Raw genomic sequence first — 57041 nt, 5'->3', positions numbered from 1 at the left:
CAAACACTGGAACGTGGGCAAAGGCTCGAAAGTGGGCGTGGTCGGCCTCGGCGGCCTCGGCCACATGGCGGTCAAACTGGCCAAAGCGATGGGCGCGGAAGTGACCCTCTTCACCCGATCCGCCGGCAAATCCGACGACGCTTTCCGCTTGGGCGCAAGCCGCGTGGTGCTTTCCACCGACGAAGCGCAAATGAAAGAAGTCGCCAACACCTTTGACGTGATTATCGACACCGTGCCATACACCCACGACTTGAAACCTTACATCCCGACCCTGGCCTTGGACGGCACCTTGGTGCTGGTCGGCTTGGTAGGCGAACTGGAGCAGACCATCAACACCGTACCGATGATTATGGGCCGCCGCTCCGTCGCCGCCTCTGTCATCGGCGGCATTCCGGAAACGCAGGAAATGCTGGACTTCTGCGCCGAACACGACATCGTGCCGGATGTGGAAATGATCGACATGCAAACCATCAACGAAGCCTACGAACGCATGCTCAAATCCGACGTGAAATACCGCTTCGTGATTGATATGGCGAGTTTGAAACAATAAGGTTTTGTGTTAACGACAGGCCGTCTGAAAGATTGATTTCAGACGGCCTTTCTGTTTTTGAAAACCGGTTTGCAAGCGGTCGGATTTTTCCGGAATTTTGCAAAAACGTTTTGAAAAACCGTTTTCGGGTATTTTTCTAATCCCTAATCTCTCTGTCCGTTGTTCATCTCTTTTTCAAAGCGGAACATTTCATCGGGCATGGTGTCGTGCCGCCGGTTGTCGGAGTGCGCTCGGTCGCGGTAAAACGCCACGATGTGAAAGCCGCATTTCAGGTAAAAATGGATATTGCGTTTTTCAAAATAGGGGGTGTGGGTTTCCCAGGTTTCGGTTTGCGGGTAGCGTTGTTCGATCAGCTTCCACGCCTGTTGCCCGATGCCTTTGCCGTGTTTTTCAGTGCGGATGAAAAACAGTTCCAATTCATTGCGCTGCGTTTGCGGGTCGATTTTGACCACCGCGCCGCCGACCGGGTCGCCGTTTTGTTCAATCAGCAGGCTTTCCGCTTTTTTGCCCTGCATGGCGGATTCGATTTCTCCGCGGCTGATGATCTCTTCGCCGTCTTGCAACGAATCCTGCACCGCCTGACGGAAAGCCTGCTGCAAAGCGGTAATAAACCATTCGTGCTTTTCGGCGGGCAAGGGTTTGATATTAAGCATATTTTTTCCTTTACTGTAGGTTGAGGCCGTCTGAAAGACAGTATTGAAAACGGTTTTCAGACGGCATCGGATTATTGCCGTTCGCCCAGCTTTCTGTCTTCCGCCGTCACCGAGGTCAGTTTCGCCAGTTTCGGTGCCAGCCAATTGCGGGCATCGTCCATCAGCGAGTAGATCACCGGCACGAAAATCAGGCTGAGCAGGGTAGAGGCAATCAGGCCGCATATTACGGCGACGGCCATCGGGGCGCGGAAGGCCGCCCCGGAGCCGCTGGCCAGGACGGCGGGTACCATCCCCGCCACCATGGCGATGGTGGTCATGATGATCGGGCGGGCAAGGCAAGAGTTTGACTGGCTCGCCAACACGCCCGATGCGTGGATTTGGCACGGGGTCAATCCTGCCGACACCGCCAATATCGTCAAACGGCTAAACGGGCTGAACCGAGACGGCATTTGGCGGCCGTTCGGTTATGCCAACTTTGTGGAACTGCTGGAAAACCCGAACGAACCCGCCCGTCTTTACAACAATATTTACCTGCGTGGCGGAGCAAACGGCTTGCGGGAATTTTGGCAGGAACAGCAGGCACAAGGGCTGTCGCACGTTACCCTCAACCTCAAACCCGGCACCCGCCCCGCCGGTGAAGTGCTGCACGATTTGGCGGAAAACGTGTTGGCGAAGTTATAAACGCAAAAACACCGCTTGCAGGCTGCAAGCGGTGGTTTTTTATGAAAATTTTTCAAAACGGTTTTCAGGCTGCCCGAACGCTACTCCCTTAACGCAGAAAGCACCGTTTCAAAGGCTTTGGAGTGGTGTTTTCGGCTGGGGTAGTAGGCATAAAGCGGTTCGTAAGTCATACGGTATTCGCCCAGCACTTCCACCAGCTCGCCCGATTTCAATTCTTTTTCCACCATAAAATACGGCATAAACCCGATGCCCAAGTGATGTTTGATTGCAGGCAGGGGATTGCTGTTGAGCAAAAGCTGTCCTTTGGGAGTATAAGATACCGGCTTGCCCTTAATCCGAAAATCCCACGCAATCGGCCGGCGGTCTGCCGCTAAGCGTAAAGCAATCAGGCGGTGATTGTCCAAGTCTTTGATATGTCGGGGGATGGGTTTGTCGGCAAGGTATCGGGGGCTGGCGACAATGGCTGTCGTCAAAGGCGGGGAAACTTTAACCGCCACCATATCTTTTGCCACATCATCGCCTATTCGCACGCCCATATCAAAGCCTTCGCCGACGATGTCCACAAAACGGTTTTCGCTGTGCAGTTCAATCTGAATATGGGGAAAGCGGCTCAAAATCGGGGCGAGTTTGGGCAAAACCGCCATTTCTATGGCAACCTGACTGGCGTTAATGCGTACCGTCCCCATCGGCGTGTCTTGATTTTCTTCAAGTTTTTGTACCGATAAATCAATGGCTTGCAGGTAGGGCGAAATGTCGTTTAACAGGCTTAATCCTTCGGGCGTGGGCGAGACACTTCGGGTGGTTCGGTTGAGCAGGCGGATATTCAGACGGTTTTCCAGATTACTGACACAATGCGACACCGCCGAAGCGGAAATGCCGAGTTTTTCGCCGGCTTTGGTAAAGCTTTTGTGTTCGACAACCAAGACAAAGGTGCGTAAGTCGTTTAAGTTTTGCATAAAGATGATTGAGTTGAGAGTTTCTCACTATTATAGCAAATTTGTGAATTAAATTCACAAGTTCATCAAATTTTGCCTACTAATAAAATGCAATGCTATCGGTTATTATGTACTCATATCTTGTTTTATAAGGAGAAAAATATGTCGCTCTCACGTAGAAATTTGTTAAAAAGCAGCGGGGTGCTGGGGCTGGGTGTTGCGGTGTCCGCCGGTTCCGGCGTTCTGACGGCGGGTAAGGCTTTTGCCGACAACCAATCTCCAAAGCCGACTCGAACCCCGCTAAATCAAAGAAAATTGGGCAAATTTACCGTATCGGCTTTGGGCTTGGGCTGTCAGGGCTTCGGACAGAATATGTACGGCGTGCCGGAACCCGCCAAAGAGCAGTCTGTTAGGGTTATCCGCCAAGCCTTTGACCACGGCGTTACGTTTTTTGACACCGCCGAAGCCTACGGGCCGTTTAAAAGTGAGGCGATTGTGGGCGAAGCAATCAAACCGTTCCGCAAACAAATTGTACTGGCAACCAAATACGGTTGGGACATTGACCAAGCCACAGGACAACGCACGGGCAAGGTAAACAGTAAGCCTGCCCATATCAAGCGGGTGGTGGACAATATGCTCAAACGCCTGCAAACCGATTATATCGATTTGCTCTATCAACACCGTGCCGACCCCGAAGTTCCCGTAGAAGAGATTGCAGGGACGATGCAGGAGCTGATGAAAGCCGGCAAAATTTTAGGTTACGGATTGTGCGAAGTTTCACCGCAAACCATCAGAAAAGCCCATGCCATCGCCCCGATTACTGCCGTTCAAAGCGAGTATTCCCTGCTGTTTCGCGGGCGTGAAAACGATGTGTTGCCTGTGTGTCGTGAATTGGGTATCGGCTTTGTGCCGTGGTCTCCGTTGGGAATGGGGACTTTGGCGGGCTATGTCAATGAAAATACCCGCTTTGCCGATGACCCCAGCCAAGATTTGCGTGGCATTTTGCCCCGTTTTGCCCCTGAAAATTTAGCCCAAAATGCCAAACTGTTTGTCTTAATCCGCAAATGGGCAGACCGAAAAGTTTGTACGCCTGCCCAGTTTTCACTGGCGTGGTTGTTGGCTCAATATGACGGCATCGTGCCGATTGCCGGCACAACCAAAGGTTTTCATTTAATGGAAAATCTGGGAGCAAACGATATTGTATTTACCGATAGCGAATTACAAGCGTTCCGCAACGAATTGGAGCAAATCCAAATCACGGGCGAACGCCTGCCCGAAGCCATTTTAAAATTCTCAGAAGTCCGATAGGAGGATAAACCATGCAAAACATCACCTTATCCAACAGCGTATCCATGCCCGTTTTGGGTTTCGGCACTTTTCAGATTCCGCCCCAGCCTATCAATTTTACTCTATCTAATCAAAATAATCCCTTTCCATTACAATGTTGGAGTTCACTATGTTGAAAAAATTATCACTTTCCTTTTTAACCCTTTCACTTTTTACCGCTTTTGCCCAAGCGGAAATTCAGGCAGGGAACGGTATTGCGGTGGTGCAAACTGCACAAGGCACGGTGCAGGGCTATATTCAAGACGGCATTTTGACTTACAAAGGCATTCCCTACGCCCAAGCACAACGCTTTATGCCGCCGCAAAAAGTGGCAAAGTGGGACGGGATTAAAACCGCTTTAACCTATGGCGATGTTTGCCCACAAACACGGTTTGGCGGTCGTTCATTCTTTTTTGTGGGGAATGAAATGCCTGAGAGCGAAGCGTGCCAAAATTTGAATGTGTGGACACCTGCTCTGAATGACGGCAAAAAACGGGCGGTAATGGTGTGGATTCACGGCGGTGGTTTCCAATCAGGCTCATCAAATGATTTGGTCAGCTTCGACGGCGAAAACCTTGCCCGTAGCCAAGATGTGGTTGTGGTGTCGGTGAATCATCGCTTAAATGCAATGGGGCATTTGGATTTATCCGCCTATGGCGAACAGTATAAAAATTCCGCGAATGTGGGCGTAATGGATTTGGTCGCTTCCCTTGAATGGGTAAAAGAGAATATCGCTCAATTTGGGGGCGATCCTGATAATGTAACTATTTTCGGCGAAAGTGGCGGTGGGGCAAAAGTGCTAACCCTAATGGCAACCCCTGCGGCACAAGGCTTGTTTCATAAAGCGATTGTGCAAAGCGGTGCGGTGGAGAAAATGGGAATGACCCTAACCAGCCGTGAGGCAAGCCGTAAAGTGGCGGAGTTTACGCTGGCAAATTTAGGCATTACCGAAGTGGCAAAACTGGCAGATTTTACCCCAGCCCAGATTAACGAAGCGACAGATAAGGCATTAAAACAGACGGCTGAAACCTTGCAACTTACCGATTTGCGTGGCACGGGGATCAATCTTCAATGGGCACCAACGCTAGACGGCAACTATATTCCACAAGACCCCGTAGGCGAAAAATACCCTGAAATGGCGAAAAACATTCCGCTGTTAATTGGTTCAAATTTAACCGAGTGGGAGAGCTTTCCACTGCAACTAGATGTGGCGAAATATCAAAACGATAACCGCAACACTTGGACAGACGAGCAAAAACAGCAAAAATTAGCGGAACGCTTTGGCGAGAAATCGGCTGAAATCCAAAATGCGTTCAAACAGGCATACCCAGCGCGAAATATCGCAGATGCCCTTTATGTGGACACTTTCTTGCGTGTGCCTGCCTTGAAAACCGCCCGCTTGAAAGCGGATCAACGCTCTGCCCCAGTGTATAACTATCTGTTTTCGTGGGATACGCCTGTGTTTAATGGTATTCCAATGAGCTACCACATCGCAGAAATTGCCTTTGTATTCAACAACATAGACAAAATGCAACAAGCCACAGGCGGTGGTGAACAAGCTCAAAAACTCGCCAACACAATGAGTACCGCTTGGGCAAACTTCGCCAAAACCGGCAACCCAAACGGCAAGGGCTTACCACAATGGGACGCTTACAACCGTGAAAACGGAGCAACGATGATTTTTGATAACGAAGTCAAACAAGTGCAACACCACGATGAAGCCTTGTTAAAACTGCTTGCACCGAATGTGAAATTTTAATTTGCGTATGGGGTAATGAATTTTTCTCATACCCCTTATGAATCAAACCCTATTTATCTACTGCGATTTATCACAGAAAATAGGTTATTCAAACAACCGAGAGAGAAAAATGATGAAAACACTCACCGTACTTTTTATCGCCCTGTTTGCCACACAAGTAGCACAGGCAAAAAACTTAATTATCTATTTCTCACAGCCTGAAAATTACACCGCCGAGCAACTGGTGGACGGGGTATCAGGGGCAAGCAAATTGATTAAAAACGGCGAAATGCTCGGGGCGAACGAATATCTTGCCAAAGAGATTCAGAAAACCGCAGGGGGCGAACTGTTCCGTTTGGAAACCGTCAAGCCTTACCCCACCACGCATCAGCCGTTATTGGATTACGCCCAAAACGAACAACGCCAAAACATCAAACCCGAATTAAAAGCCCTGCCGAATTTAGACGGTGTGGATACGGTATTTTTGGTGTACCCGATTTGGTGGTATAAAGCCCCGATGGCGTGGTACAGCCTGCTTGAACAAACCGATTTCAGCGGCAAAACCATTGTGCCGGTTGTCGGACACGGCGGCAGCCGTTTCAGCGGTACGGATCGTGAATTGAAAAAATTAGCCCCGAACGCTATCGTCAAAGACGGTTTTGAAGCCTACCTGCACAAAAGCGTGCGTGCCGAACCCCAAGTGGAAGCGAAATTGGCGGAGTTTTTGCAAAAGAACGGGTATGCTAAATAATCTCCCATCCTTGCACAAGCTGTGCAAGGCTCTATAAACCTAGCCCCGTTGGGGCTGTTTTCAACCGCCCAAAGCCGCAGAGCGGCTTGATTTACCGAACCCGGTACGGCTCGTACCGGACAGTACAAATATGAAGAAAAAATACCTTTTCCAACTCGCCCAAGATCTCATTATGACGGCAGTGTTGCTGTCATTATTCGGCTATCACCTATATGAAGAAATCACCCACGAATGGCTGGGGCTGGCGTTTTTCGCCCTGATTATTTCCCATTTAACGCTCAATACTTGGTGGCTGAAAAAGCTGTTTACGGGCAAATACAACGGCTATCGAGCCTTTCAAACCACCGTAAATTTTGCCACTTTTTTGCTGTTTTTGACCGCTTGTATCAGCGGTATTCTACTCTCTAAGCACCTGTTTGCCGAAATGCCGTTCCACCTGACCGACGATTTCACCCGCAAAATCCATATGACCGGCACCCACTGGCTGCAAATTGCCGTCGGCGTGCATTTAGGGCTGCATTGGAAAGCGATTACCAACCTATTCGCCAACGCCTACCGTTTGAATCTGGAATATTGGCTGGCGAAATACCTAATCCCCACCTGCTGGACGATTATCGCCGCTTATGGCTTTTGGGTGTTTGCTGAACGGGAACTATTGCCCTATTTACTAATGCAGGTGGATTTTGCTTATTTCAATCACGGCGAATCGCAAGCGGTCTTTTATTTTGATTTTTTTGCAATGTTGATTGCAGTGGCTTATGTAACACGAATTGGCGTGTGGGTGGTGTTTTTTAGGGAGAAATTTGCAAATGCCGTCTGAAATTTGGGGTTCAGACGGCATTTTTATGAAAACTATTGCTGCTCAATAAAATTTAACAATTTTCCCCCTAAAACACCTTCCAAAACGGCACAATCTCAATCACTTTCCCATCAACAATCATTTTATCTTCCTGATCAAAAGTAACAATAATGCCTTGTTCGAGTTGGAAGAAATTCATCGCATCAACTAAGCCGTCTCGCTCTCGGGCGATATTTTCGGCATTTAGTTGCCAGCAGACTTGAATTAGCTGTGTCGGCGTGCTGTTTTGGCAGACGACAAAATCACATTCTTTGTTTCTTTCATTGTAGTAATACAGCTCTGAAAATTGTCGTCTGAGTTCCCAAAATACGGCATTTTCCAGCTTTCTGCCGAGATCTTGGCTGAAAGACGGACTAATCACACGCTGTAAGCCATTATCAATAAAATAAGCTTTGCGTGGGTTAGCAAGCTGGGTTTTGTAGGAATAGGCAAATTTTGGTAACAAATGAACCACATAGGCTTGCTCCAAATGCGAAAGATATTCCTGCACAGTGGAAGTGCTTTTCACTTCAAGGTTTTGTTTGAGTTTGTTTGCGGTAATTAAGTTGCCCACATTGCCCGCCAAAAAAAGCAACAGACGCTTCATCGCACGTTCGTCACGAATGCCGAAACGTACGATAATATCACGGTATAAAATATCGTTAATCAAGGCGTTTAAAATCTCGTCTTCATTAAATTGCAGATATTGCGGAAAACCGCCGAGAGCCAAATAATCCGATACTGCGTCGGCATTTTTTGCTTTGCCGAGAAATTCGCAAAACTCCACAAAAGAGAAAGGGAAAAGCTCTTTGCTGATGTGCCGCCCTGTCAGTTTTGTGCCGAGTTCACGGCTGAGCAAGGACGCATTAGAGCCCGTTACCACTACTTGATAGCCTTGATCGAGCTTGCCACGCACATACACTTCCCAACCTTCAATCACTTGAATTTCATCAAAATACAAAGTTCTACAATTCGGATTTTCTGCAATGATTTCATCTAGCAAAGCAAAATCAGTAAATTCAAAATTGAAAAGCTGCGGCGTGTCAAAGTTGAGAAAGAGATAACTATTTTCTGCTTGTTTCTCAATAAGTTGAGTGAGCAATGTACTTTTCCCACTACGGCGAATCCCCGACACCACCAAGGCAAAATTAGGTAGAATTTTAATTTTGTCTAACATTTGTCGTGGGTAGGTTTGTGGCAATAGTAGCTGTTGTTGCTGGCTTGTAATGGCTTGGGCAAGTTCGGATTTTAACAGCATAAAATAGCTCCTTATCAATCTATTCGTTACTAACGAACACTATTGTTTGATACTAATGGAAACTATTTTATGCCAGAAATAGAGCGAAAAGCAAAGTGTTTGTGAGTATCAAGCAATCAGACAAAGTAGGCTGAAAGATTGTTGAATTTAATTCACAAGCCCATCAACTTTACCCCATCTAATCAAAACAATCTTCACGCTTTATACTTATCCCCAGTCAATCAATCGGGGCAAAAGTTCCTCTAACAGGAGAAAGCAATGGAAAAAGTGATTTTGAACAATGGCGTAGAAATGCCGATGATTGGGTTTGGAGTGTATCAGGTATCGGACGATGAAACGGAAAAAGCGGTGTTACAGGCGTTGCAGGCCGGTTATCGTTTGATTGATACCGCTGCGGTTTATGGCAATGAAGCGGGCGTAGGGCGGGCGATTAAAGCGAGCGGTATTCCCCGTGAAGAGATTTTCGTGACCACCAAACTTTGGATTCAGCGTGAAAACGGCTACGAAGGCACGAAAAAAGCGTTGCAGGATTCCCTTGACCGTTTAGGGTTGGATTATGTGGATCTCTATTTAATGCACCAGCCGTTCGGCGAAGTACACGAGCAGTGGCGGGCAATGGAAGATCTCTACAAAGCAGGCAAAGCACGGGCGATTGGTGTGAGCAATTTCCATATGGACAGAGTGATGGATTTGATTACCTGCCGTGAAATTGTGCCGGCGGTCAATCAAATTGAAACCCACCCGTTTTATCAGCGAGAATCGGAAGTGGCGTTCCACAAAGAATTGGGCATTGTGCAACAGGCGTGGGGACCGCTTGCCGAAGGGAAATTTGAGATTTTCAGCAACCCGGTGTTGGGTAAAATTGCCGAAAAACACGGCAAATCGGTGGCACAAGTGGTATTGCGTTGGCTGAATCAACGGGGCGTGGCGATTATTCCGAAGTCGGTAAAAGCGGAACGCATTGCCGAAAACCGTGCGATTTTGGATTTTACGCTCGATAGCCAAGATCTTGCCGACATCGCCACCCTTAACCGCAACGAAACCATTTTTGATCACCGTGATCCGAAAATGATTAAGTGGTTAGCGGAATTTAGAGGGTAACAAGCGGTCATTTTTGAGAAAAAATTTGCAAAATAGGAGAGATGAAATGAAAACTCGTCGTCTTGGTTCACAAGGGTTAAGCGTATCCGAACTCGGTTTAGGCTGTATGAATATGACTTTCGGCTATGCGAACGGCATTTCGCAAGCAGACGGCATCAAACTGATCCGACGAGCCTTTGATTTGGGCGTAACGCTGTTCGATACTGCCGAAGCCTACGGCGAAGCGAATGAAATTTTGGTGGGTAAAGGCGTTGCCCCGTTTCGGGAGCAGGTGGTCATCGCCACCAAATTCGGCTTTAAAAACGGCAATGTACCCGAAGGGCTGGACAGCCACCCCGAGCGCATCCGCCAAGTGGTAGAGCAATCCCTTAAACGAATGAGAACGGACTATATCGATATTCTCTATCAGCACCGTGTTGATCCCGCCGTGCCGATTGAAGAAGTCACTGGGGCGGTAAAAGCATTGATTGATGAAGGCAAAGTGAAATACTTCGGTTTGTCCGAAGCAGGCGCGGAAACCATTCGCAAGGCTCACGCCGTGCAAGCTGTTTCCGTGTTGCAAAGTGAATATTCTATGTGGTGGCGTGAGCCGGAACAGAGTGTGTTTTCCACTTTGCAAGCATTAGACATCGGCTTTGTGCCGTTTAGCCCGTTAGGCAAAGGCTTTCTGACCGGGGCATTTAATGCGCAAAGCGAATTTAAAGAGGGAGATTTCCGCAAAAATCTCCCCCGTTTTCAGACTGAAGCAATGGCGAAAAATATGCAATTAGTCGAAGTTATCCGCCGAATCGCCGAACGTAAACAAGCAACCAATGCACAAATCGCACTGGCATGGGTACTGGCACAAAAAACGTGGATTGTGCCGATTTTCGGCACAACCAAATTACATCGTTTGGAAGAAAATTTAGGCTCGGCCGGCATTTCATTAACCGATGATGAACTCAACGAACTCAATCAAGCACTTGCACAAATTGAAATTGTCGGTCATCGTTATACCGCCGCTTCACAAAAAATGATCAATCGCTAAGGGGATAATATGAAAATAAAATCTTTTTTACTGACCAGCCTTGCTATCAGTGTGGCAAGCTTCTCTTTTGCCAAAGAACCGTTAATGATCGCCGAACAGGGCAGTTTTGCCGTGGGCGGTACGGTGAAAACCAGCGAGGGCAGCTACACGCCTGTTCCTGCGGAAATTGCCGACAAAAACAGTGCGTCATTTTGGGACGTTTACGGGGCAAGCGTGAAATCAGGCGGAATGACCCTGCACGGCGACCACGCTAGTGTGTTTTATCAAGTGCCGACCCAAGCAAAATCAACGCCGCTCGTCTTTTTGCACGGCTACGGCGGCTCAATCCGCACTTGGCAAACCACGCCGGACGGCAGAGAAGGCTTTGATACGCTCTTTTTACGCAAAGGCTACCCGATCTATTTAGTCGATCAGCCAAGAAGCGGGCTGGCGGGCAAAAGCACCGAAAAAGCCGAAATGGGTGCAGTGCCTGATGAGCAATTTTGGTATGCACAATTCCGTATCGGCGTTTATCCCGAAATGAACAAAGGCGTAGCGTTCCCTGCGGACAAAGCGGCACAGGAACAATTTTTCCGCTCAATGACCCCGGCCACAGGGACGTTTAATGTGGGCGTGATTACCGACAGTATGGCGAAATTGTTTGAAAAAACAGGCGACGGCGTGTTCGTTACCCACTCCGCAGGCGGGGTCATCGGCTGGACAACGGCAATGGCAAGCGACAAAGTGAAAGGTATTGTGGCGATGGAACCGGGTAATTTTCCCTTCCCCGAAGGCGAAGTACCTTCCGCATTAAGCAGCAAATTCGGCGATGTCAGCCCGATGAGCGTGCCGTTTGAGCAGTTCAAAAAACTCACGCAGATCCCGATAGTGATCTACTTCGGCGATTTTATCCCCGAACAATTAGACGGCACGCAGGGCGGCGAACAGTGGTTTATCCGCAAAAAACTGGCGGAACAGTGGGCGGAAACGGTGAATAAACACGGCGGTAAAGCCGAAGTGATTCACCTGCCGAAAATCGACATTAAAGGCAACACTCATTTTCCGTTTTCCGACTTAAACAACACCGAAGTGGCGGATGAAATGGCAAGATGGCTGAAAGCCAACGGTTTGGATAAATAAGGGTACAAGCGATCAGCTTTTGCAGATTTTTTGCAAAAGCTGATCGCTTGATTATTGAATTAAATTCACAAGCCTATCAAATTTTACCCCGTTAATCATTTTAAATCTAATGTTTATAATGACCGCAACCAAGCCGTTAATGGAGAACATTTTATGAACAAAATCCTTATCTTGGGTGCAAGCGGCAGTTTGGCAAAAGTCGTCATTCCCAAACTTTTAAAAAATCCCGACAACCAGTTAACGCTTTTTGTGCGAAACCCGAACAGCGTTGCAGAATTTGCCGGTGAAAAAGTGCAAATCATTCAGGGCGATGTGTTGGATTTTCCCGCTTTGGATGCGGCAATGTCAGGGCAGGAGATGGTTTATGCGGGGCTGGCGGGCAGTCTGGAAAAAATGGCGGATAATGTGGTTAAAACCGTTCAACGCAATCAGGTAAAACACTTGATTTGGATCAGTTCTATGGGCATTTACGGGGAGACGGGCGAAAACCACGGCTCTGTTTTAGATCCTTATAGAAAGTCCGCCCAACTAATTGAAAATTCGGATGTTCCTTATACGATTATCCGTCCGGCGTGGTTTACCGACGGACAGGAAATCGATTACCAAACCACCCAAAAAGGCGAGCCTTTTAAGGGAACAAGCGTTTCCCGTGCCAGCATTGCCGATCTGATTGAAAAAATCATCGCCAATCCCGATGAATTTAAACAAAAAAGCGTGGGCATCGGGCGGGTATAGGAGACAACAATGAAAAAACTAACGCTTATCACCGCCGTTTCTTTGGCGTTTTTAACCGCCTGCACCACTGCTCCTTCAGGCAGCCTGAACATCGCCGAACAGGGCAGTTTCACTGTGGGTGGTAGCTACGTTACCCACAAGGGGCGTTTTAACCCCGAAAACTTCACCGCCCCCGACGGTCAGCGTGCCTACGGCGATTTTGCTTATGTGAAATTCCAAAAGCCTGTGAACGCCAAACGCTATTCTTTGATTTTCCAGCACGGCGGGGCGCAGTCGTCCCGCACTTGGGAGACCACCGTAGACGGGCGGGAAGGCTTTGATACGCTGTTTGTGCGTAAGGGCTACGGTGTGTATCTGCTTGACCAGCCCAGAAGCGGTAAATCCAATTTGTCCACCCAAGCCGTAACGCCCGATACTCCTTGGGCAAGCAACCCGATGTACGGCGACAAAACCTTGTGGATTTTATCCCGCATGGGACATTTTGACGCTGACGGCAAGCCTGTTGCCAACGCCCAGTTTCCGCCGGGCGAAAATGCCTACCAAGCCTTTCAGCAGGCGTGGACCATCGGTTCGGGGCCTTTGGATAACGATTTGAACGCCGATGTGCTGGCAAAACTGGTGAATCGGACCGGCGGGGCGGTTTTGGTTACCCATTCCATGGGCGGTACCATCGGCTGGCGTACGGCCTTGCGTTCCGACAAAGTGAAAGCGATTGTGGCGTGGGAACCGGGCGGCACGCCGTTTGTCTTCCCCGAAAACGATATGCCGAAAATCACCAAAGCACGCTTTGAAGTACTGGGGGCCTCGGCCATGGGCGTGCCATTGGAAGCGTTCAAAAAACTCACCCGAATTCCGATTGTGCTGTATTACGGCGACTATATCCACGTCGGCTCGGACAATGTCGGCGAAGACAAATGGGGTACCGAACTTGAAATGGCGAAACAGTTCGTCGCCACCGTTAATAAATACGGCGGGGACGCCACGCTGGTTCACCTGCCCGAAATCGGCATTAAGGGCAATTCGCATTTTCTGATGGGCGAGAAAAACAACGCACGGCTTGCCGATTTAATGGCAGACTGGCTTAAAGAAAAGGGGCTGGATAAATGATAAAACCCCTTATCCTGACGGTGATATTGGGCGTATCGGCCTGCACTTATGCCGACACCGCCCCGCCTGAACAGACGGGCAGACAAACGGACAAACAGACCATGAACGATGAACAGGTTTTGACCGGCATTTACCGCCGAATCAATCGGGCGATGTTGGATAAAGACAGCGAAACGATTGACAGGCTGACTGCCGACGGCTTTACCCTTACCCACATCACAGGCTACAAACAAAGCAAAAGCGAATGGTTAAACCATATTGAAACGGGCAAAATGCAATACCACCAAATAGACGAACACAGCGTCAATGTGCGAATAAACGGCAATACGGCTGATGTGATCGGCAAAGCCCGCACCCGTGCCACCATTTGGGGAGCAAGCGGAACCTGGAACCTGCAACTGCACTATCGGGCGATGAAAAACGGCAATGTCTGGCAGGTACAAAATGCCGTTGCTACTTTGTTTTAACTTTTTTAACTTCAATAACGGAGCATATTATGAGCTTTAATATCCAAACCGAACGCCAAGCCTTAAAAGACTTGGTGGATACCTTTTCCAACCTTGCCGACGAAAAGAAAGTCGCCGAACAAATGCCTTTATTTACGCAAGATGCGGTGGTTAATACCTATATCGGCGGCAAACTGGTGTTTGAAATGAAAGGCACGGGCGAAATTGAAAAAGTGTTCGCCGAATATCTTGCCCCTTTCCACAGCGTCTATCACTTGAACGGTCAGCACACCGTTACTTTCCAAGATGAAAACAACGCCACGGCAATCAATTATTGTCTGGTGAAACTGGTGGAAGAAAAAGAGGGTAAACAAACCCTGCTGGAACACAGCGTACGTTACAACGATACCTACACCAAACAAAACGGCAACTGGCTGATTAAAAAGCGTATCGCCAACTTTATGATTAGCGAAACCCGTGAGATCGGGTGATTTGGGGAATGCCGTCTGAAAGCTAAATTTTCAGACGGCGTTTTATTTTTGCAGGTTACAAGCGGTCATTTTTTGAAAAAATTTTGCAAAATTTCTGCATCTGAACATCGGGAACATCGGCTTGCCGACGGTTCAGAAGGTGCGGGCGAAGCGGGTAAAACGGCTTTCAGGCTGCCTGAAAATCTCATTTCCCCCCTAACGCCGCAGCAATATGTCGCCATTGTTCGGGTAGTTTTTCGGCGGGGAGCGGCTCGCCTCTTTCGGCGTAATACCGCTCGGTGCCGACTACTGCCATGGCAAACATCGTTGCCTGATAATCCTTAAATTCATCGTATGCAGTGGCGGCGAACTTTTCCAAAAAAACCGTTTTGACAATATCCAGCTGATCTTGATAAAGATGGTGCCGCTTGGTCTGAATGTTCTGCAATGCCAGCATCAGCGGAATTTTTTCCTGAAATGCAGGCAGGTTGTTCTGCAAAAATTCGGCGACATTCGGCGAAGTGAAGCGTTCGTAGACGCTTTGAGCATAAAACGCCTTAAATTCGGCAATCAGTTTTGCCACTAAATCATCAATGCCCGAATAGTATTTGTAAAACGTCATTCGGTTGACCATCGCTCGCTCCAAAATCTCCCGCACGCTGATCTCTTTGTAATCTTTTTGGTTGAGAAGCTGTAAAAAGGCTTCCCGAATGGCTTTTTGGGTACGCAAGATGCGCAAATCGGTTTTCATCAGACAACGCTCCGTCAAAATATCTAAATAACAATACTAAACTGCTTTTTTGTATGTCTATTATGACAATCTATCCTGTTGTTGTCGATGTGCAAGCGGTCTGATTTTTCCTAAAATTTGCACATCTTTTTTACACAGCGAGAGCAAAAAATGAAAACCCAAATTACGTATTTACAACCTGTAATGCAAATTCAAGGCAGACAAAACGCCCAAAATATCAAAGGTAAAAGCTATGAAAAATTCTTTAATCCGCAATTGGCTGCACCTGTCGAAATGGTCAATGCCGTCAATGCGGGTGCGTTGCCGTCTGAAAAAATTTTCGCCCCGACGGCGGAGAATCTGAACCGTTGGTTGGCCGATCCGTATCAAATGCCTGTGAGCGGTTACGGCGTGTTGAACGAGGGCGGACGCGGCATTACCGCGTTTACCTGTTCGCGTCATTTTATGCCGAACGTCAATAGCGAAATGTTCAAATGGTGGATGCTGTGGCACACGGTGGAAAAAGAGCGTTACACGCTGTGGTTTCCGCAGGCGCATATCAACAACAGCCTAGCCGATCCTGAGCGTGCGGCGGATACGTCGTTGAGTTTTGAAGAACGGTTTTACAACAACAGCAACCATATTGTGGAATACATCGGCGAAATGGTGCTGGACACCGAAGCGGAATTTGTGCCGCCAACCCAATTCGGTTTTACGCAGGAACTGTTGGAAAAACAAGGTATTACCGCCAGCGCATCAGGTTGGGCACACACGGTTGGCAATAAAAATGTAGCAACGGCGATTTTGATTCACTTGGTACGTAACGTGGACGGCGGTGCGGAAATGTTCAGCCTGTATTACACCACGCCGCACGCCGAATTCAGCCGTATCGCCCAAATTGAGGGTGCAGGCGAACGCGGCGTGCAGTTTGCCCTAAGCCAAGGTTTGACCGAACGGCACGCACTGTCTTCCGCTTATGAAATGGCGGTACACGATATGACCGAGTTCACGCATTTAGCGGAAATTCTGCCTGAACTTTATGCCCAATTCGGACAGCAATAAGGAGAAACATCATGAAAATCAAGACCATTTTAACCGCACTTATTTTGGGCATGAATACGCTTTCCGTTCAGGCGGCCGAACCGCAAACCGCCCCGGCTTACATCGGACAGGCGTTCAATCAAATTTACGGCAAGGCGTACAGACCCGAAAACATGCAAGGCAAAGTACCGCTTGTGATTTTCGCTCACGAATTAAGTAAAACCCACGCGACGATGGAGGCTTACGCCAAATCCCTTGCCGAACACGGCGTGGCAGCCTATGTGTTTGATTTTCGCGGCGGCAGTGCCGAAAGCAAAAGTGCGGGTAAAACCACGGAGATGAGCGTTAAAACCGAAATGCGCGATTTACAGGAAGTGATTGAAGCGGCGAAAAAATGGGATTTTGTGGACGGCAATAAAATTGTGGTGGTCGGTGGCAGCCAAGGCGGCGTGGTCTCGGCATTGACCGCTGCGCAAAATCCGCAAGATATTGCAGGCTTGATTTTGATGTATCCCGCTTTTGTATTGGAAGACGATGCTAAAAAATTCGCCCCCGATGTCAGCAAATTACCGTCAGAAATCAATTATCGCGGCTGGATTCCGCTCGGCAGAGATTATTTTGACGTGGCAAAAAACCTTGATCTGTTCAGCAAAATCGGCAACTACACCAAGCCCGTGTTAATTATTCACGGCGATGCGGACGACATCGTGCCGATGAGCTACATCAATAAAGCCCGAAGCAGCTATCAGGCAGGCAATGCCGAAATTGCCGTAATTAAAGGCGGAAAACATATTTTTGAAAACGAAAACCACCACCGGCAGGCGTTGCAACAGATGTTGGGGTATTTACGTACACAGGGATTCGTTCGGTAAGCGCAACCTGATAAAGAGTAAAGCATGAAAAATATACAAACACTTCGCTCGCAATACCTGGTTGCACCCGAATATCGCGATACGCCATTCCCGAGCAATTAGCGAACATTGCGAATATAACTGCCGACGGGCAGCCGTCGTTTCAAGCATAATTTTTTATAGAACGCCGTATACGCATTGCAACAAATGTTTGCGGTTTAAAACCGAGACGCCGTCTGAAATTTATCTTTCAGACGGCGTTTCGTTTTCGGAGCAGGGTGCAAGCGGTCATTTTTTCTAAAAATTTTGCAAATACACTTTTATGCCGTCTGAAAACCCTACCACAAAACAATATCAAACAGTTTTAACACTTGTGCATACAGATAAAATCCGCCCGCCGTTAAAAAGGTGCTTGCCCCGATCGCTCCCCAAAATCCCCATTTCGGCAATAGCTCCGTTTGGCGACTTCCGACACCAATACCACCAAAAAAGCGGTAACGGCGTATTTAAACCAGATGTTTATCGCAGTTTCTCCATTACGGTTGCTTGATAAAAGCCGTCCTCCGCTAGCGGTTTTGTTCCCCCCATTGGCATAGGCTGTCCAAAATCGGCATCAGGGACAAGGCCTTGTCCGACAGGCTGTATTCCACTTTGGGCGGGATTTGCGGGTATTCGGTGCGGATCACCAGCCCGTCGTTTTCCAGCTCTTTTAACGATTGGCTTAATGTTTTAACCGAGATTTTGCCGATTTTGCGTTGCAGCTCGTTGAACCGCATATTCGGCGGATTGAGATACAGCCAGAACAAAATCACCATTTTGTATTTTCCGCCGATAAGCGAGAGGGCATAGCCGAAGCCGGTTTCGTCCAGCGATTCGATGTTTTGATAGTGGGGGGCGTTGAGCATGGGTACTTTCCTTTGGGTGAGTATATTACGTTAAGTTTCGTACTATTTTTAAAAAATGTAGTGCATTATAATGCATGCACTTTCTTTTTTAAACCTCAAATCGGAGTGTCTTTTATGAAAATCCAAATCTGGTCAGACTATGCCTGCCCTTACTGCTACATCGGCAAACGCCATTTGGAACAAGCCCTTGAACAATTCGCCCATAAAGACGAAGTGCAGGTTGAGTTCAAGGCCTTTGAGCTTTATCCGCAGGCGGGCACAACGGCGGTGAACACCACCCAAGAGCGTATCGAGAAAAAATACGCCAAATCACCGCAGGGGGCGTTGGAGATGATCGCCCACATTGAAAATATGGGCAAACGGGCGGGGCTGGCTATGAATTATGCGGGCGTGAAAAACACCAACACCTTTGACGCCCACCGCCTTTACAAATGGGCGGACGCTTTGGGCAAAGGCGGTGAAATGAACGAACGCCTGATGGAAGCCTATTTCAGCGACAATGTAGAGCTTGCCAATCACGATAATTTGGCGAAATTTGCCGAAGATGTCGGCTTAAACGGCGAAGAAGCACGCAAAATGCTGGCAGATAATGATTTCGCCCAAGCGGTGAAAGACGATGAAAACGAAGCCCGTACCATCGGCGTGCAGGGCGTGCCGTTTTTTGTGTTTGACGGCAAAACCGCCACTTCGGGGGCAATGCCCGTGGGCGGGTTGGTGCAACTGTTAAACCAAGTGTATGCCGAAAACCACCAAGACGGCTTAAACGGTGCCAGTTGCGGCATTGACGGGGGCGAATAATGGCGTTGCAAAACTTTATGCCGTCTGAAAAGCCCGTTACGATGGGCAGGGACGATGCCGAAAAACGCTTGATTTTACTGCACGGCCTAACCCTTTCAGGCAGGCAGTTCGTGCCTGTCGGGCGTTTTTTGCTGGAACGGCTGAACGGTGATTGGCAGATTATCCTGCCTACCGCCCCCGTGCAGGCGGTAACTTGGGCGGACGGACAGCATACGACGGCATGGTTTGATCTGCCGCACGGACGCTTTGACCGAAACCAAGACGAAGCGGGGCTGAACCAAGCAAAAGCGTATGTTCACACGTTGATAGACGAGGCACTTTCAGACGGCATCACCAGCCGAAATATCGTGATCGGCGGGTTTTCGCAAGGCGGGGCGTTGGCGTTATTGTCCGGCCTCACTTACCCCGACACGCTCGGCGGAGCGGTATGTTTGTCGGGCTATCTGCCGATTGCCGATCAATTGAACGGCTTGCAAAGAGATGAAAAATTCCCCGTTTTGCTTGCCCACGGTCAATTTGATGAACCGATAGATGTCTCGCTTGCCGAAGAAGCGGTGGGTGTTCTGCAACATAACGGCTTTGAAGCCGCTTTTAAAACCTACCCGATCGGGCATACGCTGAACGAAGCCGAACTGACCGATGTGGCCGATTGGCTGAAAATGTTGTGATGAAATTGCCGCTTGGCGTGATGCAAGCGGTTGTTTTTTTAAAAAACTTTGCAAAACGGTTTTCAGTTGGTCTGAAAAAGGCTGCTCCCCAACTTCAAATCCCAAATTCAAAACCCTATAATGTGCAGAGCATCTTTTCTTTTGGGAGCAGGTGAAAAAGGCGGATTTTTTTACTGCCCGTTGAAGAAACAGAATCCGTAACTCCGTGCGGTGCATTCGGTGAAAAGAGGTAAGGTATGAAAAAAGACACGATAACCGCACTGGTTTTTGCCGTTTTTTCTATGGCATTTATCACGCTTTGTTTTACCCATCAAGGTTTTTTCGACTGGATTTTTTTAAGGCACGCCAATCAGGCAAGCTGGTATATCCGTCCTTTGTTTCTGATTCCTTTATGCCTGTTTGCTTATAAAAGAAGTTTGGGTGGTATTTTTATCACGATATTTTTGCTTTTAACCAGTATGTTCTGGTTTCCCGAACCCGAAACGGTAAACGGGCGGATTAAAGATTTTTTGGAATTTGAAAAAAACTGGCTGATGGGGGAATGGAGAGCCGTCAAAATATTATTCACCCTGCTTGTCCCGCTGTCATTAAGTTTATTGTGCGGTGCGTTTTGGAAAAGAAACGTTCGGCTCGGAACCGCCGTCATCGTGCTGATAGCATTATCCAAAGCCCTGTGGAGCATAGTGTATGGGGGAGAAGCGGGCAAAGCCGTCATCATACCTGCGGTATTGGGGCTTTTAATCTGCGTAGCGGCGGTATGGGTTTATGTGAAAAAAACGCACAGTTAGTGATTTGAACCTTAATACCCGAATTGTTTTACGGGAGCTTTCAGATTGCCTGAAAGCCCGTTTTCAGACGGCATCCCCCTTTTTTACATTTCAAACGGTTGGCATATTTTTACGGTATTAAATTCAGTTTTAATCGTTTCACCGCTTCCCGTTTGCTTTGCAGTCAGTCAGATAAATGATGTATCTTAGAAAGTGTGCAACGTGAACGGAGGTGTGTATGCCTGAAAAAATCCCTGTCGATTTGAACGTACTGTCCGAAACCGCCCTGATCACCTTATGGGCAAAGGGTGTGGAATTCGGACGCGGCGATGCTTTATTGAAAGACGCACAGGCGGCACGCCTGTTGAACCTGATTGACTACGATTTTGCCAAATTCGAACAGGCGGTGATGTCGCAGGTCGGCTGCTGCGCCCGTGCCGCCTTGATTGACAACCATACGCGCCGTTTTCTGGCGGAACATCCCGACGGCGTGGTTATCCAGCTCGGCTGCGGATTGGACGCGCGTTACGAACGCCTGGGCAGCCCGCCGTTGACGGCTTGGTATGATTTGGATTTGCCCGATATGATGCGGGTACGTTCCGAACTGCTGCCCCCCAACGGCAACCGCTACCTTTGCGGTTCACTGTTTGATACGGACTGGATGCAGACCGTAAAATCCCATGGCAAGCCCGTGCTGGTGCTGTTGGAAGGGGTGTTGATGTATTTTGAAGAAAAGCAAATACGGCGGCTTTTTGCGGATATTGCCAGGGAATTGACTCAGGCCGAAGCGGTGTTCGATTCCATACCGCCGATACTGTTACGCATGCAGAAGAAACACGACGCCCTGCGAACGATGGATAACGCACCCGCATTCCTTTGGGCACCGAAACGGTTCGACATGTTCCAAAGCTGGAACGACAGGTGGCGGGTGGCCGAAGTCACCGGCATCAGCAGCATTTGCGCCCACCGCTACCCGTGGTTCGCCCGCCTGTTTTACAAATTGAACTGGGTCAGACAGAACGGCGACCAGCGCATTGTGCGGTTGGTTTTATCCGAAACATAAGACATGAATTGAGCGTGCTTGAGGCCGTCTGAAAGGCTCATTTCAGACGGCGCTTTGGTTTGAAAGGGCTTGCAAGCGGTCGGGTTTCCTCGGAAATTTGCAAAACGCCCGCTACGCTGACCGCACTTCCTCCGCCGTTTGCGCCATGATTTCGCGGAACCGTTGTTGCATAGGTGCTAGATAAGCAGATTGGGGGAGGTTCCGACATCTTATATATTGGAGACTTGTCGGATTTTCCCTCAAGCTACGCCTTTGAACACCAAAGTGCGGTCGGTTTTAATTTATTTTTTCAAATAAATTTATTGCCGAGCGCATTATTTTTTGTATTGTTTTACCGGCTTTCCGTTTGCCGGAGGCGGTAGATAGTGCCGCTGCCCCATGCTCCTGCCAAAGTCTCTCCGTGTAATCCCCGTCCTAAGGCGACAAGGCTGCCTTGCAGTTTCGGAGTGACCGGGCGGCTTTCTTTCCCGTCGAGGCTTACCCGTCGCACCAGTCCCGCACCGTTGTCCGCAACAAGCACGGCCTGCGTGCCGTCGTTAATAATGCCGACGCCGGGGCGGGTGAAAGACCGGCCGATTTCGTGCGGCTGTCCGTCGGTTGTAATACGGGTTACGCGCCCGCCGTATTGGGAAGCCACCAAGCTGCCGTCCGCCGCTTCCGTAACGCCGACTGGCAGTGATAAACCGCTTGCCGCAATGCGCCGTTTGCCGGTTTCGATATTCAACGCCACGATTTCACCCGCTGCCTGGTTGGCAATCAGCAATTCGCCACTGCGGGCAAAAGCAATGCCGGTAGGTGTAGCCAAACCCTCGGCAATCCGTTCACTGCGCCCGTCGGCCTCAATGCGGAGAATATAGTCACCCGAGTAGGAAGCGGCATATAACGTACCGTCTTTAGCCAGTGCCAAGCCGGCGGGTGCAGCGATTTTAACGGGCAGAATGCGGCGCGAGCCGTCCGCAGCGATTCGCACGATATGATCCGCCGACCAGTCGGAAACATAAACGGCATGCTCGTTACTGACGATGGCGGTAGGCGACTGGAAATCTTGATAGAGAATTTCAACCTGTGGCGGTGCAGCCGTTTCCTGCGCACAGGCAGCGAATGCGATCGCAGATAAAAGCGGTATGAGTAAATTTTTCATACGGACACCTCCGCAAACACCTCTTTCGCCGCATACACCGCATTCAGCACTTTAGGGAAGCCCAGATAGGGCACGCACTGGATAAAGGTTTCCACAATCTGTTCGCGGGTCAGACCGACGTTGAGCGCGGCATGAATATGTACGCGCAACTGCTTTTCGCACCCGCCTTGCGCTGCCAACGCCGCCAGCGTCACCAATTCCCGCTGTCGCAAATCCAAGTGAGGGCGGTTGTAGATTTCGCCGAAGGCAAAACCGATGATATAAGTCCCCAAATCGGGAGCGATGTCCGCCAACGCTTGCATCACCGCCTCGCCTTGCTCTCCGTCTATGGTCTGCAGGGTTTCAAGTCCGCGTTGTTGTAATGCTTGGTTCTGTAACATAGTTTACTCCTTAGTCTGATTAGGCAAAATTGCTGTAACAGGTTAAACTATGGAGTAGACTCCAAGGCAAGAGGTTTTTTGTAATGATAGTCAATCTGAACTGTTGAATATTTTGAGCGGGAATTGAAGTAGTTATTGCACGACAATCAATCCCAGCGCACCTTTATCCGCTTGCATTAAATCCGACGAACCGAAAGTAAAGGGTTGGGAATTAGAAGCCGAATGCTCGAATTTCACCAGGATTTTCGCCGTTCTTTCAAACCATAGCGTATCCTGCCATACCAATTCATTGCCTGGTGTAGCAACGTCATCTCGGCTTTCGACTACGAATTTCGCTCCTTGAATGCGGAATCCCATGGCATTAGTAGCGCTTAACGTCCAGCGTTCCGCCGAACCTTGTTTGGCATTCACATCAATTCGGCGCGGATCAAACCGTTTATTGTTGATCATGGCGTTTTCCGCATCAAAATGGAATGCGCGTTCTTGGAGAATTTGGCTTGGCAACGTGGCGACTGCGCTGAATCGATAGCTCGGTTTTCCGTTGAATACGGAAAGTAATCCTTCCGGACGTAATTCCAATACGGTGTTGTCCGTCAGTTCGCCGTTATCATTGAAAAATAGGTCGATTTTGTCGAGGAAAGAGCGCTTTTTGCCGACGATAAGCGATACGTTGCCGCCTTCGTTTAAGTCCACCAGAATTTCAACCCGTTCTCCCATACCGACCAATACGGATTTGACGGTTTTAGCTTCCGGCAGGAAGCCTTGATCTTTGGCTATCAGTAAAAACGCCCGTTCGTCATCAAACTGCAGCGGATAACTGCGGGATACGGAAGCGTTTAGTATGCGCAGACGAATCCAGCCGCGCCCTACGTTTATAAAAGGCGCTTCCTGTCCGTTAACAAATAGGCGATCTCCGTAAAAGTGCGGTTCGTTTTGACGGAATAATTGGCTACCTTCTTTATTCAGGTGCAAATCCTGTAAAATCAGCGGAATATCGTTAACGCCGTATTTATTCGGTAACTGTGCTTGACGGCTTTCGTCATCTTCAATAATCCACATACCCGCCAAGCCGCGGTAGTTCTGATAAGCGGAACTCGCCAGCGAACAGGAATGATAATAACAAGTGGCGGCGGGTTGGGTAATCGGTACAATCGGCGACCAACCCTGTTGCGGTTTTAGGCTGTGTCCGATACCGCCCAGAATATTGCTGTTGGTTTGCAGTCCTTGAATATTCATGGCAACGGAATGGGGCAGATTATTGCGATAATTTAATTTGACAAAATCCCCCTGACGCACCCGTACGGTAGGACCGAGATATTGTCCGTTGAAGCCCCAGACTTCCACAAGTTTGTCGTCAATCAGTTTCACCTGTGCGCTTTCCAAGCCCAGAAAGACGGGTTTGCCGCGCCGGCTTTCAATCAACGGCGGAATAACGAGCGGTTGCTTTGTCGCCGCTAACAACGTAGCGGGTAGGGCCGAAAGTGCGGTGGCAATCAGCGTTTTTTTGAATAATGAACGGCGGGAATAATTCATAATTTATTCCTTTGCTTGTGCGATTTCCGCATCTAATTCGGCAATACGTTTCGCCATCACGTCATGGCAGTATTGGGCGAATTCACGCACGTTTTCTTTGCTGAAACGGGCGGAATCGATAGGATCCATAATTTCGCAAATTACTTTACCGTTATCCCAGCGGTTTAAATCCACTTTATTGTGCGTGGTGGAACAAATAACCGGCACAACCGGTACGCCGGCGATTAATGCGGTATAAAACGCACCGGTTTTAAACGGCAGCAATCCGCGGCCTCGGCTGCGCGTTCCTTCCGGAAACATAAAAACACGCAAATCGTCTTCATTGATATGTCTGGCGACGCGTGTCATGGTACCGTGCGCTTTACTGCGGTTTTCGCGATCGATAAAAATATTGCCCGTCGCCCAATATAAAATACCGAAAAACGGCACCCAAATCAGACTTTTTTTGCCCACCGAAACTGTGCGCGGCATCACCATATAGGAAATGGTCACCATATCATAATTGTTTTGATGATTACCGATATAAATACAGCGTCCCACTTTGTCCGCATCTTTCGGAAAACGGTGTTCCACTTTTAATCCGAACAACGGCGCCAAGCGCCCGAACCAGCGCGCCATAATGCCGACATTATTGGGGTTTTTAAAGCGAATGAGCGAATAAACGGTACCGAACAGACAAATCAGAATACAACAGATAGCGACGAGAATGATACGACAGATTTTCAACATAAATTGGCGTCCTTTTGGAAATTTGGTAAAGTATAGCGAAATTGGCGGGTATTTTCTATTTTTAATCGGTATTCCCGTTGTTCTCCCGTATTGTCCAATCAGGATTTATCAATGCATAAAACATATTTTATTGCGGATTTACATCTTTCCGAAACTCGTCCGAATTTGACCGCACTTTTCGTAGATTTTATGCAACACCTCGCACCTGATGCGGACGCCGTGTATATTTTAGGCGATTTATTCGATTTCTGGATTGGTGACGATGAACGTTCGCCGTTGATTGATACGGTGAAAAATCAAATTCGTACGCTTGTGCAACAGGGCGTGCCTTGCTATTTCATTCATGGTAATCGGGATTTTTTATTAGGGAAACGATTTGCCGGGGATTGCGGTTTACGACTGCTGCCGGAGTATCAGGTGATTGATTTATACGGCGAACCGACCTTGATTTGTCACGGCGATACGCTTTGTACCGATGATCTGCATTATCAGGCGTTTCGTCGCAAAGTGCACCGGCCTTGGCTGCAATGGTTATTTCGTCGCTTGCCGTTAAAAGTGCGGTTGAAAATCGCGCAGAATATTCGGACGAAAAGTAGCCGGGACAAGCAAAACAAAAGTCAGGCGATTATGGACGTAAACCCTGAATTCACCCGACGGATTTTCGAACGGTTTCAGGTTAAACGCTTGATTCACGGGCACACCCATCGCCAAAATATTCATCAAATTCCGCCGCACTTTGAGCGCATTGTGTTAGGCGATTGGGGCGAAACGGCGTCTATTCTGGAAGTCACCCCGCAAGATATAAGGTTTCGTCAATAAAAAAGCCCGCATTTAGGCGGGCTGAGTTTTATCAATTCAGTTTATTTGGAAACCACATCGTTACCGGATCCCGGTTTGATCTTTGTTCCCGGCGAACGACGCTGTTCGGGGGAAAGTGCGGTGGAATTTTGCGTCGTTTTATATTGTTTCCGGTCATACAGTTCGCGCCGATAAGTATCCACCCACATTGCCGTTGCACCGCATACCGCTACCGGAATCACCACCAGATTTATCACCGGAGTGAAGGTGCAAAGCGTGACCAGCGTGCCGAAAATCAGACTCTGCGTGCGGTTTTCTTTCAGCTTCACGCGCATGGTTCGAAAAGAAATTTTATGGTTATCGAAAGGATAGTCGCAGTATTGAATCGCCATCATCCACGCGCCGAACAGGAATGCCGCAATCGGCACTGCCGTTTGTCCTAAAATAGGCATAAAACCTAATAAAAACAAAACGATATATATAGGTACGCTGTACACCAGTTTTTGCCATTCTCGTGCCAGCATACGCGGAATATCTTTTATAAAATCCGCCATATTTGTGTCCAGCAAAACTTCGCCCGTCAGCATTTTTTCCACTTTTTCCGCCAGTAAACCGTTAAACGGTGCGGCGATAAAGCCCGATAACATGGCGAAAGAAAAATAGAATAAAATTAAAATCATGGCAAGAGCGGTGACAAACATGACGGAACTCAGCCAATCCAGCCAGTCGGGCAGAAAACCCATAATCCAATCGATCATGCTGTTGATTTGAGTGACGAAAACCCATAATAGCCCCATCATTAACAGAATATTCAACAACACGGGCATAATTACAAAACGGCGTAATCCGGGCTGGGTAATTAAATGCCAACCCGTAACAAAATAGTGAAAGCCGGACTTCACTTCATTTTCTTCAATCATTTTTATCCTTTTTTATTCACTGTCATCTGTATTAAAGTGCGGTTAAAAAATATAAATTTCAAGATCCACAAATCTGTTAAATATGGTAAGCTAACAGCAATTTTGAAACCGTTCTTACACCCTATAAGGTGAATGGTTAGGCTGTCAAAAAAAGGAAAAGTTGCAATGGATTTAAATACCATCTTAATCATTTTAGGTATCCTCGCCCTGATAGGCTTAGTCGCTCACGGTATTTGGTCGAACCGTCGCGAAAAATCGCAATATTTCGATAACGAGAATGCCTTTCATCGCAATCCTCAATCTACCGGCCGGCCGAGCGCACAAGCCTCGCAGCCTATGACGCCGAATTTCGCCCAACCGGCAAAAGAAACGGAACAAATCCGTCAAACTTATCAGGAACCGCAAGTTCGGCAAATGTCCTCTTCGCCGGAGCAGCAAACGCGGCCGACAGCGCAGGCGATGCCGGAAAATCGTGCGGAATTCAATCCTAATACGGTTCAACCGGAGCAACAACCCCTTGATTTCAACGCAGCGGAAAATATTAAAATAACTTTGCCTAATACGGAAACCCGAGCGGGTGGCGCTGAGCCGATACGTTATGAATATCATGCGGAAGAGGAACGTTCCGCACCGCTCGAACAAACCTTTAACCAACCGGTTTATACGGAAGATCGCGCGGTGCCGGATATGCAGGTTTCATTACGGCAACCGGCGCCCGAGAGCCCGATTTCGCAGCCGACGTTGCAACAACCGGTCAACGATGCGCCGGCTTACCAGCATTCGCAACCCGCACCTGCCGAGCCGACGGATTTCATTATGCTTTACGTCGTGGCGCCGGAAAACCGCCAGTTCCACGGTCCATCGCTGGCGCAGGCATTGGATAATTTAGGTTTTATTTTCGGGCAGGGAAATATTTACCACCGCCATCTGGATTTAACCGTCGCCAGTCCGGCGATTTTCAGTGTGGCGAACATTAACCAGCCGGGTACTTTTAACCCGCACGGAATGCAGGATTTTAGCACCGTCGGCGTGGCATTATTTATGCAGTTGCCTGTTGCCGGTAATCCGCGTGCTAATCTGAAAATGATGATCCAGGCGGCGAAAAATTTGGCTTCGCAATTGGGCGGATTTGTGTTAACCGAACAACAGGAAGAATTTGACGTAATGGCGGAGGCCGCATATTTAGCCCGCGTATAGTTGTAAAAATAATTAAAAAATAACCGCACTTTACAATCGACGGGATTGAAAGTGCGGTTTATTTTGCCAGAGATTTTAAAATGACCGATATTCAAAACCAAATTAATCAGTTGCGTAACACCTTACGTCATCATGAATACCAATATCACGTGTTGGATAATCCTGAAATTCCGGACAGCGAATATGATCGTCTGTTCCACCGGTTGAAAGCCTTAGAGCAGCAACACCCCGAATTGATTAGCGCCGATTCGCCGACTCAACGGGTCGGGGCGAAGCCGTTGGCGGGATTTGCTCAAATTACCCATGAATTGCCGATGTTATCGCTGGATAACGTTTTTTCCGACGAAGAGTTTTACGCTTTTGTGAAACGGATTCAGGAACGTCTGATAACTTTGCCCGATAATCTGGAATTTTGTTGCGAACCGAAACTGGACGGTTTAGCGGTGAGTATTTTGTACGAAAACGGCAGATTGGTTCAGGCGGCGACCCGCGGTGACGGTACCACGGGCGAAGACATTACCTTGAACATCCGCACTATACGCAATATTCCGCTGCAGTTGCTGACGGATAATCCTCCGGTTCGGCTTGAGGTGCGGGGTGAGGTGTTTATGCCGCAGGAGGGATTCGACAGGCTGAATGAAGCCGCATTGGCCAGAGGCGAAAAAACCTTTGCCAATCCGCGCAATGCAGCGGCGGGTTCGTTGCGTCAGCTCGACCCGAAAATTACCAGTCAGCGTCCGTTGGTGTGGAATGCGTACAGTATCGGCATTGCGGAAGGGGCGGATTTACCGCCGACCCATTATGAACGGTTGCAATGGTTGAAATCTATCGGTATTCCGGTGAACGGGGAAATTCGCTTGTGTCGCGGTGCCGAAAACGTGCTGAAATTTTACCGCACTATTCAGGAAAAGCGCCCGGAGCTGGGATATGATATTGACGGCACCGTGTTAAAAGTGAACGAGATAGCGTTACAGGAACGCCTCGGTTTTATTTCCAAAGCACCGCGTTGGGCGATAGCCTATAAATTCCCGGCACAGGAAGAAATGACGGTACTGAACGATGTGGAATTTCAAGTGGGACGCACGGGCGCTATTACGCCGGTGGCGAAACTGCAACCGGTTTTTGTCGCGGGGGTGACGGTCAGCAACGCTACGCTGCATAACGGCGATGAGATCGCTCGATTGGATATCGCCATTGGCGATACGGTCATCGTTCGTCGCGCCGGCGATGTGATTCCGCAAATTATCGGCGTGGTGCATGATCGCCGTCCGCCCAATGCCGAACCGATTATTTTCCCGACCCTTTGTCCGGTGTGCCATTCCGCCATTGTCCGTATTGAAGGTGAGGCTGTGGCGCGTTGTACCGGCGGTTTGTTCTGCGACGCACAACGGAAAGAATCTTTAAAACACTTTGTTTCCCGTCGGGCGATGGATATTGACGGCGTAGGGGCGAAACTTATAGAGCAGCTGGTCGACCGGGAATTGATTCGCACCCCGGCGGATCTGTTCAAATTGGATTTAATCACATTGATGCGACTTGAACGCATGGGTGAAAAATCCGCACAAAAAGCGTTGGACAGTCTGGAAAAAGCCAAAAAAACCACACTTGCCCGTTTTATTTTTGCTCTTGGTATTCGCGAAGTCGGCGAAGCGACAGCGTTAAATCTGGCAAATTTCTTTAAAAATCTGACCGCACTTCAAACCGCGGATTTAGAACAGTTGCAGGCGGTGTCCGACGTGGGCGAAGTGGTGGCGAACCGCATTTACGTCTTCTGGCGTGAACAGCATAATATCGATGTGGTGAATGATCTGATTGCGCAAGGCGTACATTGGGACGACGTAGAAGAAAAACAGGTAAATGAAAATCCGTTTAAAGAAAAAACCGTCGTACTTACCGGCACGCTGAGCCAAATGGGGCGTAATGAAGCCAAAGCTTTGTTGCAGCAAATGGGGGCTAAAGTGGCCGGCAGCGTATCAGCCAAAACCCATATTGTGATCGCGGGAGATTCCGCCGGTTCTAAATTAAGCAAAGCGCAGGACTTAGGCGTTGCAGTGATGAGCGAGGCGGAATTTCTCGAAATTGTAAATAGTTTTTCCTAACATATCAGTAGGTTAGATAAAATAAAAAGTGCGGTCGAAAAATTTAACGTTTTTTGACCGCACTTTTTTATAATGATGATTAATTGACGACTTGTTGCATTTTTTCGCCGGCGCTTTGAATATCTTTACCTACGCCTTTGGTGGTTTCGCAAGCCGTTAAAGTGAAAATAAACGCACTGGCAATAAATACTGAAATTAATTTTTTCATGGTTCTATACCCCTTATTTTATGTTGGATTCACAAAGTCATTCTACTCTAATATCGCCGAAGGATAAAAGGATTTTTGACGAAATTTATAATTTGTCTCGGTTCTTATTTTTCATCCCCCGCTTGCTGACTGTGCAGTTTTCCCATTTTCCGCTTGAAATGGTAACGGCACAGGGATAAGTAGCGATCGTTGCCGCCGATTTGAATTTGTTCGCCGTCTTTCACGACTTCGCCCCGTTCATTTAACCGCACCACGAAATTGGCTTTACGTCCGCATTCGCAAATGGTTTTGAGTTCTTCCAGTTGATCCGCCCATGCCAGCAAATATTGACTGCCTTCAAATAAATTGCCTTGGAAATCCGTACGAATGCCGTAACAAAGCACGGGAATATTGAGTTCGTCCACCACGTCGGAAAGTTGATACACTTGCGTTTTAGTCAGAAATTGCGCTTCATCCAATAATACGCAATTTAATTTGCCGCTGTTGTGTCGTGTCCGAATTTCCCGCCAGAAATCGGTTTTATCATTAAACAAGTACGCCTGTGCACTGATGCCGATGCGGGACGTGATTTTCCCCGCGCCGAAACGGTCGTCAATGGCGGCGGTGTAAAGCATGACGTTCATGGCGCGTTCCCGGTAGTTATAGGCCGATTGCAGCAATGTGGTGGATTTACCGGCGTTCATGGTGGAATAATAAAAATAGAGTTTTGCCATTTTTGTTGGTTGATAAACAGACGATATTTTAATTAAGCCAGGCGTTGGCGTACAATTTCAAACAGGCAGACGCCGGTGGCGACGGAAACGTTTAACGAAGATACGCTGCCCGCCATCGGAATACTGATGAGTTGGTCGCAGCATTCGCGCGTTAACCGGCGCATGCCGTCGCCTTCCGCCCCCATTACTAACGCGAGCGATCCGGTTAGTTCGGTTTGATAAAGGGTTTCTGACGCTTCACCCGCCGTGCCCACCACCCAAATGTTGTGGGATTGTTGAATATCGCGCAGGGTGCGCGCCAGATTGGTAACGCGGATTAACGGCAGCACTTCCGCTGCGCCGCAAGCCACTTTACGGGCGATGGAAGTGAGTTGTGCCGATTTGTCTTTCGGTACAATCACCGCGTCCACGCCGGCGGCGTCCGCCGTGCGCAGGCATGCGCCTAAATTATGCGGATCGGTTACACCGTCCAGCACCAGTAATAACGGATTCGGTTTGCCGTTCAAAATGTTATCGAGATCGGACTCGTTCAGTTCTTTTGCCGGCTGTACCCGCGCGATAATGCCTTGGTGGACTTCGCCGTGCGCTTTGTTATCCAAGGTCTGGCGGTTTAAAAACTGCACTGAGATACCCAAATTATGCAATTCGTTTAACAAAGGCTGAAGTCGTTTGTCATCGCGGCCTTTCAGCGCATAAACTTCAACTACGAGTTCCGGCGTACGCTCGAGAAAAGATTTTACGGCGTGAATGCCGTAGATATTTTCGGACATTTTATTTCCTTTAAATGGATATTTAATACGATTCTTATTATGACGGAGGATAGGGACGCTATGCCGGCGACCGGACATAATAATTACGCTTCGTCGTTATAACGGAAGCCGGTATGGCGTCGTCTCTATTGTGTTATTTTTTTCTTGTTTTTCCCGCACTCTTCGCTTTTTTAACCGCACTTTTTTCTTTTTTCGGTTTTCCTTTGTTTTTCGGTGCGGAAAGTGCGGTCTGTTTTGCCCGGGTTTTTGCCGTTTTTCCCGGACGACGCGGTTTGCGTTCGCCGGCAACTAAGGAGAAATCCACCTGACGATTTTCCAGATTCGCCGCTTCCACCCGCACGCGAACTTTATCGCCCAGCCGATAGAGCATACCGCTGTTTTCGCCGATTAATCGTTGTCCCGCCGCGTCATATTGATAATAATCGTTATCCAATGTGGAAACGTGCACTAAGCCGTCAATAAACAGGTCATCCAAGCGCACGAAGAAACCGAAACCGGTGACGGACGATATAATGCCGTCGAATTCTTCGCCGATATGATCCTGCATATATTCGCATTTCAGCCAGTCGGCGACTTCCCGCGTGGCGTCGTCGGCGCGACGTTCCGTCATGGAGCAATGTTCGCCCAGTTCCGCCATTTCGTCCGTATTGTAATGATAACCGCCGGATTCCGTGGTTCGTCGACTGCTGCCCTTGGCTTTGGCGAGCAGATATTTAATGCCGCGATGCAGGGTTAAATCCGGATACCGACGAATCGGCGAAGTAAAGTGGGCGTATTCGTCCAGCGCCAGCCCGAAGTGTCCGATATTGTCCGGTTCGTACATGGCCTGGCTGAGAGAACGCAGTAACATGGTTTGAATCAGCTCGGCGTCGGGACGTTGCTTCACTTGATTCAGCAATTCTGCGTAATCATTGGTGTTCGGTTTTAACCCGCCGCCCAAAGATAAGCCCAGTTCGGCCAGAAAGGTACGGAACGCCGTGAGTTTTTCTTCGCTCGGGCCGGCGTGAATGCGGTACAGTGCCGGTTCTTCATGGCGTTCCATGAAATTCGCCGCAGAAATATTGGCTAAAATCATACATTCTTCGATGATTTTATGGGCGTCGTTGCGTTCCACCGCTTCGATACGCTCGATTCGTCCCATCTCATTGAAAATAAATTTGCTTTCGATGGTTTCGAAATCAATAGCTCCCCGTTTATGACGGGCGTTCAGCAAAGTCTTGTACATGGCGTGCAATTCTTTGATGTGCGGAACCAGTGCAGCATAACGTTGGCGCAATTCTTCGTCGCCGTCTAAAATTTTCGCCACTTTGGTATAGGTCAGGCGTGCGTGGGAATTCATTACCGCTTCATAGAATTGGTAAGCTTTCAGTAAACCCTTTTCATCAATTTGCATTTCGCATACCATGCACAGGCGATCCACCTGCGGATTAAGGGAACACAATCCGTTGGATAAAATTTCCGGCAACATCGGCACGACACGGTTCGGGAAGTAAACCGAGTTTCCGCGGTTACGCGCTTCGCTGTCCAAGGCGGTGCGTAAACGCACGTAATAACTGACGTCGGCAATGGCCACCCATAAACGCCAGCCGTTTTTTTCTTTACGGCAATATACGGCGTCGTCAAAATCGCGAGCGTCTTCGCTGTCAATGGTGACTAACGGCAGATCGCATAAATTAACGCGTCCCGCTTTCGCTTGCTCCGGTACTTCCTCGCTGAATTTTTTAACGTATTTTTCAACCGCAGGCGGGAATACGTGAGGAATATCGTAGTTACGTAACGCGATTTCCACTTCCATGCCTTTCGCCATGTTATCGCCCAGAATTTCGATAATTGCGCCTACGGGCTGGCTTAAATTAGCGGTGCGCGGTTTCAGTTCCACCACTACAACCTGTCCCATGCGCGCACCTTTGCGATCTTCGTTCGGTACCAGAATATCGCGTGAAATACGGCTGTCGTCCGGCACCACATAACCGATACCTTCTTCCAGGAAAAAACGACCGACAATTTGTTTTTTGCGGTTTTCCAGTACGCGTACGATACGCACTTCCTGACGGCCTTTTCGATCCAGTGCGGTAGGCTGGGCAAGCACAAAATCGCCGTGCATGACACGCTGCATTTGGGCGTTGGGAATAAACAAATCTTTTTTGTCCGTCCGCCCTTCGATTTGTAAGAAACCGTAACCGTCACGGTGTCCGATTACCGTTCCTTTGAGTAAATCCAGTTTTTCCGGCAACGCATAACGTTTCCGCTTGGTAAATACCAGCTGTCCGTCGTTTTCCATCGCACGTAAACGGCGACGTATCGCTTCGGTGCGTTCATCGTCTTTAATAGCGAAAATTTTCAACAGTTCTTCGCGACTCACGGGTTGATTCTGTTCGCGAATGATTTGCAGAATAAAATCCCGGCTCGGAATAGGATTTTCATATTTCGCCTGCTCTTTTTGATAATTCGGATCAAGATGAATGGAATCCGTAAGTGCGGTCATTTTTTTTACTGTTTTTTTGCCTGCCATGAGATTTTCCTCGTTGCAAATGAATAGGGTAAGTTTGACAGTTTGGTCAGGCTAAAGCAAGAAAAATCCCGGCGAGTACCGGGATTGTAGAGTTTAAAGCAATTCCACCGGAATTTTTACTACCAGTTTTTTGATAGTACCGCTTTTTTCACCGACATTACAGCACGGTTTATGCGGTTCGTAGGGCAGAAAAACGGCAAACATTTTAGGGCGTAAAACCAGCTCGCTTTTGAGTTCGATGTCTTTGCCCGCCAAGGTCAGCTGGTAATCGCTTTCTTCGTTGTAAGGTTCGTAATCCGCCGGATTTGGGGCGGTGACGCCGAATTCCATTTTTTCTTCACCGGAAATCAGCACCTGAATATCAAGATATTTTCGGTGAATTTCAGATTTACGCGCTTCGGCGGGTTCGCTTTCCACTTCCATCACGTTCATGAAAATACTGTCGGTAATGTCGTGACGGCCGGTTTGTAACGCGGCTAAATCAAGGGTGTTTAGGTAATCGCAGGTTTCCGCAATCACTTTCGGTAAACCGTGTTTAAAATCAGAGCGGGTTAAATCACCAAATAACATAAAAAAGTCCTCCGTTTTTGACCTCACTTTGCGAAAGTTAACGGGGAGTGTAATACGCAAAACCGGAAAGAACAAGGATTTACAAATAAAATTACCAATCGTGTTAAAAGGCGAGTATAATATGCCAGTTTTATTTTCCGTATTAGCGTGCGGCTACTAAAAGGGCGTTCGGCCCGCATTCGAGTGCGGTCGTTTTTGAGCGCATTTTTAATAGTCGCAATTTGGAAGATAAAACACTTAATCTATTAATTTTAAAAGGAAAAAGTTGTGAATCCAATTGTAAAACAATTTAAATACGGTCAACATACCGTAACATTGGAAACCGGCGCTATCGCCCGTCAGGCAACGGCGGCGGTGATGGCAAGTATGGACGATACTACGGTGTTTGTTTCCGTGGTAGCGAAAAAAGAGGTGAAAGAAGGTCAGGATTTCTTCCCGTTAACCGTAGATTACCAAGAGCGCAGTTATGCGGCAGGTAAAATCCCCGGCGGTTTCTTCAAACGTGAAGGTCGTCCTTCCGAAGGCGAAACGTTAATTGCACGTTTAATCGACCGCCCGATTCGTCCGTTGTTCCCGGAAGGTTTTTTAAACGAAATTCAAATTATTGCGACAGTGGTTTCCGTTAACCCGCAAATCAGCCCTGATTTGGTGGCAATGATCGGCGCTTCGGCGGCGCTTGCATTATCCGGTGTGCCTTTCAACGGCCCGATCGGTGCGGCGCGTGTCGGTTTTATTAACGATCAGTTCGTATTAAATCCGACCATGGCGGAACAAAAACAAAGCCGTTTGGATTTAGTGGTCGCGGGTACGGATAAAGCGGTGTTAATGGTGGAATCCGAAGCGGATATCTTAACTGAAGAACAAATGTTGGCTGCGGTGGTGTTCGGTCATCAGCAACAACAGGTTGTGATCGAAGCTATTAAAGAATTGGTGAAAGAAGCGGGTAAGCCGCGTTGGGATTGGGTTGCGCCGGAACCGGATACGGCATTAATCAATCAAGTGAAAGTGATTGCAGAAAGCCGTTTGGGTGATGCGTACCGTATCACGGAAAAACAAGTGCGCTACGAACAAATCGACGCCATTAAAGCGGATGTGATTGCGCAAATCACGGCTGAAAACGAAGAGGTGAGCGAAGGTAAAATCGTTGACATTTTCACCGCGCTGGAAAGCCAAATCGTACGCGGGCGTATCATTGCCGGCGAACCGCGTATCGACGGTCGTACCGTTGACACTGTGCGCGCCTTAGATATTTGTACCGGCGTGTTGCCGCGTACTCACGGTTCGGCCATCTTTACCCGCGGAGAAACTCAGGCGTTAGCGGTGGTCACCTTAGGTACGGAACGCGATGCGCAAATTCTTGACGAATTAACGGGCGAACGCCAGGATACTTTCTTATTCCATTACAATTTCCCTCCGTATTCGGTAGGTGAAACAGGTCGTGTAGGTTCGCCGAAACGTCGTGAAATCGGTCACGGTCGTTTGGCCAAACGTGGTGTGGCGGCCGTAATGCCAAGCATTAGCGAATTCCCGTATGTTGTGCGTGTGGTGTCCGAAATCACCGAATCGAACGGTTCTTCATCAATGGCATCCGTTTGCGGTGCGTCATTGGCCTTAATGGATGCCGGCGTGCCGGTTAAATCCGCGGTAGCGGGCATCGCCATGGGCTTGGTAAAAGAAGAAGATAAATTCGTCGTGCTTTCGGATATTTTGGGTGATGAAGACCATTTAGGCGATATGGACTTCAAAGTAGCGGGAACCCGTACCGGTGTGACCGCACTGCAAATGGACATCAAAATCGAAGGTATCACGCCTGAAATTATGCAAATCGCCTTGAACCAGGCAAAATCAGCGCGTATGCACATTTTGGGGGTAATGGAACAAGCCATTGCGGCACCGCGTGCGGAGATTTCCGAATATGCGCCGCGTATTTACACCATGAAAATCGATCCGAAGAAAATCAAAGACGTAATCGGTAAAGGCGGGGCGACTATTCGTACTTTAACCGAAGAAACCGGTACTTCGATCGATATTGACGATGACGGTACGGTAAAAATTGCCGCAATTGACGGTAATGCGGTGAAAGAAGTGATGGCGCGTATTGAAGAGATTACCGCCGAAGTGGAAGCAGGAGCGGTTTATACCGGTAAAGTCACGCGTCTGGCGGACTTCGGTGCGTTCGTTGCAATTCTGGGTAACAAAGAAGGTTTGGTTCATATTTCTCAAATCGCAGAAGAACGAGTTGAGAAAGTGAGCGATTATCTCCAGGTCGGTCAGGACGTTCAGGTTAAAGTAGTGGAAATCGACCGTCAGGGACGTATTCGTTTAACGATGAAAGACATCGTGTCCAAAGCTGAAAACGCCGACGCGCAAACTGACATTGTTGAAGAATAATTTGTAAAATCCGACCGCACTTTGATAATTTGGTACAAAGTGCGGTCATCTTTTCGAATTTTTATCCTAAGGCATTCTTAAATGGCACATCTGAAACGGTTTTTAAACGTCGGTTTATTTATTCCGGGTTTATTCGTTTTACTGCTTGCGGGCTGTACAAGCAGTACCGGAGTGTTCGTGTCCAAAAATAAGATTGTGCTGGCGGAACAATATCCTAATGTGCATTTTGAACAGGAAGTGATGATTGCACGCATCAGCCAAATACTGATTATAGGACAAATGTCGCATGAGGAACGCGCCGATTTACATTTTGAGCGCGGCGTACTTTACGACAGCTTAGGGCTTTGGGGAATGGCTCGTTATGATTTCACTCATGCCCTTGCACTGCAACCTAGAATGGCCGCAGTGTATAATTATTTAGGTTTGTATTCGTTATTAGATGAAGATTACGACAGTGCGTTGGAATCGTTCAACGTAGTGCTGGAATTAGATCCCGATTATGAATATACCTATTTGAATCGAGGTTTGGATTTTTATTACACAGGGCGTTATAACCTTGCGGCACAGGATTTTCATCGTTTCTATCAAGCGAATATTCAGGATCCTTACCGCGTATTATGGATTTATTTGAACGAACTGAAATTTAAACCGAGCGAGGCAAGACAGAATTTAGTCAATCGGGCGGAAACCCTTTCGACTGAATATTGGGGAACCTTTATCGTCCAATATTATTTGGGCAAACTTTCCGAGCAGGATTTATTAGACAAAGCCAAAGTCTTTGTAGATCCGCAATCTCCTGAATATGCGGAAATTCTGACGGAAACCTACTTTTATCTGGCAAAACAAAAACTCAATACAGGCGATTTGGATGAAGCGGAAACCTTGTTCAAATTGGCGGTGGCAAATCAGGTGTATAATTTTGTTGAGTATCGTTTTGCATTGTTTGAACTGGATAAGCTGAAAAAAGCCGATGCCGGCGAGCAAACGGAACCGATGTCGGACGCTTGGAAAGCGGCCGGTATTTTCGCGGATTAGATCATCTATTGGTGATACTCGCGATAAAGTGCGGTGGAAAAAAACAAAATTTTAAACGTTAGTACGGCTAACGAGTATAAAGTTTCGACATGATTCTTTATTTCGTGGCGTATCTTTAAAAACTTTTGCGGTTTGTAATTGCAAAAAATTATACACATGAAAGCCGATTGAGCTTTCCTTACATACAATCTGAGTATTTTAATGACTGAAACTAAAATTACCTTTGGCGACTTAGGTCTGCCTGACTTTATCCTTTCTGCAGTTTCGGAAATGGGTTTTGAATCACCTTCTCCTATCCAGCACGCCTGTATTCCGCACCTTTTAGAAGGTCGTGACGTGCTGGGTATGGCACAAACCGGAAGCGGTAAAACCGCCGCTTTTTCTTTGCCTTTATTGGCGCAGATCGATAGTGACGAAAAATATCCTCAAATGTTGGTGATGGCGCCGACGCGCGAACTGGCAATTCAAGTGGCGGATGCCTGTGAACAATTTACGAAAAATGCGAAAGGTATTCGTATCGTTACGCTTTACGGCGGACAACGTTACGATATTCAACTTCGTGCGTTACGCCAAGGCGCCCAAGTGGTGGTGGGGACGCCGGGTCGTATTCTGGACCATATCAAGCGCGGTACCTTGGATCTTTCCGCGTTAAAATTTATCGTGTTGGATGAAGCGGACGAGATGTTACGTATGGGCTTTATCGACGATGTAGAAACCGTGATGGCGGAATTGCCGGAACAGCACCAAACGGCATTGTTCTCGGCCACTATGCCGGAACCGATTCGTCGTATTACCAAACGTTTTATGACGAATCCGCAGGAGGTTAGAATCCAATCGACCCAACGTACTAATCCTGATATTGCTCAAAGCTGCTGGTATGTACGCGGTTATCGTAAAAATGAGGCATTATTGCGTTTTCTGGAAGTGGAAGATTTTGATGCCGCTATTATTTTCACCCGTACCAAAACAGGCACATTAGACGTTACGGAATTATTGGACAAACACGGTTTCCGTGCCGCCGCATTAAACGGTGATATGACCCAACAGGCGCGTGAACAAACCCTTGATCGTTTACGTAACGGCAGTTTGGATATTTTAGTGGCGACGGATGTGGCTGCCCGCGGTTTGGATGTGGAACGCATCAGTTTGGTAGTGAATTATGATATTCCGTTAGATGCCGAATCTTACGTACACCGTATAGGCCGTACCGGGCGGGCCGGTCGTTCCGGCAGCGCTATTTTATTTGTGGAACCGCGCGAACGTCGCTTGTTAGGCAATATCGAACGTTTGATGAAAAAACCGATTGAGGAAGTGGAATTGCCGAACCATGAACGTTTGCAAGCCTGCCGCCGTGCCAAATTTGTGGCGAAAATCACCAAACAGCTTGAACATCACGATTTAGAAAAATACCGTAGCTTATTGGAAGATTTGTTTACCGCAGATCAGGATCAGGAAGACATTGCCGCCGCTATGTTAATGTTGTTACAAGGTAAACAAAAATTGATTTTGCCGCCGGATGCGCCGATGCCGAAACGTAACGAACGCCGTGAACGGGCTAATCGCTCCCAACGTTCTGATGAACGTCGCGGTTACGGGGTACCGAAATCGATGGATTTGTACCGTATCGAAATCGGTCGTTCCGATGGGGTGGAGGTGCGTCATATTGTGGGTGCGATTGCCAATGAAGGTGATATTAACAGCCGCAATATCGGTCATATCAAATTATTTGATGATTATTCCACTATCGAATTACCGCAAGGCATGCCGAAGCAATTACTGCGTCATTTCGAAAAAACACGCGTACTGAATAAACAAATGCAAATGTCTTTCGTTCGTGAAGTTCAAAGCGGAGAACGCGCCGAACGTTTCGAACATCGCGACGGTAAGCGTCGCGCTAATGAGCGTTTCCATGAACGGGGAGAGCATCGTTTTAATGATCGAGGTTTTAAAGGCGACCGTAAATTCGGCGGAAAATTTGACCGCACTTTTAAAGACGTCGGTCGCAAAGAATTTCGTGAAAAAGGCTTTAAAGGCAGTCGTCACAGCTAATGCTAAGAGATAAAAAGGGGAGCATCCGCTCCCTTTTTTATATCTGTTAACCGGTAAAACCACTTTCCGAAAAGGCGGTTTTTATAATTAATGACGTAATTCCGATTCATTTTCCTGCAGACGAATTTTACCGTAGGTTTCGGTTAAATCCGGGCTGAAATTGATTTTCTTCAATTCAGGCACCACATTGGATTTCACCAACATACGCAGCGGCTGGAATTGCATGTTGCACATATAAAGTTGTTGATGGGGCAGCATATGTTGCACAAACCGGGTTAAGGCGTGAATGCCCCCGGTATCCAACACGTTCACGGCTTCACATTGCAGCACGATATGTTTGATTTCGCGATCCGTATGTACGGTTTTGTCATGCAGTTCCGCAAACAGATTATCCGCCGCAGCAAAGAATAACGGACCGCTGATTCGGTAAACCTGTACATCGGTTAAATCGTCCGGATGTTGCATTTCAATAGATTTTGTCATTTCGGCAATGGTTCGGATGAAGAGTAAGCTTGCCAACAAGACGCCTACGGAAATGGCAATAACCATATCGAAAATTACGGTGAGCAGAATACAAATCACTAGCACCGCGATTTCGTTTTTGCCGGAACGGCGCACCAGAGAAATGATATTATGGATATCCGCCATGTTCCATGCCACCATTAACAGTAATGCCGCCATTGAAGCTAAAGGCAGATAGGACAGCGCGTTGGCGAAAATTAACAGGGATAGCAGTACCAAAATCCCGTGGATAATACTGGCGACAGGCGAAACCGCGCCGGCTTTAACATTTGCCGCCGAGCGGGCGATCGCCGCCGTCGCCGTAATTCCGCCTAAAAACGGCGATAGGATGTTGCCGATCCCTTGAGCCAATAATTCATTATTGGAATGGTGTTTAGTGTCTGTCATATTATCCAGTACCACGGCGCATAATAAGGATTCGATGGCGCCGAGAACCGCCATAGAAAACGCCGCAGGCAATAAAGTCTGTAAAGCGGCGAAATCCCAATTAATGACTTCTCCTTGCGCATTAGGAATATTCCACGGCAACATAAATTGCGGTAATACGTTCGGAATACCGTTACCTACGGTACCGTCCGACAGCGTATAGGTGAAAGCGGAACCGATGGTGGCGACGTTCATACTGTAATAACTTAAGATTAATGCCAAAATAGTACCCACGATCACCGCCGGTAAATGTCCCGGAACAGGTAAGCGCAAACGACGCCATTGGGTTAACACGACAAGCGTAACTATTCCCACAACGGTATCCGGCCAACTGATTGTCGGTAGTGCGGTGAAAATAGTTTGTACTTTGTCAATATAATGGGAAGGCATTGACGGAATGGTTAAGCCGAGAAAATCTTTAATCTGCAATGTAGCGATGGTAATGCCAATCCCGCACGTGAAACCCAAAGTAACGGGTAGCGGGATATATTCGATTAAACGCCCCAAACGAAACAGCGCCATAATAATCAGAATGAGGCCGGAAAGCAGAGTTGCCATCAATAAACCGCCCAAACCGAATTGCTGGGTGATCGGATATAAAATCACTACGAATGCGGCGGTCGGTCCCGAAATATTGAAGCGGGATCCGCCGATAACCGCGATTAAAACGCCCGCTACGATAGCGGTATATAATCCGTGTTGCGGCGGTACACCGCTGGCAATGGCCAATGCCATAGAAAGCGGAATGGCGATAACGCCGACAGTAAGTCCCGCGATAATATCTCGAATTAAATGTTGTTTTGTGTAACCTTCACGAAACGTGTCTTTTAACGCGCTAAAAGGTTTCACGGCGAGAAAAGCATTTTTGGTTAAAAACCATTTATTTAGCATAGTAATTCCTGAACGAGAAAAAAGTGCGGTTATTTTACTCTCAATTTTTTAAAAAATTCATGCGTTAGCTCAATAAATTTGAAAAAAGACTGGACGGAAAGCCGATAAATTCTTATAATCTCGCCCGCTTCGTTGTTGTAAGGATTTTGTTCCGTACAAAATCGCAACAAAACGATAAAACGGAATTTATTCTGTATCCAACATGGTGAGATGTCCGAGTGGTTGAAGGAGCACGCCTGGAAAGCGTGTATACGGGAAACTGTATCGGGGGTTCGAATCCCCCTCTCACCGCCATTCAATATTAATTCCATTCATATTTATTCCGAAATTCTTTCATTTGTTTCCGGTTGAAATCTTCTTTATATTTACCGTCATTCCGGTTTCACTTTGATAAGGTTACTGAGATTCTTGGGTTCCCTTACCCCAAGTTTTAATAAAAAGGATTGGTCATGACCCGTAATTCTACAATTATTACCCATAAGCAAAAACGTAACGCATTAATTCTACTGACTTTTTTTCATATTTTTATTATTGCGGCAAGTAACTATCTGGTGCAGATTCCCTTCGAGATTCGTTTACCGTTAACCGCATTAGGGGCGGCCGAAGATTTTAGTTTTCACAGTACTTGGGGAACGTTAACGTTTCCGTTTATTTTTCTGGCGACGGATTTAACCGTGCGGGTGTTTGGTGCAATGTCGGCGCGACGAATCATATTTGCCGTGATGTTTCCTGCGTTGGCGGTCAGTTATGCGGTTTCTACTTTATTTTCGGACAGTCGCTATCAAGGGCTGCAGGCGCTGGCGTCATTTAACGGTTTTGTGTTTCGTATTGCCGTTGCCAGTTTCAGCGCATACGTGTTCGGGCAGTTACTGGATGTGTTAGTGTTTAATCGATTGCGAAAATTAAAAAACTGGTGGATAGCACCTAGCAGTTCAATGATTTTCGGTTCTATGGCGGACACGTTTATCTTTTTTGCGGTGGCGTTTTATGCCAGTACCGATCCGTTTATGGCGACGCACTGGATGGAACTGGGTTTTGTGGATTATTTGTTTAAGCTGTTTGTCGGCATCATGTTATTTGTGCCGGCTTACGGCGTGGTATTGAATTTTATTTTACGCAGGATTTTGTAACGGATTCGGCTAAATCGGTCTGTTCGGTAAGTGCGGTTAAAAAACATTGTTTTTATGACCGCACTTTTTTAAGCCTTAATCGCAGTAAAAAAGGAGTTGATATGCATTTAAGAGAAAAAATTGATAGTAGCCCGATGTCCGCTTATCAATGGATGATTGTGATTATGGCGGCCATTATGAACCTGCTTGACGGTTTCGATGTGTTGGCGTTGGCCTTTACGGCGACCAATATCCGCAATGAATTCGGTTTAAGCGGTGAACAACTCGGTTATTTGCTCAGTGCGGGGTTGTTCGGGATGACGGCGGGATCGCTGTTTTTGGCACCGGTAGCGGATAAAATCGGGCGGCGTCCGTTATTACTGATTGCCGTTGCTTTGTCCGCCGTAGGAATGTTGGGTTCGGCGTTTATCCAATCTCACCATACGTTGGCATTCTGGCGTGTAGTAACAGGCTTGGGCGTCGGCGGAATTTTGGTGGGAACGAATGTTTTAACCAGCGAATATTCCTCTCGTAAATGGCGTAGTTTCGCTATCAGCGTATATGCCGCCGGTTTTGGCGTCGGTGCGGTGCTGGGCGGAATGTTTGCCATGACGTTACAGGCGGAATACGGCTGGCGTTCGGTTTATCTGGCGGGATTTGCGTTGACGGCCGTTTGTCTGTCGGTACTGGTGGTCTGGTTGCCGGAATCTATTGATTTTCTCATGTCCAAACAACCGCATAATGCACAGTGTCGATTAAATAAAATTGCGAAGAAAATCGGCTTGGCAGGCGAATGGAGATTACCGGAAAAATCAACTTCCCCTACGCACAGATTACCGATTAATCAATTATTCAACGGACAATACCGTCGTTCGACCGGATTAATCTGGGTCGCGTTCTTTGCTATTATGTTCAGTTTTTATTTTGTCAGTTCATGGACGCCGGCATTGTTGAAAGAAGCGGGAATGACTACGGAACAAAGTGTCAGCGTAGGTATGATGATTTCGTTGGGCGGAACTTGCGGTTCTCTCTTTTACGGATTACTCGCCAGTCGTTGGTCGGCACGCAAGGTCTTGATTTTGTTTACCTTATTATCTGCCGTATTTGCCGTGATTTTCATTTTGTCCGCTTCCGTTTTATGGTTAGCCATGGTGTTCGGTGTGTTGGTCGGTGCCTTGATGAACGGCTGTATCAGCGGACTGTATACCCTCAATCCAAGCATTTACGACGCGGACATCCGAAGTACGGGAGTGGGTTGGGCTATCGGTGTCGGAAGAATCGGTGCGATTCTGGCGCCGATTATCGCCGGTACGTTACTGGATGCCGGTTGGGAAAAACAAAGCCTGTACGAAGGGATTGCCTTGGTGTTGTTGATTTCAGCGCTAGCATTGGCATTATTGAAAATTCGTACGGTGGTACAGTCCGCACAATAAAATACCGTTATTTTTGACCGCACTTTTCCGCATCTGTAAAGGCCGTATCCGGCTGAATACGATGCGGATTTTTCACTTTTTTGCCGGGGATGGTTTTTTCTGTTGGAGCGGGCTGTTGTTTAAGGGCTTTTGCATAGCCGAGCGGTAAAGCGATAGTTTTTGCGCTAAAAGCGCTTGATGCTCTTCCAATTCCTGCTGTTTTCGCACCAGATTTTCATAATGGGCGAGCAGAATTTCATAACGCTCGGGAATGGTTGAATCGCCCATGTGGCGTAATCGGGCGTATTCTTTGATTTGTATTAAGGGCACATCCATTCGTTTCAGACGAAGAATAAACTCCACCCATTCCAAATCGCGGCCGCTGTAACGGCGATAACCGTTAGCATTCCGTTCCGGCATTAGTAATCCTTCTTTTTCGTAATAACGCAAAGTATCGGCGGACAGTCCTGTTTTCGCCGAAAATTCTTTAATTTGCATAAAATAATCCTTGTCTTGGCGTAAAGTTCATAGTTTACCTTGCTTGAGTCATGTTATAAACAAGTAAGGAGTTATGCTAAATGATCAAAATTGAACGGAGCGCGGATTAGCGAAATGACGGGAAATTGACGATGAAGGGAAAAGCAAAAAACTTGTGGAAAGCGTAACGGCTTCCCACAAGTTACGAAAAATTATTTCATTTTTTCATTGGTTAACAGTTTGCCTTTGAATTCGCCGGTTAAAGAATTTAAGAAGGAAACGATGTCGTCAAGTTCCGCATCCGAAAAGTCTTTGTTGCTTTGGTAATGCCCCATTACGCGAACCGCTTCTTTAAGATCTTTGGCCGTCGCATCATGCAAATAAGGTGCGGTTAACGCCACGTTACGCAGAGTCGGCACCTTGAAGCGGTGCATGTCGTGAGGATCCTGGGTTTCGGCGAATCGTCCTTTATCCGCATCCGTTAATTCGGTACCGCGGGCTTTGAAATAATCGTCATAGATTCCCATATATTCAAAAGATTGCCCGCCCATTGCCGTGCCGGTATGGCAGGTATCGCATTTGGCGTCTCTGAATAATTGGTAACCGCGTTTTTGTTGATCGTTCAAAGCGTTTTGTTCGCCTTTTAAATAACGGTCGAACGCGCTGTTCGGTGTAATCAGTGTTTTTTCAAATTCACCGATGGCTTCCGTTACGGTTGCTTGCGTTAATTCAGGGAACACGGATAAAAATTCTTTTTTGAACGCTTCGTCCTGATCCAAACGGGCGATAATTTCATCCCAGTCTTTTGAGCCCATTTCCACCGGATTGGTCGGCGGACCGCCTGCTTGATCCGCTAAGGTTTTTGCGCGACCGTCCCAGAATTGCCATTTGTTAAATGCCGCATTGAATACGGTCGGAGCATTAATTCCGCCTTTTTTACCGTCGATTCCTTCGGAAACCGGTAAATTATCGACGCCCGCCTGAGCAAGCTGGTGACAGGTATGACACTGAATCGAACCGTCGCCGGATAAACGTCCGTCAAAATACAGTTTTTCGCCCAACGCCACTTTGTGCGGATCCGTCGGAATAGTGTCGGGAATCGGCTGTACTAAACGGTTTGCGTCGACACCTGCCGTATTTTTCGGTACAAAATGCGCTTCCCGTTGTTGTTTAATCCAATCCAATACTACTTGTTTTTCATTTTCGTCAGGACGACTTCCCCAGTGAACGTGCAGGAATTTCACTTCCGGCATTTCATCGTTACGCAGTACTTGTTCCAGTTTGGCTAAATCCGCTTCGGACAATTTGTTTGGATCTTTCATGCCGTCAAACATTTGATCCAAACGGAAACTGCGCAATCCTTTGCGAATATCTTCCGCCATCAGTTGTTTGGCTACCGGGAAAGAAGCATAACCCGGCAATTCCGCGCTCGGCGCATGGCAATATTGACAACCGTTGTCGAACATCACTTTAGCGACGGGCTTAAACTGCGTCGGCACATCTGTCGCGGCATAAAGCTTTTCCGATTGGGACTTATCGAAAAAATGGGCGTAGCCGACCATCGAAAAATATCCTACTGCGGCAATCCCGACCGCGGATAATAAATATTTTTTCATAGAGTCACTCCTATGTAGTAAAAAGGCGTGTGAATTATCTTATAAATCGTGTGGTTTTTGCTGATTGAAAAATCTATTAAATCAATAAGGGAAAACGATAAATGAACGCCATGGAAAGCGGAGGGAAAAGTGCGGTCGAAAAACGTAACGTTTTTGGTACATCGGTTTTTCCGACGGCTCCGAAAGCAAGATTATTTTCCGAAAATTATGAATCAAAACGAAGGATTTTTTACCGCACTTGGCAAATAAATTAATCGACGACACGTACCAATTCACGGATTAATGCCGTAGCGTAACTGCCGGCGGGCAGGAAGAACTGCAGACGTAATCCCGTCGGTTCGAATTGCCAGTTGAGATTTTGTGCCCGCATTAACAGCGGACGCCGCGCCGGCTTCAAATGTTCCCGCTTCATTAGAGTCAGTAGCGCTTGATGTTGTGCAACCACCTGATTTTCCAGCGCATTGGCGGATTGCGGCGGATCGCCGATAAGGGGAGCGGTAAGTAAAATGTCGTGATGTTCCAACCGCACTTGCAAGGCGTTTAAATCTTCTTTTTCATTCGCCTGAAACCAACTATGGGAACCGGCAAGTTGTAGAATATCGTTCGGCATCACTTGAGTGGCAAGTCCCATTTGTAAGCGGTCGGACACCACCAGATTAAATACTTCGCCGCGCGCGGCGGAAAGATAAAAACTGCGTTTTTTACGATCTTTCACCTGAATTTCACCCTTTGCCCAGCGCATGGCTTCGGTTAAATTATGTCCGTCCCGGCCGAAACGCTGTTCGGTAAAATAATTGGGAAAACCCAGTCGTTTAACCAGATTCAGGCGACGGTTGAGTTCCTCCGTCGCATCGGCATTACGCAGTAAAATATCGAAATGGTTACCCTGCAAACTGCCGGTTCGGATTTTACGGTTGTGACGCGTGACTTCCAGTATTTCGATGCCCTCAATACGGAACCGGCTGAAATCCGGCGTGGGTTTACCGGGCATGTGCAGACTGAACCATTGGTCGGTTATTGCGTTGCGATCCTTTAAACCGGCGTAGCTCATGTTGCGAACGGAAATGCCGCAGAATTTAGCTAACTGTTCGCCCGCCCAGATTGTGTTGGCGTTGGTTTTACGGATTTTCACCGCCGCGAATTCGCCGTCGCCGGATAACGGATAACCCAGTTCTTCCCGCACGATAAAATCGGTGGCTTGCTGTTTTAAAAGCGCGGTCTGTTCCGGCGCAGTTTGTAAATAGGCTAAATCTAACATTTTCTTGTGCTGCCTTATTGATAGGGATTTTGCAAAATTATAACGAAATTGACCGCACTTTGGAGACAAATCCGAAAGAGAATTTGCACTAAATTCTTGCGTCTGTCGATTGAGTTTAAAGCCTGTTTGATATAAACTATGCTCCCGTCTTGATACATTATATCAACTCTTTTTTACCCCCAACATTTTAGGTTCTTATATGGCTACCAATTATATTTTTGTCACAGGCGGTGTGGTTTCGTCATTAGGTAAAGGAATTGCGGCGGCGTCTTTGGCGGCATTGCTTGAGGCGCGCGGGTTAAATGTTACCATCATGAAACTCGACCCTTATATTAACGTTGACCCGGGTACTATGAGCCCGACCCAACACGGTGAAGTGTTTGTTACGCAAGACGGAGCGGAAACGGATTTGGATTTAGGGCATTACGAGCGTTTTATCCGAACCAAAATGACCAAACGCAATAACTTCACTACCGGTAAAATTTATTCCGAAGTGTTACGTAAAGAACGTCGAGGCGATTATTTGGGCGCCACTATTCAGGTTATTCCTCATATTACCAACGAAATCAAAGCGCGCGTGATTGACGGTGCGGCGGGTTATGATGTGGCGATTATCGAAGTCGGCGGAACGGTGGGTGATATCGAATCTTTGCCTTTCCTTGAAGCATTGCGTCAGTTAGCGGTGCAAGTGGGGCGCGAACGTACCATTTTCATGCATTTAACCTTAGTGCCGTACATTCCGACGGCGGGTGAAGTAAAAACCAAACCGACTCAGCATTCCGTTAAAGAATTGTTATCCATCGGTATTCAGCCGGATGTGCTGATTTGTCGTTCGGATCGCATGATTCCGGCGAACGAGCGTTCAAAAATCGCATTATTCTGTAATGTACCGGAAAAAGCGGTGATTTCCTTAAAAGATGTGGAATCTATTTATCAGATCCCGGCGTTATTGCAATCTCAAGGTTTGGATGAGTTCGTATGCAACCGTTTTCACCTGGAAGGCAAACCGGCGGATTTGTCGGAATGGGAACAAGTGCTTTACCGTCAGGCCAATCCGACGGGCGAAGTCACCATCGGTATGGTAGGGAAATATGTAGAATTGCCGGACGCCTATAAATCCGTTAACGAAGCATTGAAACATGCGGGGTTAACCAACCGGTTGACCGTTCACATTAAATATATCGACTCGCAGGATGTGGAAACCAAAGGCACGGATGTGTTGAAAGACCTGGACGGCATTTTGGTGCCGGGTGGGTTCGGTTATCGTGGCGTAGAGGGTAAAATTTTAACCGCACAATATGCCCGCGAAAACAATATTCCTTACCTTGGTATTTGTTTGGGAATGCAGACGGCATTAATCGAATATGCACGTAATGTTGCCGGTATGAAAGACGCTAATTCTTCAGAATTCGTAAAAGATTGCGCATATCCGGTAATCGGTCTGATTACCGAATGGCAGGATGCGGAGGGCAATGTAGAGCAGCGTTCCGAAAACTCGGATTTAGGCGGTACCATGCGCTTGGGCGCCCAACAATGTCATTTGATCGAAGGTTCTAAAGCACGTGAATTATATGGTAAAGAAACCATCGAAGAACGCCACCGTCACCGTTATGAAGTGAATAATACCTTATTGCCTCAAATTGAGGCGGCGGGCTTAAAAGTAACCGGTTTAAGTGCGGACAGAAAATTGGTAGAAATTATCGAGGTGCCGAATCACCCTTGGTTCGTAGCTTGCCAATTCCACCCGGAATTCACTTCCACCCCGCGCGACGGTCATCCGTTATTCGCAGGTTTTGTGAAAGCGGCAAAAGAAAATCAGAAAAAGTAGTGGTTTGATCAAAAGATCATAAAGTTTTGCAAGACAAAACGACGAAATACAGATACTATATTTGAGTTATATACCCATTTTAGATTAACTAAGAGGAAAACAAAAATGGCAAAAATCGTTAAAGTCATCGGTCGTGAAATTATCGACTCACGTGGTAACCCAACTGTTGAAGCGGAAGTGCATTTAGAAGGCGGTTTCGTAGGGTTAGCGGCAGCACCGTCAGGCGCATCCACCGGTTCCCGCGAAGCGTTAGAATTACGTGACGGCGATAAATCACGTTTCTTAGGTAAAGGTGTATTAAAAGCGGTTTCCGCAGTAAACAACGAAATTGCTCAAGCAGTAGTTGGTAAAGACGCATCTAACCAAGCCGAAATCGATCAAATCATGATCGACTTAGACGGTACCGACAACAAATCTAAATTCGGTGCGAATGCAATCTTGGCCGTGTCTTTAGCGAATGCCAAAGCGGCGGCAGCATCAAAAGGCTTACCTCTTTACGCGTACATTGCAGAATTAAACGGTACTCCGGGTCAATATTCTATGCCGTTACCGATGATGAACATCATCAACGGCGGTGAACACGCAGACAACAACGTGGACATTCAAGAGTTCATGATTCAGCCGGTCGGTGCGAAAACTTTACGTGAGGCCGTACGTATCGGTTCAGAAGTCTTCCACAACTTGGCTAAAGTATTAAAAGCTAAAGGTTATAACACCGCAGTCGGTGACGAAGGCGGTTTTGCGCCAAATTTAGGTTCGAATGCGGAAGCTTTGGCGTGCATTAAAGAAGCCGTTGAAAAAGCAGGCTATACGTTAGGTAAAGACGTAACTTTAGCGATGGACTGCGCGTCTTCCGAATTCTACAACAAAGAAACCGGTAAATACGAAATGAAAGGTGAAGGTCGTTCATTCACTTCTCAAGAATTTACTCACTATTTAGAAGAATTATGCAAACAATACCCAATCGTGTCTATCGAAGACGGTCAGGACGAATCCGACTGGGACGGTTTTGCGTATCAAACTAAAGTTTTAGGTGACAACGTTCAATTAGTTGGTGACGATTTATTCGTGACCAACACCAAAATCTTGAAAGAAGGTATCGAAAAAGGTATCGCGAACTCTATCTTAATCAAATTCAACCAGATCGGTTCATTAACCGAAACTTTAGCCGCAATCAAAATGGCTAAAGACGCAGGTTACACGGCGGTTATTTCACACCGCAGCGGTGAAACCGAAGATGCGACGATTGCAGATTTAGCAGTCGGTACTGCAGCAGGCCAAATCAAAACCGGTTCAATGAGCCGTTCAGACCGCGTTGCGAAATACAACCAATTAATCCGTATCGAAGAAGCATTAGGCGACAAAGCGCCGTTCTTAGGGTTAAAAGCGGTGAAAGGTCAAGCTTAATTGCTGATTGAGTTGATTAAAAACCGATAGAAAAACGACCGCACTTTTAAAGTGTGGTCGTTTCTTATCGTTCTTATTTTCGGACGGTTTCTAAAAATGCAATAAACGTACCTTTTTGCAGTTCCGATAATTCCGCCCATTTCTGATCGGATTCAGACATACTTAAATTATTAACTAAAGATTCATTCGGAAAACAGTCCTGAAAAAACCAGCTGATTGGTGTTTTTAAGAAAATGGCGATATCAATAAGATGCGCCACATTAATTTTACTTGCCCCACGTTCGTAACGGGATAACTGCTGTTGCGACAGATCTATATATTCCGCCAATTTTTCTGCGGAAAATCCCATTTCTTTCCGTTTTTGTTGAATACGTTGTCCAATCAGTTTATCTGCCTCAACTGCCAATAGCTGCGCCATTTTTTAACCTTTACTAAAAAATACTCATCTATTGATATTTTGTTGAATTTCTATCTTGAAAACAGCGTTATAGATGAGTAATAATACGTTTGTTTACTTATCTATAGATTGGTAAACATTAAATATACTTATCACTAAACTAAGGAACAAAATTATGATGAAAAAATTGCTTATTAGTGCATTGTTAGGTGTTGGAGTTTTGTTAACAGGTTGCGCAACTATCGTAGGAGATAAAACTCAGACAATTTCAATTAACAGTAATCCTGCCGGAGCAAATTATTCTATTCAGGATGAAACCGGCAAGGTAGTGCAAACCGGCGTTACGCCAGCAAATGTCATTTTGGAAAAACACGATGGTAGTTACTTTGGTAAGAAAACTTATAAAGTGACTTTCTCTAAAGAAGGTTATAAAGATAGTGAATATTCTTTATCAACCATGGCAAACGGAAAATATATTTTAGGGAATCTAGTGTTTGGTGGCTTAGTCGGTTGGTTTGTTGTCGATCCGTTAAATGGTGGAATGTATACCATTTCTCCAGAAACGGTAGATCAGGAATTAGAGAATAATTAAAAGGAGTTTGAGTATGAAAAAATTTATTTTTTCTACGTTACTGGTTGCTTGTTTAACGGCATGTAGTGGTGGCGGAGGTGGCGGCGGTACGGCAGAAACACCGGACGGCACTCGGATCGATCTTTCTCATAGCCCGAAAGGTGACATCGTAGCCAAGACTACGGATGGTGAGTTTTATGGAAAAAATCACGATGATTCTTTTTATGGTGTTTGGATTAATGATACCAAAACAATAAAAGAAGTTCGTTATCAAGGTACGCCGGCAACGAATTTACCTTCGGGTTCAGCAACTTATATCGGGACTGCATATTGGGTAGACGGTATCACAGGTTTGCCTTCCAAAGGCGGCAGAACCGTATTAAATGCAGATTTTTCTCAAAAAACCATTGATGGGAAAATTGAATTTAATATGTTAAATGATGGGCGGTTACAAGATATTACATTGCACAAAACTCAATTAAATGGCGCTAAGTTTGATGGTGTCGCGACTACAATATCACAAACAGGTACCTATGAAGGCGGATTGTTCGGTAAAGATGCAAAAGAAGCGGCAGGTATTGCCACATTTAATGACAGTTCCTATAACACAGCTTTTGGCGGTATTCGTTATTAGTTTTTCGCTCCCTGTTAAAGGGAGCTTTATTTTATCTTATGCGATTTTATCTTTTCCTCTGTCTTTTCTTTAGTTCAGCCGTTTTAGCACAGGATTTATCAATTGAATATAATTTAAAGCAGGCAATTTATCGGCAGAACGGTCAACAGATTCAAATTTTATTACGGGATTATTTTCAAGAGAAAAATAAAGATCCGATTCTTATTGCTTATGCTCAAGCAAAATTAGCGTTTATACAAAAAGATTATGTTACGGCGATTAATATTTATCGGAAAATCATCAGTTATCGTCCCGATTTAAATTCGATGAGAACGGAACTTGCGATCGCTTTGTTTATGGATCATCAGGATGCCGCAGCTAGAGTACAGCTGGACAAAGTGAGGAGTGCTAAGGGCTTACCTGATTCGGCTTATAGGTTGATTGAACAATACATTGATGCGCTCAATCAACGTAATAGTTGGCAAATTGAAGGCGGTTTTTCTTATATTAAAACGAACAATGTAGAGAATGTATCTGATAGGATTGATATAGAAAATACCGGATTTATAAAAAGTGAAAATATGTTGCCGAAAAAAGCTAATGGATTAGCCTATAACTTAAGTATTGGTAAAGATTTCAATATCTATCAATCCCATTATTTGTCATTAAATAATGAAACGATAGGAAAAACGTATTGGGATAATCATCAATATGATGATTTGTCTAATCGCTTTTTTATGGGGTATGCATACAAGAAAAATGATCAGACGATTCGTATTCGACCTTTCTATGATAAGCGTTGGTATGGCGGCAATTCGTACCATTGGTCAAACGGAGTTCAATTCGATTACGGTTTATGGCTATCATCAAATTGGCAAAGTTACCATACACTTGAATATGAGAAACGTAATTTCTTTAAAAATAAGGAATTTTCGGGAAACATTAAAACATTTTCTACCAGCCTGATCTGGTATCGAAACCCCGAACATATATGGTATATCGGGACAACTTTTTCACGAGAAAATATGCAGGAACGCCAATATAGTTCGGATATAAAAAATATCAGAATCGGTTGGTTGCAAGAATATTCTTGGGGAATTTCTACTAAATTAAGCATGGGGGCAACTATTCGTCAGTTCAAAGCGGAAGCGATTCTTGGTGGGATTTTGCCCTTGAACAAAACTCGTCAAGATCATATTTATACCGCTATTGCGCAGCTTTGGAAGAGAGATTGGCATTTATGGAATATCACTCCAAAGTTGAGTTTAAATTGGAAAAAACAAAAGAGTAATTTAGATTCGCTTTATTCTTATCAGGAAAAGAATGCTACCATTGTGTTTGAAAAAGTATTTTAGGGTTTAGTGCCAAGTAAGAAAGATTAAATCTTAATTATTTATCAATGAAAAATTCTGTATAGTTCTATCTTAGTGATACAATACACACCCTTACAAACTTGGATTCATAACAAATATATGACAGATGATAAATTACTCACCGAACCCTGGCTTACGTGGGCAACTCAAATCCAAACCATAGCTCAGAACGGATTAGCATACAGTAAAAATGTTTATGATCTTGAACGTTACGGGCAATTGCGGGACATTGCGGCGGAAATGTTGAGTTATAAAACGGACATTCCGGTGGAAAAAGTCAAAAATTTATTCTGTAACGAGCAAGGTTATCAAACGCCGAAAATCGATTCCCGAGCGGCGATTTTTAAAGATAGTAAAATTCTGTTGGTGCAGGAAAATTCGGGATTATGGTCGTTACCCGGCGGTTGGATCGACGTCACTGAAACCATTCGTAGCAATACGATTAAAGAAGTGCAGGAAGAAGCGGGATTATCCGTTAATCCGCAATTTATCATCGCCATTCACGAACAGCATGCGCGAAATTACCCGGTTTTTGCCCATCGGGTGCTGAAAACCTTTGTAATGTGCGAACTGCTCGGCGGCGAATTTCAGCCGAACAGCGAAACATTGCAATCCGCTTATTTCGATATAAATGAAATCCCTGAAATGGACGGCGAAAAGAATACCGTAGAACAAGTGAAGCTGTGTTTTAAAGCCCATCGCAGCCCTCAATGGATAACGCAATTTGATTAAGGAAACAAATGTTACATTTAGTATTGGAAGATAAACATTTAATTGGGCAGGCTAAACGATTTGGCGCCCATTCTATCAAGCATGATCATTTGGTGGTAATGTTTGAGGACGACGGCGATACCGGTTATTTTTATGCCTTGAATACCGAACAAGAACAACCGGTGGTGGACAGCCTGTTTGTATACAGCAGCAATGATATCGAAGGAAAACACGAACCGCGTACTTTTCAGATTTGCTGGACGGACGACGGCATGCAGGCGTTTTTACTGGTGAACGGTTATCCGCACGCATCCTTTGATTTCACCCGTTTAGTGGGTTTCAACCACAGTAAATATCCGGAACCGGATTTAAGCGGCATGTGGTCGCACGAACAAATCACCGATAAATTAGTTGCCGAATGGTTGAAATAAACTAAGAAATATAGCGAAAAACGTTAAAAAAACGACCGCACTTTTGCCCGATTTCATTATCGGTCGCCAAAAGTGCGGTCGAATTTTTGCTTATTTTTTATGTCTGTTTCGTTTCAATTTCCGGCCAGGCGTTAACCACCGCTTTTACTAATGTTGCTAACGGAATAGCAAAGAAAACGCCCCAGAAACCCCACAAGCCGCCGAAAATCAGTACAGCGACGATAATGGTGAGCGGATGTAAATTCACCGCCTCGGAGAATAAAAACGGCACCAGCAGGTTACCGTCCAGCAGTTGGGAAATTATATAGGCGGTCATGATATACCAGAACGTGGCCTGCGCACCGAACTGGAAGAATGCCACCAGCGCCACCGGAATAGTGACAATGACGGCGCCTACGTACGGAATCAGCACGGAAATGCCCACGGCTACGGCCAGTAAAAGCGGATAGCGCAACTGGAAGAACAGAAAAATAACGTAAGTCACGGCGGCGACGATAGCGATTTCCAGTAATTTCCCGCGAATATAATTGGCGATTTGCTGTTGCATTTCCGTCCAAACCTGACTGGCGAGATGACGGTTTTTCGGTAAAAATTTCGTTACGCCGGAAAGTAGCGCCTGTTTGTCTTTCAGCATAAAAAACATCATCAACGGCACTAAAAAGGCATAAATCCCGATGCTGACCAGATTGACGATCGAACTGAGTGAAAATTTGACCGCACTCTCGCCGAATGCCAGAATTTTTTCCCGGGTAGAACTGAACAAACTGTCGATTAACTGATAATCCACCAATTCGGGGTAATGTTCCGGCAGCGTCGCGACCCATTCATGTAACTTATTGAACATATTAGGTAAATCGCTCAATAAGTTAACGGTTTGTCCCACCAGATTCGGCAGTAAACCGAATACGATAACCGCCACCAAACCGATAAACCCGCCGAGAATCAACGTAATGGCAAGCAGGCGGGGGATTTTAAATTTAGCATTCAGAAAATTAATGGGAATTTCAAGCAGATACGCCAATACGAGCGCAATGAGCAAGGGAGCGATTAAGCCGCTGAAAAAATAAAGGGCGATAAAACCGAACAGCAAAATAGCAGCCAGCCCCATAGCCTGGGGATCGCTGAAATTACGCTGATACCAACTTTTAAATAGCTCGACCATTGAATGCTTTCCTCATTAGAAATTTTCTTGATTATAAGTTAAAATTCGTCCGATTTACATATATAATGACCGCCGTTTATTCACAGGAGAAAACCATGGTAAAGAAAAAAACACGGAAAAATCAAACCGCACTTTCCGTTACCGAAACGCGAAACCGTACGGTTTACCGACACCAATGCGGAACGATCCGGGATAATGCGCTGCAGGCGTTATTGCATGATCCTTTGTTTCGCC

Annotated in this window: 57 protein-coding genes and 1 tRNA gene (2 of these 58 cut by a window edge); 36 read left to right on the top strand and 22 right to left on the bottom strand. The window is 46.8% G+C overall.

Annotated features, from left to right (window positions below):
• Positions 1-550: the 3' portion of an NAD(P)-dependent alcohol dehydrogenase gene (locus ASUC_RS10850; protein WP_012073819.1), read on the top strand. It extends 509 nt beyond the left edge of the window; the window shows 550 of its 1059 coding nt (coding positions 510-1059); its start codon lies off the left edge, out of view; its stop codon occupies positions 548-550.
• 143 nt (positions 551-693) lie between these two features.
• Here the strand turns inward: ASUC_RS10850 and ASUC_RS10845 are convergent, their stop codons facing one another.
• Together ASUC_RS10845 and ASUC_RS10840 are read right to left on the bottom strand one after the other, a co-directional pair.
• On the bottom strand, positions 694-1203 hold the full coding sequence (locus tag ASUC_RS10845) for a GNAT family N-acetyltransferase (RefSeq protein WP_012073818.1): 510 nt from the start codon (positions 1201-1203) through the stop codon (positions 694-696).
• Positions 1204-1274: 71 nt separating this feature from the next.
• Positions 1275-1520 carry an efflux RND transporter permease subunit gene (locus ASUC_RS10840; protein ID WP_041834675.1) on the bottom strand — a complete coding sequence of 82 codons (246 nt, stop codon included), beginning with the start codon at positions 1518-1520 and terminating at the stop codon, positions 1275-1277.
• Here ASUC_RS10840 and ASUC_RS10835 point away from each other — a divergent pair.
• Positions 1504-1884, top strand: a complete 381-nt coding sequence (locus ASUC_RS10835) for an LLM class oxidoreductase (protein WP_198003513.1) — start codon at positions 1504-1506, stop codon at positions 1882-1884. The two genes, ASUC_RS10840 and ASUC_RS10835, sit on opposite strands and share 17 nt — an antisense overlap.
• A gap of 80 nt (positions 1885-1964) precedes the next feature.
• Here the strand turns inward: ASUC_RS10835 and ASUC_RS10830 are convergent, their stop codons facing one another.
• Complete coding sequence (locus ASUC_RS10830; protein WP_012073817.1) at positions 1965-2840, bottom strand: LysR family transcriptional regulator; 876 nt, start codon at positions 2838-2840, stop codon at positions 1965-1967.
• Positions 2841-2981: 141 nt separating this feature from the next.
• On the opposite strand from ASUC_RS10830, the gene ASUC_RS10825 reads away from it, so the two are divergent.
• The 4 genes from ASUC_RS10825 (at position 2982) to ASUC_RS10810 (ending at position 7454) form a co-directional block, all read left to right on the top strand.
• On the top strand, positions 2982-4127 hold the full coding sequence (locus ASUC_RS10825) for an aldo/keto reductase (RefSeq protein WP_012073816.1): 1146 nt from the start codon (positions 2982-2984) through the stop codon (positions 4125-4127).
• 148 nt (positions 4128-4275) lie between these two features.
• Positions 4276-5904, top strand: a complete 1629-nt coding sequence (locus ASUC_RS10820; RefSeq protein ID WP_012073815.1) for a carboxylesterase/lipase family protein — start codon at positions 4276-4278, stop codon at positions 5902-5904.
• 37 nt (positions 5905-5941) lie between these two features.
• A complete protein-coding gene (locus tag ASUC_RS10815) occupies positions 5942-6634 on the top strand; it encodes a flavodoxin (protein WP_012073814.1) in 693 nt (230 codons plus the stop codon).
• A 130-nt stretch (positions 6635-6764) separates the two neighbouring features.
• Positions 6765-7454: a DUF4405 domain-containing protein gene (locus ASUC_RS10810; RefSeq protein ID WP_012073813.1), complete on the top strand. Its 690-nt coding sequence runs from the start codon at positions 6765-6767 to the stop codon at positions 7452-7454.
• A 67-nt stretch (positions 7455-7521) separates the two neighbouring features.
• Here ASUC_RS10810 and ASUC_RS10805 read toward each other — a convergent pair whose 3' ends face one another.
• Positions 7522-8730, bottom strand: coding sequence for an ATP-binding protein (locus ASUC_RS10805; protein ID WP_012073812.1), 1209 nt, complete (start codon positions 8728-8730; stop codon positions 7522-7524).
• A 258-nt stretch (positions 8731-8988) separates the two neighbouring features.
• Between ASUC_RS10805 and ASUC_RS10800 the strand changes: the two genes are divergently transcribed.
• The 7 genes from ASUC_RS10800 (at position 8989) to ASUC_RS10770 (ending at position 14756) form a co-directional block, all read left to right on the top strand.
• Positions 8989-9831: an aldo/keto reductase gene (locus ASUC_RS10800; RefSeq protein WP_012073811.1), complete on the top strand. Its 843-nt coding sequence runs from the start codon at positions 8989-8991 to the stop codon at positions 9829-9831.
• Positions 9832-9877: 46 nt separating this feature from the next.
• Positions 9878-10858, top strand: coding sequence for an aldo/keto reductase (locus ASUC_RS10795; protein ID WP_012073810.1), 981 nt, complete (start codon positions 9878-9880; stop codon positions 10856-10858).
• 9 nt (positions 10859-10867) lie between these two features.
• Positions 10868-11977 (top strand): alpha/beta hydrolase, encoded by a 1110-nt coding sequence (locus ASUC_RS10790; RefSeq protein WP_012073809.1) that lies wholly within the window; start codon positions 10868-10870, stop codon positions 11975-11977.
• Positions 11978-12130: 153 nt separating this feature from the next.
• A complete protein-coding gene (locus tag ASUC_RS10785; RefSeq protein WP_012073808.1) occupies positions 12131-12712 on the top strand; it encodes an NAD(P)H-binding protein in 582 nt (193 codons plus the stop codon).
• A 9-nt stretch (positions 12713-12721) separates the two neighbouring features.
• The gene (locus tag ASUC_RS10780; protein ID WP_012073807.1) at positions 12722-13819 is read left to right on the top strand and encodes an alpha/beta hydrolase; all 1098 of its coding nucleotides are present in this window, start codon (positions 12722-12724) and stop codon (positions 13817-13819) included.
• The gene (locus tag ASUC_RS11035; protein WP_012073806.1) at positions 13816-14286 is read left to right on the top strand and encodes a nuclear transport factor 2 family protein; all 471 of its coding nucleotides are present in this window, start codon (positions 13816-13818) and stop codon (positions 14284-14286) included. The genes ASUC_RS10780 and ASUC_RS11035 overlap by 4 nt, the downstream gene beginning before the upstream one ends.
• Before the next feature lie 29 nt (positions 14287-14315).
• Entirely contained in the window at positions 14316-14756 is a 441-nt protein-coding gene (locus ASUC_RS10770) for a nuclear transport factor 2 family protein (RefSeq protein ID WP_012073805.1), read from the top strand.
• Positions 14757-14940: 184 nt separating this feature from the next.
• Here ASUC_RS10770 and ASUC_RS10765 read toward each other — a convergent pair whose 3' ends face one another.
• Positions 14941-15486 (bottom strand): TetR/AcrR family transcriptional regulator, encoded by a 546-nt coding sequence (locus ASUC_RS10765; protein WP_012073804.1) that lies wholly within the window; start codon positions 15484-15486, stop codon positions 14941-14943.
• Between the two features lie 150 nt (positions 15487-15636).
• Here ASUC_RS10765 and ASUC_RS10760 point away from each other — a divergent pair, with 150 nt between their 5' ends.
• Both ASUC_RS10760 and ASUC_RS10755 read left to right on the top strand, forming a co-directional pair.
• A complete protein-coding gene (locus ASUC_RS10760; RefSeq protein ID WP_012073803.1) occupies positions 15637-16527 on the top strand; it encodes a DAPG hydrolase family protein in 891 nt (296 codons plus the stop codon).
• Positions 16528-16538: 11 nt separating this feature from the next.
• On the top strand, positions 16539-17378 hold the full coding sequence (locus ASUC_RS10755) for an alpha/beta hydrolase (RefSeq protein ID WP_012073802.1): 840 nt from the start codon (positions 16539-16541) through the stop codon (positions 17376-17378).
• Between the two features lie 545 nt (positions 17379-17923).
• Here the strand turns inward: ASUC_RS10755 and ASUC_RS10750 are convergent.
• Positions 17924-18262, bottom strand: a complete 339-nt coding sequence (locus ASUC_RS10750; protein WP_012073801.1) for a winged helix-turn-helix transcriptional regulator — start codon at positions 18260-18262, stop codon at positions 17924-17926.
• Between the two features lie 114 nt (positions 18263-18376).
• On the opposite strand from ASUC_RS10750, the gene ASUC_RS10745 reads away from it, so the two are divergent.
• From ASUC_RS10745 to ASUC_RS10730, 4 genes are all read left to right on the top strand, one after another.
• Positions 18377-19060: a DsbA family oxidoreductase gene (locus ASUC_RS10745; protein WP_012073800.1), complete on the top strand. Its 684-nt coding sequence runs from the start codon at positions 18377-18379 to the stop codon at positions 19058-19060.
• The gene (locus ASUC_RS10740; RefSeq protein ID WP_012073799.1) at positions 19060-19728 is read left to right on the top strand and encodes an alpha/beta hydrolase; all 669 of its coding nucleotides are present in this window, start codon (positions 19060-19062) and stop codon (positions 19726-19728) included. Before ASUC_RS10745 ends, ASUC_RS10740 begins: the two co-directional genes overlap by 1 nt.
• Positions 19729-19964: 236 nt before the next feature.
• Positions 19965-20516 carry a hypothetical protein gene (locus ASUC_RS10735; RefSeq protein WP_012073798.1) on the top strand — a complete coding sequence of 184 codons (552 nt, stop codon included), beginning with the start codon at positions 19965-19967 and terminating at the stop codon, positions 20514-20516.
• A gap of 217 nt (positions 20517-20733) precedes the next feature.
• Positions 20734-21558: a class I SAM-dependent methyltransferase gene (locus ASUC_RS10730; protein ID WP_012073797.1), complete on the top strand. Its 825-nt coding sequence runs from the start codon at positions 20734-20736 to the stop codon at positions 21556-21558.
• Between the two features lie 331 nt (positions 21559-21889).
• Here the strand turns inward: ASUC_RS10730 and ASUC_RS10725 are convergent, their stop codons facing one another.
• The 4 genes from ASUC_RS10725 to ASUC_RS10710 all read right to left on the bottom strand — a co-directional run bounded on the left by ASUC_RS10725 (position 21890) and on the right by ASUC_RS10710 (position 25341).
• On the bottom strand, positions 21890-22699 hold the full coding sequence (locus ASUC_RS10725; RefSeq protein ID WP_012073796.1) for a Vgb family protein: 810 nt from the start codon (positions 22697-22699) through the stop codon (positions 21890-21892).
• Positions 22696-23079: a carboxymuconolactone decarboxylase family protein gene (locus tag ASUC_RS10720; RefSeq protein WP_012073795.1), complete on the bottom strand. Its 384-nt coding sequence runs from the start codon at positions 23077-23079 to the stop codon at positions 22696-22698. Before ASUC_RS10720 ends, ASUC_RS10725 begins: the two co-directional genes overlap by 4 nt.
• Positions 23080-23211: 132 nt before the next feature.
• Complete coding sequence (locus tag ASUC_RS10715; RefSeq protein ID WP_041834672.1) at positions 23212-24615, bottom strand: multicopper oxidase domain-containing protein; 1404 nt, start codon at positions 24613-24615, stop codon at positions 23212-23214.
• Positions 24616-25341, bottom strand: a complete 726-nt coding sequence (locus tag ASUC_RS10710) for a 1-acylglycerol-3-phosphate O-acyltransferase (RefSeq protein ID WP_012073793.1) — start codon at positions 25339-25341, stop codon at positions 24616-24618.
• 111 nt (positions 25342-25452) lie between these two features.
• Between ASUC_RS10710 and lpxH the strand changes: the two genes are divergently transcribed.
• Positions 25453-26160, top strand: a complete 708-nt coding sequence (gene lpxH, locus ASUC_RS10705; RefSeq protein ID WP_012073792.1) for a UDP-2,3-diacylglucosamine diphosphatase — start codon at positions 25453-25455, stop codon at positions 26158-26160.
• Positions 26161-26201: 41 nt separating this feature from the next.
• On the opposite strand, the gene cysZ is transcribed toward lpxH, so the two are convergent.
• Positions 26202-27059: a sulfate transporter CysZ gene (gene cysZ, locus ASUC_RS10700; protein ID WP_012073791.1), complete on the bottom strand. Its 858-nt coding sequence runs from the start codon at positions 27057-27059 to the stop codon at positions 26202-26204.
• Between the two features lie 165 nt (positions 27060-27224).
• On the opposite strand from cysZ, the gene zipA reads away from it, so the two are divergent.
• Together zipA and ligA are read left to right on the top strand one after the other, a co-directional pair.
• On the top strand, positions 27225-28256 hold the full coding sequence (zipA, locus tag ASUC_RS10690) for a cell division protein ZipA (RefSeq protein WP_012073790.1): 1032 nt from the start codon (positions 27225-27227) through the stop codon (positions 28254-28256).
• A gap of 80 nt (positions 28257-28336) precedes the next feature.
• Positions 28337-30355, top strand: a complete 2019-nt coding sequence (gene ligA, locus ASUC_RS10685; RefSeq protein WP_012073789.1) for an NAD-dependent DNA ligase LigA — start codon at positions 28337-28339, stop codon at positions 30353-30355.
• 79 nt (positions 30356-30434) lie between these two features.
• Here the strand turns inward: ligA and ASUC_RS10680 are convergent, their stop codons facing one another.
• From ASUC_RS10680 to nanQ, 5 genes are all read right to left on the bottom strand, one after another.
• Positions 30435-30563: an entericidin A/B family lipoprotein gene (locus tag ASUC_RS10680; RefSeq protein ID WP_012073788.1), complete on the bottom strand. Its 129-nt coding sequence runs from the start codon at positions 30561-30563 to the stop codon at positions 30435-30437.
• Between the two features lie 104 nt (positions 30564-30667).
• On the bottom strand, positions 30668-31276 hold the full coding sequence (locus ASUC_RS10675; RefSeq protein WP_012073787.1) for a thymidine kinase: 609 nt from the start codon (positions 31274-31276) through the stop codon (positions 30668-30670).
• Between the two features lie 32 nt (positions 31277-31308).
• Positions 31309-32046, bottom strand: a complete 738-nt coding sequence (gene rlmB, locus ASUC_RS10670) for a 23S rRNA (guanosine(2251)-2'-O)-methyltransferase RlmB (protein ID WP_012073786.1) — start codon at positions 32044-32046, stop codon at positions 31309-31311.
• A 133-nt stretch (positions 32047-32179) separates the two neighbouring features.
• On the bottom strand, positions 32180-34531 hold the full coding sequence (rnr, locus tag ASUC_RS10665; protein ID WP_041834827.1) for a ribonuclease R: 2352 nt from the start codon (positions 34529-34531) through the stop codon (positions 32180-32182).
• 120 nt (positions 34532-34651) lie between these two features.
• The gene (gene nanQ, locus ASUC_RS10660) at positions 34652-35128 is read right to left on the bottom strand and encodes an N-acetylneuraminate anomerase (RefSeq protein WP_012073784.1); all 477 of its coding nucleotides are present in this window, start codon (positions 35126-35128) and stop codon (positions 34652-34654) included.
• A gap of 267 nt (positions 35129-35395) precedes the next feature.
• Here nanQ and pnp point away from each other — a divergent pair, with 267 nt between their 5' ends.
• The 3 genes from pnp to ASUC_RS10645 all read left to right on the top strand — a co-directional run bounded on the left by pnp (position 35396) and on the right by ASUC_RS10645 (position 40603).
• Positions 35396-37519, top strand: a complete 2124-nt coding sequence (gene pnp, locus ASUC_RS10655; RefSeq protein ID WP_012073783.1) for a polyribonucleotide nucleotidyltransferase — start codon at positions 35396-35398, stop codon at positions 37517-37519.
• Positions 37520-37600: 81 nt separating this feature from the next.
• Positions 37601-38554: a lipoprotein NlpI gene (gene nlpI / locus ASUC_RS10650; protein ID WP_012073782.1), complete on the top strand. Its 954-nt coding sequence runs from the start codon at positions 37601-37603 to the stop codon at positions 38552-38554.
• Positions 38555-38755: 201 nt separating this feature from the next.
• Positions 38756-40603, top strand: coding sequence for a DEAD/DEAH box helicase (locus ASUC_RS10645; RefSeq protein WP_012073781.1), 1848 nt, complete (start codon positions 38756-38758; stop codon positions 40601-40603).
• A gap of 87 nt (positions 40604-40690) precedes the next feature.
• Here ASUC_RS10645 and dauA read toward each other — a convergent pair whose 3' ends face one another.
• A complete protein-coding gene (gene dauA, locus ASUC_RS10640) occupies positions 40691-42442 on the bottom strand; it encodes a C4-dicarboxylic acid transporter DauA (protein ID WP_012073780.1) in 1752 nt (583 codons plus the stop codon).
• 204 nt (positions 42443-42646) lie between these two features.
• Between dauA and ASUC_RS10635 the strand changes: the two genes are divergently transcribed.
• The 3 genes from ASUC_RS10635 to ASUC_RS10625 all read left to right on the top strand — a co-directional run bounded on the left by ASUC_RS10635 (position 42647) and on the right by ASUC_RS10625 (position 44984).
• Positions 42647-42736, top strand: a tRNA-Ser gene (locus tag ASUC_RS10635).
• Positions 42737-42891: 155 nt separating this feature from the next.
• Positions 42892-43572 (top strand): 7-cyano-7-deazaguanine/7-aminomethyl-7-deazaguanine transporter, encoded by a 681-nt coding sequence (locus tag ASUC_RS10630; RefSeq protein ID WP_012073779.1) that lies wholly within the window; start codon positions 42892-42894, stop codon positions 43570-43572.
• A gap of 101 nt (positions 43573-43673) precedes the next feature.
• Positions 43674-44984 (top strand): MFS transporter, encoded by a 1311-nt coding sequence (locus tag ASUC_RS10625; protein WP_012073778.1) that lies wholly within the window; start codon positions 43674-43676, stop codon positions 44982-44984.
• A gap of 72 nt (positions 44985-45056) precedes the next feature.
• On the opposite strand, the gene ASUC_RS10620 is transcribed toward ASUC_RS10625, so the two are convergent.
• The 3 genes from ASUC_RS10620 to truD form a co-directional block, all read right to left on the bottom strand.
• On the bottom strand, positions 45057-45461 hold the full coding sequence (locus ASUC_RS10620) for a MerR family transcriptional regulator (RefSeq protein WP_012073777.1): 405 nt from the start codon (positions 45459-45461) through the stop codon (positions 45057-45059).
• 191 nt (positions 45462-45652) lie between these two features.
• Positions 45653-47056, bottom strand: coding sequence for a cytochrome c peroxidase (locus ASUC_RS10615; protein ID WP_012073776.1), 1404 nt, complete (start codon positions 47054-47056; stop codon positions 45653-45655).
• A 250-nt stretch (positions 47057-47306) separates the two neighbouring features.
• Entirely contained in the window at positions 47307-48314 is a 1008-nt protein-coding gene (gene truD / locus ASUC_RS10610) for a tRNA pseudouridine(13) synthase TruD (RefSeq protein WP_012073775.1), read from the bottom strand.
• Positions 48315-48513: 199 nt separating this feature from the next.
• On the opposite strand from truD, the gene pyrG reads away from it, so the two are divergent.
• Positions 48514-50142, top strand: a complete 1629-nt coding sequence (pyrG, locus tag ASUC_RS10605; protein ID WP_012073774.1) for a glutamine hydrolyzing CTP synthase — start codon at positions 48514-48516, stop codon at positions 50140-50142.
• 105 nt (positions 50143-50247) lie between these two features.
• The gene (gene eno / locus ASUC_RS10600) at positions 50248-51549 is read left to right on the top strand and encodes a phosphopyruvate hydratase (protein WP_012073773.1); all 1302 of its coding nucleotides are present in this window, start codon (positions 50248-50250) and stop codon (positions 51547-51549) included.
• Between the two features lie 73 nt (positions 51550-51622).
• Here the strand turns inward: eno and ASUC_RS10595 are convergent, their stop codons facing one another.
• Positions 51623-51967, bottom strand: coding sequence for a helix-turn-helix domain-containing protein (locus ASUC_RS10595; protein WP_012073772.1), 345 nt, complete (start codon positions 51965-51967; stop codon positions 51623-51625).
• A 154-nt stretch (positions 51968-52121) separates the two neighbouring features.
• Between ASUC_RS10595 and ASUC_RS10590 the strand changes: the two genes are divergently transcribed.
• The 5 genes from ASUC_RS10590 (at position 52122) to ASUC_RS10570 (ending at position 55645) form a co-directional block, all read left to right on the top strand.
• Complete coding sequence (locus ASUC_RS10590) at positions 52122-52538, top strand: hypothetical protein (RefSeq protein WP_012073771.1); 417 nt, start codon at positions 52122-52124, stop codon at positions 52536-52538.
• A 13-nt stretch (positions 52539-52551) separates the two neighbouring features.
• The gene (locus tag ASUC_RS10585; protein ID WP_012073770.1) at positions 52552-53151 is read left to right on the top strand and encodes a factor H binding protein domain-containing protein; all 600 of its coding nucleotides are present in this window, start codon (positions 52552-52554) and stop codon (positions 53149-53151) included.
• A 38-nt stretch (positions 53152-53189) separates the two neighbouring features.
• On the top strand, positions 53190-54485 hold the full coding sequence (locus tag ASUC_RS10580; RefSeq protein WP_012073769.1) for a surface lipoprotein assembly modifier: 1296 nt from the start codon (positions 53190-53192) through the stop codon (positions 54483-54485).
• Between the two features lie 117 nt (positions 54486-54602).
• Positions 54603-55235, top strand: a complete 633-nt coding sequence (locus tag ASUC_RS10575; protein WP_012073768.1) for an NUDIX hydrolase N-terminal domain-containing protein — start codon at positions 54603-54605, stop codon at positions 55233-55235.
• An 8-nt stretch (positions 55236-55243) separates the two neighbouring features.
• The gene (locus ASUC_RS10570) at positions 55244-55645 is read left to right on the top strand and encodes a DUF2251 domain-containing protein (protein ID WP_012073767.1); all 402 of its coding nucleotides are present in this window, start codon (positions 55244-55246) and stop codon (positions 55643-55645) included.
• A gap of 97 nt (positions 55646-55742) precedes the next feature.
• On the opposite strand, the gene ASUC_RS10565 is transcribed toward ASUC_RS10570, so the two are convergent.
• Complete coding sequence (locus ASUC_RS10565) at positions 55743-56807, bottom strand: AI-2E family transporter (RefSeq protein WP_012073766.1); 1065 nt, start codon at positions 56805-56807, stop codon at positions 55743-55745.
• A 95-nt stretch (positions 56808-56902) separates the two neighbouring features.
• On the opposite strand from ASUC_RS10565, the gene ASUC_RS10560 reads away from it, so the two are divergent.
• On the top strand, positions 56903-57041 hold the start of the coding sequence (locus ASUC_RS10560; protein WP_012073765.1) for an alternative ribosome-rescue factor A. The gene runs 155 nt beyond the window's last position; the window shows 139 of its 294 coding nt (coding positions 1-139); the start codon lies at positions 56903-56905; its stop codon lies off the right edge, out of view.

It is taken from the genome of Actinobacillus succinogenes 130Z (assembly GCF_000017245.1).
GTDB lineage: Bacteria > Pseudomonadota > Gammaproteobacteria > Enterobacterales > Pasteurellaceae > Exercitatus > Exercitatus succinogenes.
The sequence above is the reverse complement of the archived record's forward strand: the minus strand, read 5'-3'. Positions and strand labels throughout refer to the sequence as shown.

Bases quoted from the DNA above. Each gene is read 5' to 3' on its own strand.
- ASUC_RS10805 (WP_012073812.1), bottom strand. From the start codon at position 8,730: ATGCTGTTAAAATCCGAACTTGCCCAAGCCATTACAAGCCAGCAACAA.
- ASUC_RS10730 (WP_012073797.1), top strand. From the start codon at position 20,734: ATGCCTGAAAAAATCCCTGTCGATTTGAACGTACTGTCCGAAACCGCC.
- ASUC_RS10615 (WP_012073776.1), bottom strand. From the start codon at position 47,056: ATGAAAAAATATTTATTATCCGCGGTCGGGATTGCCGCAGTAGGATAT.
- truD (WP_012073775.1), bottom strand. From the start codon at position 48,314: ATGTTAGATTTAGCCTATTTACAAACTGCGCCGGAACAGACCGCGCTT.
- ASUC_RS10580 (WP_012073769.1), top strand. From the start codon at position 53,190: ATGCGATTTTATCTTTTCCTCTGTCTTTTCTTTAGTTCAGCCGTTTTA.
- ASUC_RS10745 (WP_012073800.1), top strand. From the start codon at position 18,377: ATGAAAATCCAAATCTGGTCAGACTATGCCTGCCCTTACTGCTACATC.
- ASUC_RS10820 (WP_012073815.1), top strand. From the start codon at position 4,276: ATGTTGAAAAAATTATCACTTTCCTTTTTAACCCTTTCACTTTTTACC.
- rnr (WP_041834827.1), bottom strand. From the start codon at position 34,531: ATGACCGCACTTACGGATTCCATTCATCTTGATCCGAATTATCAAAAA.
- ASUC_RS10750 (WP_012073801.1), bottom strand. From the start codon at position 18,262: ATGCTCAACGCCCCCCACTATCAAAACATCGAATCGCTGGACGAAACC.
- ASUC_RS10825 (WP_012073816.1), top strand. From the start codon at position 2,982: ATGTCGCTCTCACGTAGAAATTTGTTAAAAAGCAGCGGGGTGCTGGGG.
- zipA (WP_012073790.1), top strand. From the start codon at position 27,225: ATGGATTTAAATACCATCTTAATCATTTTAGGTATCCTCGCCCTGATA.
- ASUC_RS10845 (WP_012073818.1), bottom strand. From the start codon at position 1,203: ATGCTTAATATCAAACCCTTGCCCGCCGAAAAGCACGAATGGTTTATT.
- ASUC_RS10795 (WP_012073810.1), top strand. From the start codon at position 9,878: ATGAAAACTCGTCGTCTTGGTTCACAAGGGTTAAGCGTATCCGAACTC.
- ASUC_RS10645 (WP_012073781.1), top strand. From the start codon at position 38,756: ATGACTGAAACTAAAATTACCTTTGGCGACTTAGGTCTGCCTGACTTT.
- ASUC_RS10590 (WP_012073771.1), top strand. From the start codon at position 52,122: ATGATGAAAAAATTGCTTATTAGTGCATTGTTAGGTGTTGGAGTTTTG.
- nanQ (WP_012073784.1), bottom strand. From the start codon at position 35,128: ATGTTATTTGGTGATTTAACCCGCTCTGATTTTAAACACGGTTTACCG.
- ASUC_RS10570 (WP_012073767.1), top strand. From the start codon at position 55,244: ATGTTACATTTAGTATTGGAAGATAAACATTTAATTGGGCAGGCTAAA.
- ASUC_RS10810 (WP_012073813.1), top strand. From the start codon at position 6,765: ATGAAGAAAAAATACCTTTTCCAACTCGCCCAAGATCTCATTATGACG.
- lpxH (WP_012073792.1), top strand. From the start codon at position 25,453: ATGCATAAAACATATTTTATTGCGGATTTACATCTTTCCGAAACTCGT.
- ASUC_RS10575 (WP_012073768.1), top strand. From the start codon at position 54,603: ATGACAGATGATAAATTACTCACCGAACCCTGGCTTACGTGGGCAACT.
- dauA (WP_012073780.1), bottom strand. From the start codon at position 42,442: ATGCTAAATAAATGGTTTTTAACCAAAAATGCTTTTCTCGCCGTGAAA.
- ASUC_RS10760 (WP_012073803.1), top strand. From the start codon at position 15,637: ATGAAAACCCAAATTACGTATTTACAACCTGTAATGCAAATTCAAGGC.
- ASUC_RS10680 (WP_012073788.1), bottom strand. From the start codon at position 30,563: ATGAAAAAATTAATTTCAGTATTTATTGCCAGTGCGTTTATTTTCACT.
- ASUC_RS10780 (WP_012073807.1), top strand. From the start codon at position 12,722: ATGAAAAAACTAACGCTTATCACCGCCGTTTCTTTGGCGTTTTTAACC.
- ASUC_RS10835 (WP_198003513.1), top strand. From the start codon at position 1,504: ATGGCGATGGTGGTCATGATGATCGGGCGGGCAAGGCAAGAGTTTGAC.
- ASUC_RS10800 (WP_012073811.1), top strand. From the start codon at position 8,989: ATGGAAAAAGTGATTTTGAACAATGGCGTAGAAATGCCGATGATTGGG.
- eno (WP_012073773.1), top strand. From the start codon at position 50,248: ATGGCAAAAATCGTTAAAGTCATCGGTCGTGAAATTATCGACTCACGT.
- ASUC_RS10620 (WP_012073777.1), bottom strand. From the start codon at position 45,461: ATGCAAATTAAAGAATTTTCGGCGAAAACAGGACTGTCCGCCGATACT.
- ASUC_RS10740 (WP_012073799.1), top strand. From the start codon at position 19,060: ATGGCGTTGCAAAACTTTATGCCGTCTGAAAAGCCCGTTACGATGGGC.
- ASUC_RS10625 (WP_012073778.1), top strand. From the start codon at position 43,674: ATGCATTTAAGAGAAAAAATTGATAGTAGCCCGATGTCCGCTTATCAA.
- ASUC_RS10595 (WP_012073772.1), bottom strand. From the start codon at position 51,967: ATGGCGCAGCTATTGGCAGTTGAGGCAGATAAACTGATTGGACAACGT.
- ASUC_RS10585 (WP_012073770.1), top strand. From the start codon at position 52,552: ATGAAAAAATTTATTTTTTCTACGTTACTGGTTGCTTGTTTAACGGCA.
- ASUC_RS10735 (WP_012073798.1), top strand. From the start codon at position 19,965: ATGAAAAAAGACACGATAACCGCACTGGTTTTTGCCGTTTTTTCTATG.
- ASUC_RS10790 (WP_012073809.1), top strand. From the start codon at position 10,868: ATGAAAATAAAATCTTTTTTACTGACCAGCCTTGCTATCAGTGTGGCA.
- ASUC_RS10755 (WP_012073802.1), top strand. From the start codon at position 16,539: ATGAAAATCAAGACCATTTTAACCGCACTTATTTTGGGCATGAATACG.
- ASUC_RS10785 (WP_012073808.1), top strand. From the start codon at position 12,131: ATGAACAAAATCCTTATCTTGGGTGCAAGCGGCAGTTTGGCAAAAGTC.
- ASUC_RS10765 (WP_012073804.1), bottom strand. From the start codon at position 15,486: ATGAAAACCGATTTGCGCATCTTGCGTACCCAAAAAGCCATTCGGGAA.
- ASUC_RS10725 (WP_012073796.1), bottom strand. From the start codon at position 22,699: ATGAAAAATTTACTCATACCGCTTTTATCTGCGATCGCATTCGCTGCC.
- rlmB (WP_012073786.1), bottom strand. From the start codon at position 32,046: ATGTCCGAAAATATCTACGGCATTCACGCCGTAAAATCTTTTCTCGAG.
- cysZ (WP_012073791.1), bottom strand. From the start codon at position 27,059: ATGATTGAAGAAAATGAAGTGAAGTCCGGCTTTCACTATTTTGTTACG.
- ASUC_RS11035 (WP_012073806.1), top strand. From the start codon at position 13,816: ATGATAAAACCCCTTATCCTGACGGTGATATTGGGCGTATCGGCCTGC.
- ASUC_RS10720 (WP_012073795.1), bottom strand. From the start codon at position 23,079: ATGTTACAGAACCAAGCATTACAACAACGCGGACTTGAAACCCTGCAG.
- ASUC_RS10710 (WP_012073793.1), bottom strand. From the start codon at position 25,341: ATGTTGAAAATCTGTCGTATCATTCTCGTCGCTATCTGTTGTATTCTG.
- ASUC_RS10565 (WP_012073766.1), bottom strand. From the start codon at position 56,807: ATGGTCGAGCTATTTAAAAGTTGGTATCAGCGTAATTTCAGCGATCCC.
- ligA (WP_012073789.1), top strand. From the start codon at position 28,337: ATGACCGATATTCAAAACCAAATTAATCAGTTGCGTAACACCTTACGT.
- pyrG (WP_012073774.1), top strand. From the start codon at position 48,514: ATGGCTACCAATTATATTTTTGTCACAGGCGGTGTGGTTTCGTCATTA.
- ASUC_RS10830 (WP_012073817.1), bottom strand. From the start codon at position 2,840: ATGCAAAACTTAAACGACTTACGCACCTTTGTCTTGGTTGTCGAACAC.
- ASUC_RS10675 (WP_012073787.1), bottom strand. From the start codon at position 31,276: ATGGCAAAACTCTATTTTTATTATTCCACCATGAACGCCGGTAAATCC.
- nlpI (WP_012073782.1), top strand. From the start codon at position 37,601: ATGGCACATCTGAAACGGTTTTTAAACGTCGGTTTATTTATTCCGGGT.
- ASUC_RS10770 (WP_012073805.1), top strand. From the start codon at position 14,316: ATGAGCTTTAATATCCAAACCGAACGCCAAGCCTTAAAAGACTTGGTG.
- ASUC_RS10840 (WP_041834675.1), bottom strand. From the start codon at position 1,520: ATGACCACCATCGCCATGGTGGCGGGGATGGTACCCGCCGTCCTGGCC.
- ASUC_RS10630 (WP_012073779.1), top strand. From the start codon at position 42,892: ATGACCCGTAATTCTACAATTATTACCCATAAGCAAAAACGTAACGCA.
- ASUC_RS10815 (WP_012073814.1), top strand. From the start codon at position 5,942: ATGAATCAAACCCTATTTATCTACTGCGATTTATCACAGAAAATAGGT.